This is a genomic window from Paraburkholderia sp. 22098, assembly GCF_052045935.1.
In the GTDB taxonomy this organism is placed as follows: Bacteria; Pseudomonadota; Gammaproteobacteria; order Burkholderiales; family Burkholderiaceae; genus Paraburkholderia; species Paraburkholderia caledonica.
Window position 1 is genome coordinate 115,344 of the sequence record NZ_JBQEPV010000012.1, and the last position, 57,671, is coordinate 173,014.

At 60.2% G+C, this 57,671-nt stretch carries 49 protein-coding genes and 1 pseudogene (2 of these 50 cut by a window edge); 24 read left to right on the plus strand and 26 right to left on the minus strand.

The genetic code is table 11. The features are described 5' to 3' along the window. Both ACTJLB_RS24020 and ACTJLB_RS24025 read left to right on the plus strand, forming a co-directional pair. Window positions 1–178, plus strand: partial view of a hypothetical protein gene (locus tag ACTJLB_RS24020; RefSeq protein ID WP_020066425.1) — the 3' portion only. The gene continues 68 nt to the left of window position 1, outside the view; the window shows 178 of its 246 coding nt (coding positions 69–246); the start codon falls outside the window, past its left edge; its stop codon occupies window positions 176–178. Further along, window positions 175–1,083: a formate/nitrite transporter family protein gene (locus ACTJLB_RS24025; protein WP_088174324.1), complete on the plus strand. Its 909-nt coding sequence runs from the start codon at window positions 175–177 to the stop codon at window positions 1,081–1,083. Before ACTJLB_RS24020 ends, ACTJLB_RS24025 begins: the two co-directional genes overlap by 4 nt. Before the next feature lie 95 nt (window positions 1,084–1,178). Here ACTJLB_RS24025 and ACTJLB_RS24030 read toward each other — a convergent pair whose 3' ends face one another. After that, window positions 1,179–2,429, minus strand: coding sequence for an arsenic transporter (locus ACTJLB_RS24030; RefSeq protein ID WP_288827140.1), 1,251 nt, complete (start codon window positions 2,427–2,429; stop codon window positions 1,179–1,181). Between the two features lie 220 nt (window positions 2,430–2,649). On the opposite strand from ACTJLB_RS24030, the gene ACTJLB_RS24035 reads away from it, so the two are divergent. The 3 genes from ACTJLB_RS24035 (at window position 2,650) to ACTJLB_RS24045 (ending at window position 4,507) form a co-directional block, all read left to right on the plus strand. Continuing rightward, window positions 2,650–3,210, plus strand: coding sequence for a cytochrome b (locus ACTJLB_RS24035; protein ID WP_440784682.1), 561 nt, complete (start codon window positions 2,650–2,652; stop codon window positions 3,208–3,210). 94 nt (window positions 3,211–3,304) lie between these two features. After that, entirely contained in the window at window positions 3,305–3,868 is a 564-nt protein-coding gene (locus ACTJLB_RS24040; RefSeq protein WP_087753604.1) for a YceI family protein, read from the plus strand. Window positions 3,869–3,928: 60 nt separating this feature from the next. Then, window positions 3,929–4,507 (plus strand): YceI family protein, encoded by a 579-nt coding sequence (locus tag ACTJLB_RS24045; protein ID WP_087753449.1) that lies wholly within the window; start codon window positions 3,929–3,931, stop codon window positions 4,505–4,507. Between the two features lie 72 nt (window positions 4,508–4,579). Here the strand turns inward: ACTJLB_RS24045 and ACTJLB_RS24050 are convergent, their stop codons facing one another. Beyond that, complete coding sequence (locus ACTJLB_RS24050) at window positions 4,580–5,566, minus strand: hypothetical protein (RefSeq protein ID WP_440784683.1); 987 nt, start codon at window positions 5,564–5,566, stop codon at window positions 4,580–4,582. 248 nt (window positions 5,567–5,814) lie between these two features. On the opposite strand from ACTJLB_RS24050, the gene ACTJLB_RS24055 reads away from it, so the two are divergent. Then, window positions 5,815–6,513 (plus strand): hypothetical protein, encoded by a 699-nt coding sequence (locus tag ACTJLB_RS24055; RefSeq protein WP_374709985.1) that lies wholly within the window; start codon window positions 5,815–5,817, stop codon window positions 6,511–6,513. Window positions 6,514–6,642: 129 nt separating this feature from the next. Here the strand turns inward: ACTJLB_RS24055 and ACTJLB_RS24060 are convergent, their stop codons facing one another. From ACTJLB_RS24060 to ACTJLB_RS24100, 9 genes are all read right to left on the minus strand, one after another. After that, complete coding sequence (locus ACTJLB_RS24060) at window positions 6,643–7,026, minus strand: hypothetical protein (RefSeq protein WP_392393807.1); 384 nt, start codon at window positions 7,024–7,026, stop codon at window positions 6,643–6,645. Window positions 7,027–7,130: 104 nt separating this feature from the next. Further along, a complete protein-coding gene (locus ACTJLB_RS24065; RefSeq protein WP_143266588.1) occupies window positions 7,131–8,117 on the minus strand; it encodes a hypothetical protein in 987 nt (328 codons plus the stop codon). A gap of 256 nt (window positions 8,118–8,373) precedes the next feature. Continuing rightward, window positions 8,374–9,231: a hypothetical protein gene (locus tag ACTJLB_RS24070; RefSeq protein WP_310351279.1), complete on the minus strand. Its 858-nt coding sequence runs from the start codon at window positions 9,229–9,231 to the stop codon at window positions 8,374–8,376. Between the two features lie 179 nt (window positions 9,232–9,410). Continuing rightward, entirely contained in the window at window positions 9,411–10,592 is a 1,182-nt protein-coding gene (locus tag ACTJLB_RS24075) for an acetate/propionate family kinase (protein ID WP_440784684.1), read from the minus strand. A gap of 3 nt (window positions 10,593–10,595) precedes the next feature. After that, on the minus strand, window positions 10,596–11,531 hold the full coding sequence (locus ACTJLB_RS24080) for a phosphate acetyltransferase (RefSeq protein WP_440784685.1): 936 nt from the start codon (window positions 11,529–11,531) through the stop codon (window positions 10,596–10,598). Window positions 11,532–11,697: 166 nt separating this feature from the next. Then, window positions 11,698–12,201 (minus strand): hypothetical protein, encoded by a 504-nt coding sequence (locus tag ACTJLB_RS24085; RefSeq protein WP_087753455.1) that lies wholly within the window; start codon window positions 12,199–12,201, stop codon window positions 11,698–11,700. Window positions 12,202–12,605: 404 nt separating this feature from the next. After that, complete coding sequence (locus ACTJLB_RS24090) at window positions 12,606–12,965, minus strand: superinfection immunity protein (RefSeq protein WP_204521774.1); 360 nt, start codon at window positions 12,963–12,965, stop codon at window positions 12,606–12,608. Window positions 12,966–13,008: 43 nt separating this feature from the next. Then, a complete protein-coding gene (locus tag ACTJLB_RS24095) occupies window positions 13,009–13,284 on the minus strand; it encodes a hypothetical protein (protein WP_440784686.1) in 276 nt (91 codons plus the stop codon). Between the two features lie 337 nt (window positions 13,285–13,621). Continuing rightward, window positions 13,622–14,077, minus strand: coding sequence for a hypothetical protein (locus ACTJLB_RS24100; protein WP_440784687.1), 456 nt, complete (start codon window positions 14,075–14,077; stop codon window positions 13,622–13,624). Between the two features lie 384 nt (window positions 14,078–14,461). Here ACTJLB_RS24100 and ACTJLB_RS24105 point away from each other — a divergent pair, with 384 nt between their 5' ends. The 3 genes from ACTJLB_RS24105 (at window position 14,462) to flgM (ending at window position 16,803) form a co-directional block, all read left to right on the plus strand. Further along, window positions 14,462–14,677, plus strand: a complete 216-nt coding sequence (locus ACTJLB_RS24105) for a hypothetical protein (protein WP_088174314.1) — start codon at window positions 14,462–14,464, stop codon at window positions 14,675–14,677. Between the two features lie 275 nt (window positions 14,678–14,952). After that, entirely contained in the window at window positions 14,953–16,182 is a 1,230-nt protein-coding gene (locus ACTJLB_RS24110; RefSeq protein WP_440784689.1) for an NAD(P)/FAD-dependent oxidoreductase, read from the plus strand. A gap of 309 nt (window positions 16,183–16,491) precedes the next feature. Continuing rightward, on the plus strand, window positions 16,492–16,803 hold the full coding sequence (gene flgM, locus ACTJLB_RS24115; protein ID WP_440784690.1) for a flagellar biosynthesis anti-sigma factor FlgM: 312 nt from the start codon (window positions 16,492–16,494) through the stop codon (window positions 16,801–16,803). A 117-nt stretch (window positions 16,804–16,920) separates the two neighbouring features. Here flgM and ACTJLB_RS24120 read toward each other — a convergent pair whose 3' ends face one another. The 3 genes from ACTJLB_RS24120 to ACTJLB_RS24130 all read right to left on the minus strand — a co-directional run bounded on the left by ACTJLB_RS24120 (window position 16,921) and on the right by ACTJLB_RS24130 (window position 24,707). After that, window positions 16,921–21,519, minus strand: coding sequence for a response regulator (locus ACTJLB_RS24120; protein WP_440784691.1), 4,599 nt, complete (start codon window positions 21,517–21,519; stop codon window positions 16,921–16,923). Window positions 21,520–21,991: 472 nt separating this feature from the next. Further along, window positions 21,992–22,207 (minus strand): DUF2945 domain-containing protein, encoded by a 216-nt coding sequence (locus ACTJLB_RS24125; RefSeq protein ID WP_020066445.1) that lies wholly within the window; start codon window positions 22,205–22,207, stop codon window positions 21,992–21,994. A gap of 82 nt (window positions 22,208–22,289) precedes the next feature. Further along, the gene (locus ACTJLB_RS24130; protein ID WP_440784692.1) at window positions 22,290–24,707 is read right to left on the minus strand and encodes an FdhF/YdeP family oxidoreductase; all 2,418 of its coding nucleotides are present in this window, start codon (window positions 24,705–24,707) and stop codon (window positions 22,290–22,292) included. Window positions 24,708–25,143: 436 nt separating this feature from the next. Here ACTJLB_RS24130 and ACTJLB_RS24135 point away from each other — a divergent pair, with 436 nt between their 5' ends. From ACTJLB_RS24135 to ACTJLB_RS24145, 3 genes are all read left to right on the plus strand, one after another. Then, window positions 25,144–25,476, plus strand: coding sequence for a barstar family protein (locus ACTJLB_RS24135; protein WP_087753462.1), 333 nt, complete (start codon window positions 25,144–25,146; stop codon window positions 25,474–25,476). 154 nt (window positions 25,477–25,630) lie between these two features. Further along, entirely contained in the window at window positions 25,631–26,353 is a 723-nt protein-coding gene (locus ACTJLB_RS24140) for a helix-turn-helix transcriptional regulator (RefSeq protein WP_440784693.1), read from the plus strand. Window positions 26,354–26,385: 32 nt separating this feature from the next. Then, window positions 26,386–26,760, plus strand: coding sequence for a VOC family protein (locus ACTJLB_RS24145; RefSeq protein WP_204521779.1), 375 nt, complete (start codon window positions 26,386–26,388; stop codon window positions 26,758–26,760). A gap of 269 nt (window positions 26,761–27,029) precedes the next feature. Here the strand turns inward: ACTJLB_RS24145 and ACTJLB_RS24150 are convergent, their stop codons facing one another. Then, on the minus strand, window positions 27,030–27,797 hold the full coding sequence (locus tag ACTJLB_RS24150; protein ID WP_087753465.1) for a hypothetical protein: 768 nt from the start codon (window positions 27,795–27,797) through the stop codon (window positions 27,030–27,032). A 553-nt stretch (window positions 27,798–28,350) separates the two neighbouring features. On the opposite strand from ACTJLB_RS24150, the gene ACTJLB_RS24155 reads away from it, so the two are divergent. Next, window positions 28,351–28,815 carry a GFA family protein gene (locus tag ACTJLB_RS24155; protein WP_440784694.1) on the plus strand — a complete coding sequence of 155 codons (465 nt, stop codon included), beginning with the start codon at window positions 28,351–28,353 and terminating at the stop codon, window positions 28,813–28,815. Between the two features lie 235 nt (window positions 28,816–29,050). Further along, window positions 29,051–29,836, plus strand: coding sequence for a hypothetical protein (locus tag ACTJLB_RS24160; protein ID WP_440784696.1), 786 nt, complete (start codon window positions 29,051–29,053; stop codon window positions 29,834–29,836). 301 nt (window positions 29,837–30,137) lie between these two features. Here ACTJLB_RS24160 and ACTJLB_RS24165 read toward each other — a convergent pair whose 3' ends face one another. After that, complete coding sequence (locus ACTJLB_RS24165; RefSeq protein ID WP_440784737.1) at window positions 30,138–30,881, minus strand: SDR family NAD(P)-dependent oxidoreductase; 744 nt, start codon at window positions 30,879–30,881, stop codon at window positions 30,138–30,140. 80 nt (window positions 30,882–30,961) lie between these two features. Between ACTJLB_RS24165 and ACTJLB_RS24170 the strand changes: the two genes are divergently transcribed. After that, window positions 30,962–31,639, plus strand: coding sequence for a TetR/AcrR family transcriptional regulator (locus tag ACTJLB_RS24170; protein ID WP_440784697.1), 678 nt, complete (start codon window positions 30,962–30,964; stop codon window positions 31,637–31,639). A 190-nt stretch (window positions 31,640–31,829) separates the two neighbouring features. Here the strand turns inward: ACTJLB_RS24170 and ACTJLB_RS24175 are convergent, their stop codons facing one another. Beyond that, window positions 31,830–32,306, minus strand: coding sequence for a hypothetical protein (locus ACTJLB_RS24175; RefSeq protein WP_408129408.1), 477 nt, complete (start codon window positions 32,304–32,306; stop codon window positions 31,830–31,832). 612 nt (window positions 32,307–32,918) lie between these two features. On the opposite strand from ACTJLB_RS24175, the gene ACTJLB_RS24180 reads away from it, so the two are divergent. The 6 genes and pseudogenes from ACTJLB_RS24180 (at window position 32,919) to ACTJLB_RS24205 (ending at window position 41,910) form a co-directional block, all read left to right on the plus strand. Continuing rightward, window positions 32,919–33,944 (plus strand): glycosyltransferase, encoded by a 1,026-nt coding sequence (locus ACTJLB_RS24180; RefSeq protein WP_440784698.1) that lies wholly within the window; start codon window positions 32,919–32,921, stop codon window positions 33,942–33,944. Between the two features lie 50 nt (window positions 33,945–33,994). After that, the gene (locus ACTJLB_RS24185; RefSeq protein ID WP_020066454.1) at window positions 33,995–35,002 is read left to right on the plus strand and encodes a glycosyltransferase family 2 protein; all 1,008 of its coding nucleotides are present in this window, start codon (window positions 33,995–33,997) and stop codon (window positions 35,000–35,002) included. A 109-nt stretch (window positions 35,003–35,111) separates the two neighbouring features. Further along, entirely contained in the window at window positions 35,112–36,188 is a 1,077-nt protein-coding gene (locus tag ACTJLB_RS24190) for a glycosyltransferase family 2 protein (RefSeq protein WP_440784699.1), read from the plus strand. A 152-nt stretch (window positions 36,189–36,340) separates the two neighbouring features. Beyond that, a complete protein-coding gene (locus ACTJLB_RS24195) occupies window positions 36,341–38,437 on the plus strand; it encodes an HAD family hydrolase (RefSeq protein ID WP_440784701.1) in 2,097 nt (698 codons plus the stop codon). Window positions 38,438–38,786: 349 nt separating this feature from the next. After that, a complete protein-coding gene (locus tag ACTJLB_RS24200) occupies window positions 38,787–40,103 on the plus strand; it encodes an oligosaccharide flippase family protein (RefSeq protein WP_087753472.1) in 1,317 nt (438 codons plus the stop codon). 194 nt (window positions 40,104–40,297) lie between these two features. Further along, window positions 40,298–41,910: pseudogene (locus tag ACTJLB_RS24205) on the plus strand (Na/Pi cotransporter family protein). Window positions 41,911–41,934: 24 nt separating this feature from the next. Here the strand turns inward: ACTJLB_RS24205 and ACTJLB_RS24210 are convergent. From ACTJLB_RS24210 to ACTJLB_RS24220, 3 genes are read right to left on the minus strand one after another with little or no spacing between them, the layout of a single operon-like run. Continuing rightward, complete coding sequence (locus ACTJLB_RS24210; RefSeq protein ID WP_440784702.1) at window positions 41,935–42,078, minus strand: hypothetical protein; 144 nt, start codon at window positions 42,076–42,078, stop codon at window positions 41,935–41,937. A gap of 9 nt (window positions 42,079–42,087) precedes the next feature. Next, window positions 42,088–43,575, minus strand: a complete 1,488-nt coding sequence (locus ACTJLB_RS24215) for a GntP family permease (RefSeq protein ID WP_440784703.1) — start codon at window positions 43,573–43,575, stop codon at window positions 42,088–42,090. Beyond that, entirely contained in the window at window positions 43,572–44,630 is a 1,059-nt protein-coding gene (locus ACTJLB_RS24220; protein WP_440784704.1) for a patatin-like phospholipase family protein, read from the minus strand. Before ACTJLB_RS24220 ends, ACTJLB_RS24215 begins: the two co-directional genes overlap by 4 nt. A 375-nt stretch (window positions 44,631–45,005) precedes the next feature. Here ACTJLB_RS24220 and ACTJLB_RS24225 point away from each other — a divergent pair, with 375 nt between their 5' ends. Together ACTJLB_RS24225 and dinB are read left to right on the plus strand one after the other, a co-directional pair. Then, entirely contained in the window at window positions 45,006–46,235 is a 1,230-nt protein-coding gene (locus ACTJLB_RS24225; RefSeq protein WP_440784705.1) for a hypothetical protein, read from the plus strand. 332 nt (window positions 46,236–46,567) lie between these two features. Next, window positions 46,568–47,713 carry a DNA polymerase IV gene (gene dinB, locus ACTJLB_RS24230; protein ID WP_310066382.1) on the plus strand — a complete coding sequence of 382 codons (1,146 nt, stop codon included), beginning with the start codon at window positions 46,568–46,570 and terminating at the stop codon, window positions 47,711–47,713. A gap of 57 nt (window positions 47,714–47,770) precedes the next feature. Here the strand turns inward: dinB and ACTJLB_RS24235 are convergent, their stop codons facing one another. From ACTJLB_RS24235 to ACTJLB_RS24260, 6 genes are all read right to left on the minus strand, one after another. Then, complete coding sequence (locus ACTJLB_RS24235) at window positions 47,771–49,276, minus strand: heavy metal sensor histidine kinase (protein ID WP_440784707.1); 1,506 nt, start codon at window positions 49,274–49,276, stop codon at window positions 47,771–47,773. Further along, window positions 49,273–49,959, minus strand: a complete 687-nt coding sequence (locus tag ACTJLB_RS24240) for a heavy metal response regulator transcription factor (protein WP_020066467.1) — start codon at window positions 49,957–49,959, stop codon at window positions 49,273–49,275. The genes ACTJLB_RS24235 and ACTJLB_RS24240 overlap by 4 nt, the downstream gene beginning before the upstream one ends. A gap of 63 nt (window positions 49,960–50,022) precedes the next feature. Then, entirely contained in the window at window positions 50,023–51,489 is a 1,467-nt protein-coding gene (locus ACTJLB_RS24245; protein WP_440784739.1) for an efflux transporter outer membrane subunit, read from the minus strand. A gap of 68 nt (window positions 51,490–51,557) precedes the next feature. After that, window positions 51,558–52,781: an efflux RND transporter periplasmic adaptor subunit gene (locus tag ACTJLB_RS24250; protein WP_310351330.1), complete on the minus strand. Its 1,224-nt coding sequence runs from the start codon at window positions 52,779–52,781 to the stop codon at window positions 51,558–51,560. 92 nt (window positions 52,782–52,873) lie between these two features. Then, the gene (locus ACTJLB_RS24255) at window positions 52,874–56,062 is read right to left on the minus strand and encodes an efflux RND transporter permease subunit (protein WP_440784708.1); all 3,189 of its coding nucleotides are present in this window, start codon (window positions 56,060–56,062) and stop codon (window positions 52,874–52,876) included. A 213-nt stretch (window positions 56,063–56,275) separates the two neighbouring features. Next, complete coding sequence (locus tag ACTJLB_RS24260; protein WP_020066471.1) at window positions 56,276–56,710, minus strand: VOC family protein; 435 nt, start codon at window positions 56,708–56,710, stop codon at window positions 56,276–56,278. Between the two features lie 173 nt (window positions 56,711–56,883). On the opposite strand from ACTJLB_RS24260, the gene ACTJLB_RS24265 reads away from it, so the two are divergent. Further along, window positions 56,884–57,671 carry the 5' portion of a LysR family transcriptional regulator gene (locus ACTJLB_RS24265; protein WP_020066472.1) on the plus strand. 88 nt of this gene lie beyond the right edge of the window, so only the first 788 of its 876 coding nucleotides appear in the window; it begins with the start codon at window positions 56,884–56,886; its stop codon lies off the right edge, out of view.

Genomic DNA, 57,671 nt, shown 5'->3' on the forward strand with positions numbered 1-57,671 from the left:
TGACCGCATTCCTCTTTCGTATTGGGAAAACCGCGTGCGCCTCCTGTCGCGTGCGGCGCTGGTGCCGGTGCAACGAGCCCGGCTGGCACGTCTCGAAGCCGTGCTCGGCGCATTGCGGGATTCCGAAGAAGCCGTCTGCGAAGCGCCTGGCATGCGCTCGAAGGACGTCCGTTCATGACCGAGGCGACCAGGGAACCGAAACACAAAGCACCCAATGCAGCCGCCGGCAGCAACGCGCCACGCGCACAGGACGCCGGCGCGGACTCGCCTCATCTGAACGAGGGCGAGCAGGATCAGGCGGCGCATCACACCGCCCCGCACGCGCTCGTGCTGCATGAGATCGTCCGCGAAGAGGGCGAAGCCGCGCTCGAGCGGACCATCGGCGCGTTGATCTGGTCATCGCTCGCCGCCGGTCTGTCCATGGGATTTTCGTTTCTCACACAAGCCGTGCTCGATGCGGGCTTGCCGGACACGCCATGGCGCCATCTGGTGTCGAGCTTCGGTTATTCGATCGGTTTCGTGCTGGTCATCATGGGACGGCAGCAGCTTTTCACCGAGAGCACGCTGACCGTGGTGCTGCCGGTATTGACGCGGCGCGATCCACGCACATTGCTTAAAGCGATGCGTCTATGGGCCGTGGTGCTCGTCTTCAACCTCATCAGCACATGGATCTTCGCGGCGATGCTACGCATTCCCGATGTCTTCTCGCCCGCGGTGGTGGATGCACTCGGCGAGGTATCGCGTGCGGCGGTCGGCTCGGAACACATGCTGCCAACCATGGTGAAGGCGGTCTTCGCGGGCTGGCTGATCGCACTGATGGTGTGGCTGTTGCCGAGCGCGCGGTCCGGGCGTCTGTTGACCGTGCTGCTGATTACCTATGTGGTCGCCGTCAGCCATCTTTCGCACATCATCGCGGGATCGACGGAGGTTGCTTATGCGTTCCTGAGCGGCGACGCGAGCCTGCACGACTATTTCTTCCGTTTTCTCGTGCCGACGCTCGTGGGCAACACCGTGGGCGGGATGTCGCTGGTTGCGCTGCTCAATCACGCGGCCATTGCGCCTGAAATAAACGGCCATCGCTGAGCGCGTTCAGTTACGCGGGCGGCTTGCCGCCGCAAACGCGGCAACACTCGTGGCTCGCCGCGGCGGCCTTCACAGCCCCCGCGGCGAGCCGTGCGTCAGCCGATCAGAATCCGCGCGCCGAGCGCGAGCACCAGCGCGGGCAGCATAACCACGACGCCGACCTTCAGGAACTTCACGAAGCTGACGTCCTCGCCTTCGCGGCGGATTGCGTTGAGCCAGAGAATCGTCGCAAGCGAACCGGTGATCGACATGTTGGGGCCGAGGTCGACGCCGATCAGCAGTGCGTCGATCACGCGCTCCGGGCTGTGCGCCTGCATCACCGTGGAACTGGCGATCAGCCCGGCCGGCAGATTGTTCATCAGATTGCTGCCGATCGCGATGGCGCTGCCGGCCCAGCCGGCGGTTGTCATTTCATTGTGCGCGGCCGCCGAACGCGTTAGCTCTGCCAGCATACTGATCACGCCGGTGTAGTCGAGCATTTCGACGAGAACGAACAGCGCGGCCACGAGCGGCAGCACGCTCCACGAAATTTCGCGGATCATCGGCAGCGGCGATTTGCGCTCCTGGATCAGCACGACGAGCGCGGTCGCCGCGCCGAGTATCGCGGTGGGCAGCCCCAACTGAATGTCGAACGCCGATACCGCCAGCAGCACGACGGCGGTCACGGCGATGCCGGCGAGCGCCACGCGTCCGCTCGACGAAAGCTGAAGCGGCTCGAGATTCGCCTCGCAGCTGCCGGCAAGCGCCTTGCGTTGCGTCCAGCGCAGCAGCACATACGTGGCGACGATCGACAGCAGCGACGGCAACGCGAAGCGCATCAACCACGGCACGAGCGCGGGCGTGTGATTGCCGTACAGCACGATATTGGCCGGATTGGAGATCGGCAGCACGAAGCTGGCTGCGTTTGCAATGAACGCGCACACGAACAGTAACGGCAGCGGGTCCGTCTTCGCCTTCTTCGCGGCGGCGAACACGGCCGGCGTGAGGACGACCGCGGTGGCGTCGTTTGAAAGAAAAGCGGTAATCACCACGCCGACCAGATAGACCAGCATGAAAAGCTTGCGCGGCGAACCTTGCGCATGGTTGACGGCAAGCACCGCGACCCAGTCGAACAGCCCTTCCCGGCGTCCCACCTCGGAAAGCAGCATCATGCCGGACAGGAACAGATAGACGTCAGTGCCCTTGCCGACGGCTTCGACCGCGAGATGCAACGGCAACAGGCCGAGCGAGACCAGCAGCAGCGCGCCGGCCACCGCCCACACCGCTTCCGGCCATTTGAAAGGACGGGCGATCACGCCGGCCGTCGCAAAGGCGGCAATACCCCATGAAAGGAAAATCGAAGTCACAACGAAAGCCCTGAATGGATGGTTGTACGTGGGCAAGGCCCGGTGCGCAGGATACCCCAACTCGGCCCCGCCTCCGCTTGCCTCGCCCGACGTTGCAAGTCGCGAGCCAGCACGCATTACCGTTACCAGTACAACAATGTGTTCTCGCGCCCCCGCCTATTCAGGCTCTATTGACCTGCCTACTATTCGCACTCACTGCCACGACGCATGACCGACGCGAATGAACGACATATCCCGCCACACTGATACAGGCCGTTACCACAGCGCCGCAATCGCACTGCACTGGCTGATCGCCGTGCTGATCGTCGGCGGCTTTTATCTGGGCTGGATCATGACGGACATTCCCGGCTTCACGCCGACGAAGCTCAAGTATTTCTCATGGCACAAATGGATCGGCGTCACCGTATTGATGCTCGCCGTGGCGCGCGTTTTGTGGCGAGCGACCCATCGCGCACCGGCTCTGGATAGCGCGACACCCGCGTGGCAGAAGGCGGCGGCGCACGCCGTACACGGCCTGCTGTATCTGCTGATGCTGGCGATTCCGGTGTCGGGCTACCTCTACAGTTCGGCGGCGGGCATTCAGGTGGTGTATCTCGGCATCGTGCCGCTGCCGACCTTCATTGGTCCGGATGAGGCGCTCAAGGCGACGCTGCGCACGGTGCATGTGCTGCTCAATTACACGCTGCTCGCGCTGGTCGCCATGCACGTGCTGGCGGCGCTGAAGCACCAGTTTGTCGACCGCGACGGCCTGCTCGCGCGGATGATTCCGTTCCTCAAATGACACTCATCGGCGCCCATTCGCTACAGCCTGTTGGCAATCAAATTCTTCACTGTGCGCAATGAACGCGCACGGGTTCGATAGGATGCGTATCACCATGAAAAACACACTCCATCACTCCATTCTCGCCGGCGTCGCCGCCCTTTCTCTCTTCGGTGCGGGCCTCGCGCATGCCGACGTCGACACGAGCAAAAGCACCGTCATTGCCACGACCAAGCAAATGAACGTGCCTGTCGACGGCAAGTTCAAAAAGTTCTCTGCGCAACTGTCGTTCGATCCGGCGAAGCCGACCGCGGGAAGCGCGAACGTGTCGATCGACACCGGCAGCTACGACCTCGGCGCGGACGACTACAACAAGCAGGCGCAAGGCAAGGAATGGTTCGACAGCGCCACGTATCCGGCCGCAACGTTTGTTTCCAGCGCGATCGCACCGGCGGGCGGCAATCAGTACAAGATCACCGGCAAGCTGACCATCAAGGGCAAATCGCAGACCGTGGTGGTGCCCGTCACGATTGCAAGCCAGGGCCCGACGCAGACGTTCGACGGCTCGCTGCCGATCAAACGCTCCCAGTTCGACGTCGGCACTGGCGAATGGAAGGACACGTCGGTCGTAGCCGACGAAGTCGTCATCAAATTTCACCTCGTCGCTTCGAAGAAGTGATTAAAAAAACCGAAGTAAAACCGCAAGCCTCATAGCACTTTTCGAAACCTGGAGAACATCTTGAAGAAACAATTTCTGATCGCCGCCGGCGCTCTCGCCGCCGCATTGTCGTTCAACGCAATGGCCGCCGACACTTACCAGCTCGATCCGACCCACACGTCCCCGAGCTTCGAAACCGATCACTTCGGCGGCGTGTCGATCTGGCGCGGCAAGTTCAAGAAGAGCAGTGGCACCGTTGTGCTCGACCGCGCGGCAAAGACGGGCACGGTCGACGTGACGATCGACATGAGCTCGGTGGATATCGGCAATGACAAGCTCGATTCCGAACTGGTCACCGACAAGTTCTTCGACGTTGCGAAGTACCCGACCGCAACCTACAAGGGTACGCAAATCCGCTTCGACGGCGACAAGCCTGTTGAAGTGATCGGCACGCTGACCATGCATGGCGTGACCAAGCCGGTCAACCTGAAGATCGAGTCGTTCAAGTGCTTCGTGAACCCGATGCTCAAGCGCGAAGTCTGCGGCACCGAATCGACCGCAACATTCAATCGCGATGACTTCGGCGTCGACTTCGGCAAGACCTACGGCTTCAAGATGCAGACCACGCTGCACATTCAGGCCGAAGGCATCAAGCAGTAAAGTCACGCCGGGCGCTGCCAGGCGCCTGCCCGCGCGCGCTCCCGCAGCGCGCGCATTCAGCCACGCTTTCGCTCAGGCGCCCCCGAGCGAGCGGAAGTCGTCCACGGTCTCAGTGTAAGTTCCCGTTTTTCCGTTCGACGTGACCGTGATGGTCACGCTCGACTCGTCTTTCGGCGTGATGGTCTCCACTGTGTCGCTCGTTGCCAACTGGATCACGCCGGCGGTGACCTTGCCGCCGTTGACCTTGACGGGCGTGGGCGTGGACACAGCGAACGCGATCGTCGCGTCGGCGGCATTCACGCTGATGTCACCGCTGGTCGCGAGTGTATCGGTGACCGGATCGGCGCCATGAACGCGCGAATACATCAGCGACGTGATCGTGATCTTTCCGCTGATGCTGCCGGAGCCGGCCGTCTGGTTGCGATCGAGCGTCACCGTTGGGCTGCTCGCGGTCGTCGTCGTGATGCCGGTTGCCGCGTTGTAGCTCATCGTGTAGCTGACCGTGCCGTTGACAACGGTCTTGCCGTTCGACGACACCAGTGTCAACGCATTGGCCGTTTCGATCGCGCTGTACGACCAGTCGTTCGATGCGTTGCCGACAATGCCGTGCACGTTCTGAATCTGCACGCTGACGGTGCCGGTAATCGACGCGCTGTCCGACACGCCGGGCGCCTTCACCTGCCCTACGCATTGATTGAAACCGACCGTCGCCGTCTCGCCGCTTTGCAGTCCGCTCACACCCGCACCCTGTGCGAGGACGCTGATCGAGCCGCTCGCCGGACACGAGGTCATGGTGTTGCCCGCGCCAGCCGTCACGCCCGTCAGCAGCGATTGCACGACAGACGTATAGATCGCCGCGACGCCAGGGCCCGACAACATGCCGAACGCGCCCGCATACCTTGCGACGTGCTCGCTCTGCACCGCCGACGACAACTTCAGCACGTTACTGCCGCCACTGCTGCCGCCCGAGCCGCCGCCGCAAGCGCCGAGAACGGCGGCTGCGGCAACGGCGACCGCAACCGCGGCGCCAGATGAGCGGAACGTTTTCGAAACAGACATCACTACTCCAGATTTGAAAGGCTTCAATGAGTTGATTATCGAAGCGCGCCCGCTCGTTTCATTTGCCGAATAGCCCTTTAAAACGGGGTTAATCCGTCCAGGCAAGGCGCTTTAATCGCCGGTTCGGAACAAGTTACGGGGCATTATTTCCGCTTCCGGCAAAGCGCCATACTTGAGCGAGAAGAGCCGCCACAATCCCCCGCTGTTCATTCATTTGAACCTCGCGATGAAATCGTAAAGTCCTCGCCATGCAATTGGTTCGTGTCGGGAGACAAGTGGTGGGACAGGTGAAACGGCAGGTAAAGAATGCGGCTCTCGTCGCGATGGCCGCATTGGCGGTCTTCGGAAGCACGGCGCACGCGCAGGAGATTTATGTACACGGCGGCACGCTCGGCGCGGGCATCGGCGCGGCTTTGCCGCTCAATTCATGGGCTGGCGTGCATGCGGAGTTCGAAGGTCTTGGCTTCTCGCATTCGGTCAACGTTGACCAGAACAAATACGACGGCCATCTCAAGCTGCTGCAAGGCGGCCTTTATCTCGACGTGTTCCCGTTCCAATCAAGCGGTTTTCGCCTGACGGCGGGCGCATTGATCAACGACAACGAGCTTTCGGCTCACGCCGTGCCCAATGCGGACGGCAACTACAAGATCGGCGACGACTACGTGCCGGCCGTGGGCGCCGCGCCTTCGGCCACGGTCACGCTGCCGCGGGTAATGCCGTATGTCGGGATCGGCTATGGACATAAGCCGGTTTCCAAGGGCTTCGGCCTGACGTTCGATCTGGGCGTTGCCTACGGCCGTCCGCGCACGCACTACAACGTGCCCGCCATTTACTCGATGTTCACGACTCAGGCAAACATCGACGAGCAGGAACAGAAAATCAGCAATACGGTGGAGCGCTACAAAATCTATCCGGTCCTGCAGATCGGCGTGACTTATCGCTTCTAGGCGGTAGTCGCAGCCAGGCTTGAATCGCGTCGCGATGCTGTCATCCAATGCGGCAGGCCCTTCGAAGCGTGGCAACGCGCACGCGTTCCCACGCCGCCGCTTGAACCGCGGTTCGCACTCCGGCTGTTCTCATTTGGAAGCATTGCAGTCGCCAGTGCCCCAACTCCCTGCGCCCTTGTGTTTGAGCGCAATGGTGAGCGTGCTTCCTCTGTTCGCCGTAATCATCTGTCCGTAACTGACGGTCGGAATGAACTGGATATCCGGCGCGACCGCGACAGGCGGATTGCGTGAACCATCGATCGTCAGGTCAAGCTGCACCGTGACGGTGTCGATATCGACGTCCCCGTCCCGCTTGCGCGCCGCCTCCTGCTTCCTGAAGTTGCACAATCCGTCGAGGACGTGTTCGAGGGCAGTCGGAATATCGACCGACTTGCCAGGAGGAATCGGCGGCGTATTGCAGCCGGCAAGCAGCAAGGGAAAAACGAACACAGGCAGACAGCGGTGGGCGCGCATCAGCATCTCCTTTTCCGATCGGTATGACGAACGGCATATTGGGTCGCCGCGAGTTAGATACTGTCCTTGCCGGTAATCATCCGCCGCCGCACGCCGCAGGCGAACTAGAAGCTCACCGCAAATCCGAACGACACGCCATGCACATTGTGTCCGAACACATATCGCACTACCGCGCGCGTCCTGGTGATGATGACCGGATACCGGCTGCTGTCGAGTTCGAGGCCGACGCCCAACGAGGTGAGGTCGTTGAACCCCAGCACACCCGCGCTTTCGCCGAAATAATGTGAGTAAGCCGCTTCGAGCACATAGCGGACTGGCCGGTCCAACGCATGCCATCCGGTAGGCGCGCGCCAGCGAGTCCACAGGCTGACTTGCTGCGCCATGGCGGAACCCTGCACTGCCTGGGACGAACCGCCGAAGCTGCGCAAATAAATGTCCGTGGCCCGCAACTCAGCGTCGATTTCGTAGTTGTCACGGTAGCGCTCATAGTCGAGCATCAGCGACCCGCCGTAGCCATACGCGTCCAGCGAACCGTTGTCGAGAAACTGGAGGTTGGCATCGGTGGCGCGATTGAAGATCGTTTGCCCGACCTTCAGATCGCTGGAAACGCGGCCTAGCGTTCCGTTAAGGATCGGACGAAACACCAGTTCATTCGTGATCCGAAAATCCCAGCCGATGCCGACCGTGCCGCTGAACGTATTCCATTTTGTCGGCACCGGACGCTGTGCCGAGCCGTCGGACGCGACGAACACCGGATCGTAGCGACTGTAGGCGAGCGTGCCCTCCATGTACAAAGGAAACGACCGGCTTAACGTGAACCCGCCGCCAAGCTGTGTCTGGCCGAAGCTGGGATTGCCGGTAGTGCCGCTATTAACCGCCAGGTTACTGGTCGTGACGTCCGGAACAGTCGTATAACTCATGACGGCGAGCACGGCGTCCGCGTGCTGTTTCACGTTACCCCCGACCACAGCCGGTCCCGACGAGCGGCCCGGAAGGTCCTGCCCAAACGAAAGGCAAGGCAAAACGCTGAAGGCTATGGCTGCACATGCCAACGACGCCCGGCGTCGCCCATGGAGCCGCAGTACATGCATCGTCCGATCGACTGTAAGTCTGTCCGCGCCCAGTACGAACCAGCACACAGCGTACAGAACGCACATTGCACACTCCTGTATGTTGGGCCATTGCTTCCTGGTTCCGAAACACACGCCTCGTGCGGCGTATGACGTTTGCCTTGCTTATTCGAGCACCCAAAGTCGGCGGGGCACATGTCGAATTCAGAATAGACAAAATGCGCCGACGTGGCGGGAATATCGCCGCCGTACAGCGCCTACTTGTTCAGACGCTCCATCACGGCATCGTCGTGCCCGGCGGGCTGGCCGAAGCGGGAAAAGGCATCTGCGCGGGTCGCTGATCGTCGGGATCCGCCAGCGATGCCGCAGGCGGTCCGATGAATACTGGCAGTAGCATGACATCGCGCTCGGCAGCCGGCATTCTCGCGAGAGCATGCAGCGTCACTCTTGTCATCCAGCAGACATCGGCCGGGGTTGCAGTGGAAGGATTCGCTGTATATGCCATATACCGATCGACATTGGCCGGATCGCCGCCTAGTTCGATGACCACGGCACGAGACATTGCCTCGGACGCTGCCGCGTATTCTTCCCGCGTCGGCACGCGTACCGGCGCCGCCGAACCGCTGCTCACCATGATCTTGTAGACAAGATCGAGGTATAGCTCCGCTTGCGCGTCGGACATCTGCGCGATCGTGACGCGGTTCATTATCGTTACGATGTCGACGAGCCCAAAACAATTGACCGGGACCAGTTCGTCGAGCACACGGGTGAGCAGCACCAGGTAGCGCGATCGGTCGGCCGGCGTGAGACGTGCAAGGCCACTCGACATCATGGCTTCACGCTGTTCCGGATCGAGCAGCACATGAACGAGCGCCGGTGCGCCGCCTGGCACACGGGCACCGATAACGGGGTCGCGCGCTACCTTGTCGAACCACTCGAAGATGATGCGGGCTTTGGTCGAACCCTGGTTGATCCCGTACTGCCGCAGGATTTCATCGATATCGACAGCGCCGCGTTGGCGCGAAGCCGACCCGGCTGCAGCAGCATCCGGCGACTCATCGTGGAAGTCCAGATGAACCGCCGCATTCGCGCTCAACGAGATGAGGAGCGTGAACCATACAGTCAGCCGCAGCATCTCTCTCTCCGCAATAGCGACAGGCGCAGGGCTCGCGATACGTTTCAAAATACATCCGGTCTTTTCTCCATGAACACGCAGAGCGGCATGAAGATCGACGCTGCGAAGCCTGCCGCCCAGTGACTCGATATACGGCCTCTTCTTCTCGTGCGCGTTTCTCTTGCGTGCTTCTCGTGCACTCAGCTGCCGATCAGGGCGCGAGTGTGACGGGCGATCATCAGTTCCTCGTTGGTCGGGACGATCCACACGCCGACCCGACTAGTGGGTGTACTGATGCACGAGTCGTTCGCCTGATTTGCGTCGGAGTCGATGTCGATACCGCACCACTGCGCGTATTCGCCGATACGCTGCCGAACCTGTGTCGCATGCTCTCCGATGCCTGCCGTGAACACCAATGCATCGATGCCCTTGAGCGCCGCGATCAGCGAGCCAAGCTCGCGGCAGATCCGATACACATACAGTTCGACGGCGAAGCGGGCACGAGGATCGTCGCTCGCGAGGAGCACGCGCATGTCGCCGGAAATGCCGGAAACGCCGAGCAAACCAGACTGGGAGTACAGCAGGCTTTCCACTTCGCGCGTGGTCATGTTCATTTCGTTGAGCAGATACAGGATCACGCCGGGGTCGAGGCTGCCTGAGCGGGTACCCATCATCAGGCCGTCGAGCGCCGTGAAACCCATCGTGGTCGCGACACTGCGGCATGCCGACAGCGCACACAGGCTCGCCCCATTGCCGAGATGCGCGACCACCGTGCGGCCGGCCGCGGCTGCCGGCGAGATCTCCGGCAGCCTGCTGGCGATGTACTCATACGACAGTCCGTGAAAGCCATATCGGCGTACACCGCGTTCGGTAACTGCAGCGGGCAGCGCGAAGGCCTTCGCCTGTTCGGGTTGCGTCGCGTGAAAGGCTGTGTCGAAACAGGCGATTTGCGGCATCGCCGGATTGCGCTCCGCGATGATTGCGATCGGCTTCAGGTTATGTGGCTGATGCAGCGGCGCAAGCGGCGTCAGCGTGTGGAGTTCCGCGAGCACGCTTGCATCGACGAGCACCGGTGCGACGAAACGCGCGCCGCCGTGCACGACGCGATGCCCGACCGCCGTGAGGCGATGGCCTTCGCGGTGTCCGCGCAAGAAGTCGGCGATATGCGCGATCGCCCCGGCGTGGTCCAGGCTCGCGCCGTCGCCCCATGCATGAGAGCCGGCCTGCGCGCCGGCCGCATCGAAGGCAGCGAAGTGCGGTGAACTGAACAGCCCGTCGATCTGACCTCGCAGCACACAGGCGAGCTCGGCGGTTTGCGCATCGAAGGCGCTGAACTTGATGCTCGACGATCCAGCGTTGAGTACCAGGATGACGTCGGCCATGATCTACACCACCAGCCGATCTTCGCGGCCCTTGCTCGCCACCAGCGCCGCGACCGCGCACGACGCGAGCCGCGTGATGATCGAATCGGCGCGGCTCGTCAGGATGATCGGCACGCGCGCGCCGAGAACGATGCCCGCCGCGTCCGCGCCGGCTAGAAACGAAAGGCTTTTCGCCAGCATGTTGCCAGCTTCGAGATTGGGCACCATCAGCACATTGGCGCGCCCCGCCACCGGCGAATCGATCTTCTTCATGCGCGCCGCTTCGAGGTCGATTGCGTTGTCGAGCGCGAGCGGCCCGTCGACGAGCGCCCCTGTGATCTGATGACGATCGACCATCTTGCAGAGCGCCGCGGCTTCGATCGTCGACGGAACCTTCGGGTTCACGATCTCCATTGCCGAGAGAATCGCGACCCGCACTTCGTCTACGCGAAGCGCATGGCCGAGATCGATCGCGTTTTGCAGTATGTCGGCTTTTTCGGCGAGCGTCGGTGCTATGTTGATCGCGGCATCGGTGATGATCAGCGCGTTTGCGTGCCCCGGCACGTCCATCACGAAGCAGTGGCTCACACGCCGTTCGGTGCGCAAGCCGCCCTCGCGGTGGACGACGGCGGCCATCAACTCGTCGGTGTGAAGGCTGCCCTTCATGATCGCCTCAGCCTTGCCTTCGCGCACCAGTTCGACGGCTTTCGCCGCCGCCGCGTGACTGTGCGGCACGTCGATCAGCGGATAGCCAGCTATCTGCAGCCCGCATTCTTCGGCGACGGCGCCAATGCGCTCGCGCGGTCCTACGAGAAGCGGCGCAATCAGCCCCATCTGCGCCGCCTCCACGGCGCCTTCGAGCGATGCGCGATCGCATGGATGCGCCACGGCAGTCGTTAGCGGCGGCTGGCTTTGGCAAAACGCGATAAGCAGTTGATACTTCTCGTGCGTACGCTCCACGATTCCTCCCGTGCATTGCGACAGTCGGTGTGCCGCGCGCGGCGACGCCGGCAACGCTGGTCATAGCCCGTCCAGAACGACTATCGCCGCCGCGCGCAGCCGCGGCAATAGGACTTTGGACCGATCTCCCGCAGCTTGACTTCGCGAGCCGCGAGTCGATCGACGCCTAAAAACGTCCGCGTCGCGTGTTGTCGTACATAGGATCGGGTGCCTTCTGCGTTTGCCGCAAAATGCCTGCGTCGTCGAAATAGAAGTGGAAGATCATGTGATTAATATTGTTCTCCAGATAGCGATACGACCAAACGTCGCGCTGCATTCTCTGAAAGCGCGCGGTTTCGAACGGGCGCCCGAAGTTGATGAGCACATCGTCGCGCGTCCACTTGCCGACCTCCGCGCGATAGAACTCGCTCTCCTGCAGCACCTGACGCATGCTCACCACTTTGCCGGACGCGTCGATATCCGCGACGGTCGTCGTGGTGCCCATCGGTTGCGTCGGCCACATCAGCCGCTGGCCGCCATCCGGCAGCTTGTAGGTCTCCTTGGGCGGGCCGAGCCGCGCAATCGCCGTCGACTGATCCGCGCCGGCTTCCACCTGCTGATGAGGTTGCACGCAGCCCATGAGCCCGGATATCAGCGCGCAAATCAACGCACATCTGATCTGACTATTCATGAACTTCTCCCATCGCTGATGATTGCTCGCTGTCCCGTCTTTGCGCGGAGCCCTTCCTCAAATTGTTGCGAGCGAAGGCGGCGCGAGCATATCGGACGAAGGTCCTACGCTCGAAACTGTGGAGTGATGGCTAGAATCAGATTTTTGGCCGAGGGGGATTGCCGCTAGTCAAGTGATCGTTCAGCGGCTGGGCATTTGCGGCGTCTACCCAAAACCGATGCGCTACCGGGCGACTGGCTTGAGGCGTCAGTACGATCGCCGTGATGGCAGTCGAAATAATTAGAGTCGACGCAATGCCCGCTTACTGCACTAGCGGGCTCCTCGTTGACACGAAATCCGGCGGCGGTCGGACCGCCGTCCGGCTTCGAAAGAATTCGGCGGACGATGCAGATCCGCCGCAATCGTTAGTGCCTTTCGCGGCGATTAGTGCTTGCGGCGATGCGCGCGACAACCGGTACCAGGCGAGGATTGAACATGGGTATCGAACTGGCGCGACCGCTCGCCCGCGCGACGATCGCATCGATGGTGACTCGTGCGACCGCGCGTTGCGCCCGTCTCGCGAACTGCTTCAGTTGCCGGTTACTGACCGGATGCCTCGCCCATACCAACGCTGCGAACCAACCGATAACCGTCCATCCCAGCAGAATGTTCACCATGGTCACCGCGAACGCGTCCTCGCGTTCTCTGGCGTCGGCAATCATTGCGGGTACCAGATACAGCATCAGCGCGCCGACAAACAATGCACCTTCGATAATTTTCAACATTTCGACACCTCGTGACAGCTTCGCTTAGCAGACGGCTTGCAGATTAATGGCCCGAGTACACATGGCCGACAGAGTCGGCGGTTTGACGGCCGCCGGATTCCGAAGAGGACGCAGTCACGCCGCCATACGAATCATTGACGGAACCCGCTGCACTGTTGCGTTCCGCTGCAACCGTTTGGGCACTTGGGCCCCGCTGCGAAGCAGGCGCCCCCACTGAAGGGCGGTAAGAAGGCGCAGGACCATAGCCGCTGGCAAACACAGGAGCGGCAAACGAAGTAGTGACGGCGACGAGCACAGCTGCAAGAAGTTTGCTTTTCATGATGACTCTCCAATGCGATTCTGAGGCAGCGCGAATCGGTGAGACACGCGCCGTTGACAAGAGTCAGTGTAGACGGCGCCTATCCTTTTTCTATACCCATAGGGTGAAATCACAATTGCTGCAGACCGAACAATGCCTCGCTGCAAGGCCATGGCGGACTCGCGGGCCTGCTGCGGTTGGAATGGTTCGCATCGGGAAAGTCGAGAGACCTCCAATATCGGGGTCCCCAGAACATAGAGGTGAAACAGGACTGAGCCATTGCGGCCAGCCTCGTCGGCCATGGGTTTGCGCGAGCACCTGGTGTTTCACCGTTTGCTCGCGCGCCGTCAGTGTATTGTCAGCTTCCGCCAAAGAAGATGTTGCATTGCGGGTTCACTCTGCACGGCCGGGCATGTTTCGAGCCGCTTTGTACCATCGTATCGGAGGTGCCACCGTACGCTTCCATCCCCGCACTGGGGTTGGAAACCTGCACCTGACCGCTGTCTTGCGGAGCGGCCTGAGGCGCCTGGGGCGTGCCTTGCGAATGCGCCAGCCCGGCGATCAAAAGCAGCCCAGCAACCGATCCAACCATCCGTCTTAGTTTCATATTGCCTCCTGATCCGCGTTGGATTATCCATTCATGCCGTTTCGTTATTCGCGCGGCGAACTCGAAAACCAACACGCGATTTTCGGATTCAGGAAGCGCGCCTGCGGCCTGCGGGTCGAATCGCCCGAGACCGTGATCCAGGAAAGTTGGGAAGATACGAAGTGCAGTGCGCCCGGCCGTGACGGGGACGCAAGTTGGCGTGCGCATTGGCAATGCCGATGGATTTTGTGGACCCCTCAACACGAATAGTCGCCCTGCAACTACGTTATAGCGCGTGGGATGACGATTCGTTAGTGATTATTCGACCTCTCTCATGCGGAAAACCGCAGAGAAATTGTTGGCCACGTTTTAGCCGGCGATGGTTGCTGGGGCGACCCTTTCGCCGTTGACTGAGCACAGTGAACGGTTGTGTTGGTTTTTGGCGCGCAACAACACCTCGCCGTGTTTGATCGGGTCCAACAACGGGCCGCTGCTGCGGAACCGCTCTGGTCGTTCGTTGCTTCACCGGCGGGCTTCGCAGGCGCGTCAGCGGTTTCGAAGCGTTGTCGCCACACTAGTTGCAAACGGTAGCTGCGCCACCAGGAGACAGTCATGATGCGGCTCTTTGCAAACTCAGTGCAATCGAAACCGACGTACAGCAACGCAATCGTCGTCATTGGCGCTATCGCATTCGTTGCGGTATGCGCGACCGGAATTGCTGCGTTCGCCGGGTTATTGCCCCAATCCGAAAGCGTCGCCGCCACAGTGACCGCGACACCGTTGGTGGACCTGCAGACTCAAATCAAACAAACAATCACCAGTCCATGATTCGGGAACCGCGGGAACCGCGAGAAGCGCTAGAAGCATGAGAAGCGCGGATCGCATTTGCATGGAGTCGCGAATAGTCGCCGCCGCTCGGCCACGTTCTTCGCCTTTGCGTTTCGTTGTCCTACCATATCAACTACGGTAGGTTTGCACGCAACAGGCGCGCCTCGTCGTCAAGCCTTGCTTCGTGTGCCGTCGCGTTTTGCGCATCTCCTCCGCGTTGCCGCGCCGCACATCGGGCAGATTGGCCGCGCACACATCTCTGAACAGGAGCGGCCATGAAACGGATCGTCGTGATCGGCGGCGGCTTTGCTGGGTTGTGGAGTGCCATCGGTGCAGCCCGCAAGCTCGATGAGCAAGGCGCGAGCAATCAGGTCGAAGTCGTCATGATCAACCCGCACGCGCATCACAGCATCCGGGTGCGCAACTACGAAGCGGATCTCGCGGCGACGCTCGTACCGCTGAGCGATGTGCTAGGCCCCGTCGGCGTGCAATGGATCCAGGGCGCAGTTACGGACATCGATGTCGCCGGCAAACAGGTCACGTTGAGCGTCCGCGGACGCACTACGCCGCTGACTTTCGACAAGCTCGTGCTGGCCTCGGGAAGCCGCCTTGTCGACGCGCCGATTGGTGGGCTCGCCGACCATGCATTCAACGTCGATACATACGAAGGCGCCGAACGCCTCGAACGACGGCTTCTGAAAATGGTGCATTCACACGCTGCTGGAAGTCTGACCTTCGTTGTTATCGGCTCAGGCCTCACGGGCGTGGAAGTCGCCTCCGAGTTGCCGCATCGTGTGCGCGACCTCCTGGCCGCGAGCGGTGAGCGCCTGCGTGAGAGCGAGGTTCGCGTCATGCTGATCGAGCGTGCGCCACGGATCGCGATGGCGATGGGCGGTGCGCAACCGGTCATCGAGCAGGCATTGACGCAACTCGGCGTCGAGATGATGACCAATGTCGAGATCGAGCAGATTGACGACACGGGGATGACGCTCGCAGGCGGCAAGCGCGTCGACGCATCGACGATTATCTGGTGTGGCGGCATGCATGCGAGTCCGTTGACGCGCTGCGTTCCTGTCGAGCGCGATGCGCTCGGGCGGGTACCGGTCGACGAAAACCTGCGCGTAAAAGGTGTCTCCGACGTTTTCGCAGCCGGCGACGTGGCGCGCGCGCTGTTCGAAGACGGCAAGCATGAATCCGTCATGTCCTGCCAGCACAGCAGACCGATGGGGCGTTTCGCGGGGCACAACGTCGTCTGCGATCTGCTCGGTCTGCCGATGCTGCCGCTCGACATCGACTGGTACACGACCATTCTCGACCTTGGCGCTTGGGGCGCGGTCTATACGGAAGGCTGGGAGCGCAGGCTCGCCGCACAGGGTCAGCAGGCGAAGAACGTCAAACGGGTCATCAATACCGAGCGGATCTATCCGCCCCGCACCGGCAACCGCGCGGATCTTTTTGCGGCGGCGGCTCCGATTGTGCAGGCGCCGCCACCCATCCGCGGGTAACACGCCGTCAGCGCTTCGCGCGCTGGTGAATCGGTGTTCGGCAAACGGACTGCCGGCTTAGGTCAGGCGCGCTCCAAAACTGCGCGCGCGCCGCTTTGTCACCAGCGTCCCGAACGCCCTGCCAAGTACGTTCGAGCCCTTATGTGGTATTGCTCACAAATTGTTGCACTTTGTTTCAATCCGCCGAAGTCCCCGCCCGGCAACGGTTTTCACCCATCGCAACAGCTCGCGCGCGGCCAGGCTCGCCGCGGCAGGGTGAAGATTTCAAACGCCATACCGTTAAAGAACTTAACAAGTGAGGGACACACCATGAAGATTGAACCCAGCAACTACCCGCTCGCGGCGCCGCGCAACACCACGCAGCGCGCAACGAACAACAGCGACACAAATGGCGCGATCGAATCCGTGAACCCCGCCGGCACTTCCGGTGCGCAGAATACCGAGGTGAGTCTTACGTCGATGTCCGCGCTACGCTCGTTCAGTGATCCGGATATCGACACCGCGAAGGTCGAGTCGATCAAAGCCGAGTTGCGTCAAGGCACCTATAAGATCGATTCGGGCAAGATCGCCGACGGCGCACTTAACTCCGTGCGCGAGTTGCTGCAAACGAGAACCCGGTAACCGGCGACTGAACCTGGCGACACTGCCGCGTAGGTAACTCACGTCGCCGCGCAGCCCGCGAGCCCGCGCATACAACAATGGCGGCCGCTCCCGCCGTTGCGACTGCTACTGCGACTGCTACTGTTTTCCCCTGATGGCTCGCGTCAAGCCTTGCTCGTCATAGGGTTTGGCCAGAACTACCGCCCCGGCAAGCCATTCGTTGCTCAACACGCTCGGATCTGGATTGCCCGATGCAATCACGACATGCAGCTTCGGGTACTTCTTGCGCGCCTGAACTGCAAGCTCGCTGCCCGACATACCGGGCAAGCCCAGGTCCACGACCAGCACGTCTACAGGATGGGCGTACAGAATCGGCAGCGCCTGTTCCCCACTTGCCGCGGTGAACACCCGGTGCCCCAGACTTTCGAGCATGTCTCCGGTGGACATCAGGATCAATTCCTCGTCCTCGACCAGCAGCACCCGCAGCGCGGGGGACGCAACTTCGACGACAGGCCGTTCACGGGCAGGCCGCGCACGGACCGCCGGGGCCGGACGCTGGCTGTTAAGTTGCCGTTGATTTGCAAGCACGTGACGGAGCCTTCGTGCCAAAGCCTCCCGGGTGTACGGCTTACTTAGCAACTCGATGCCTTCATCGAGGCGGCCGCCATGCACGATCGCGTTTTCCGTATAGCCCGACGTGAAAAGCACTGCGATGTCCGGCAACCGCTCCCTCGCCTTTCGAGCGAGTTCGGGGCTGCGTAGCGGGCCTGGCATCACCACATCGGTGAAGAGCAGGTCGATCGGCACGCCGCTTTCTATGATGGCCCATCCGCTTTGCGCATCTCGCGCTTTCAGCACCCTGTATCCGAGGTCCGTGAGCATATCGACGACCGTATTGCGCACGTCTTCGTCATCCTCCACGACCAGGATAGTTTCCGTTCCCCCGACCGCCGGTGCAGTTTCAGCCTCTGGCGTGCGGTCCTCCTCCTGGCGGGACCTTGGCAAGTAGATACGGATGGTGGTGCCTTCGCCCACCTCACTGTAGATTTTTATGTGACCTTCCGACTGCTTGACGACGCCCCACACCATGCTCAGGCCAAGGCCGGTTCCCTGCCCTTCCGGCTTCGTGGTGAAGAACGGTTCGAACGCGTGCTCCATGACTTCTCCCGACATTCCGGAGCCCGTGTCGGTGACGGCAAGCATCACGTACTGGCCTGGCCGGACGTCGGGGTGGGCAGCGGCATAGACGGCATCGAGCGACGCATTGCCAGCCTCGATCGTCAACTTGCCACGGCCTTTCATTGCGTCGCGCGCGTTGATGGCGAGATTGAGCAACGCGTTCTCAACCTGGCTCGGATCGACCATGGTGTTCCAAAGACCGCCGGAGATGACGGTTTCGATCTCTATTTCCTCGCCCAGAGCGCGACGCAGCATGTCGTCCATGTCGCGGACGAACCGGCCAAGGTTGACCACCTTGGGCCGCATCGGCTGGCGTCGCCCGAAAGCGAGCAATTGCGAGGCAAGCTTCGAGCCGCGCGTGACCCCGGCCAGCGCGTTACGCAAGCGTCTTTCCCCGGCTTCATGACCATTGATATCTCTCGCCAGCAACTGGAGATTGCCCGCTATCACCTGCAGCAGGTTGTTGAAATCATGAGCGACGCCACCGGTCAGTTTGCCGATGGCTTCCATTTTCTGTGCGTGGCGCAGCGCCTCTTCGACGCGCTCACGCTCCTCGGCCGCGGTAAGTAGCTGTTCGTTCGCGGCCTGCAGTTCCAACGTCCTTTCGACGACCTTCGCTTCCAGCGTCTCGTTCAGGCGTAGCTGCCGTTCCTCGCTTTCACGCAAAGCCTGCTCGGTCAGCGTTCGTTGCGCGATTTCAGTCTGAGCCGCCTGATACAACCGTGCATTGTCGATGGCGATCGCCGCCTGGGCCGCGACGCCGAGCAGCAGGCGCTCGGCGCGCTCGGTAAATACATCCGGTTCGGGATGACCGAAGAAGAGCCCGCCCAGCACTTCGCCGGAGCGCGACACGACCGGAGCCGCCAGATAGCTGCACACGGGCAGATGCCCTTCAGGCATGCCGAAATACGGCGCGCTATTGCCGTAGCGCGGGTCCCGCTTGATGTCGGCGGAGCGCACGATAGCCTCGCCGTTGAACGTAGGCGCGAACACCTTCGTGTTGCGCGGCATTGGAAATTTCGAAAATGCTTCGCGCGGCACGCCCGAGATCGAATAGAGCGTATAGCGCTCGCCACGCTCGTCGAGCACATTGTAGAAAAACGCTCCAAAAGCGGCGCCCGTGAGTTCTTTCGCGGCATCGGTGACGACCTGCACCGCCTGGTCCAGATCCAGTTCGGCCGCGATCGTCGCGCCGATTTTATTGAGGACCTCGAGCAGGTTGGCCTCGTCGCGCAGAGCGTGGCTCATCTGCCTGCGAAGGGTCGCCATGGCCAGCGCTGAGTCGACCCGCGCGACGAGTTCGCGCGCGGAAAATGGTTTGACGAGGTAGTCGTCGGCGCCGGCAGCCAAGCCATCGAGGCTCGCCTCCTCCCCCGCTCGCGCCGACAACGCGATGATGGGCAGGTCCTTCAGCGTCGCGTCGCCGCGGATGGAACGTATCAAGCCAAAGCCATCGAGCCTCGGCATCATGATGTCGGTGAGCAGAAGGTCGGGACGGCGACGGCGAATCGTCTCCAATGCAGCCTGCCCGTCCGCGACGACTTCCACGTGGTGAGAACCGCCCAGCAGACGTTGCACGTAGGCCCGCATGTCGGCGTTGTCGTCGGCCAGAAGAATGTGGGCGCCATCGGTAGCGGGCCGCGCCGCAGCCGTAACAGACTCGCCGCTTCTGTCTCTGCTCGAAGTCTCGTGAGGCGCCTCCGCGTCTGGCAACCAGCGCTCAGCCTCGCCGACGTAGGCTTCGACACGTAAGGCGCTCGAGCCGACCGGTCCTTCATGTTCGATCAGCGGAGTCGCCAGGTGCTTCGCGCCAAAAGGAATCGCAACGGTGAATACCGTACCTTTGCCGATCTCGCTTTCTACGCGAACGGTGCCGCCATGCAGCCTGACAAGTTCCTCGACGAGCGCGAGACCAATGCCGCTGCCCTCGAATGAGCGACCGCGGGCTCCCTCGATACGGTGAAACCGCTCGAAGATCCGTGGCAGCTCCGCCTCGGGAATACCGGTCCCGGTATCGCGAACAACCAGTTCAGCCTTGTCGTGCTGCCTCAATTCGACCGATACCCCGCCTTCGAACGTGAACTTGAACGCGTTGGAGAGCAGGTTCAGAACGATTTTTTCCCACATGTCACGGTCGACATAGACCGGCTGCGTGAGCGTCTCGCAATTGACGGTCAGGGTCAGCCCCGCACGCTCCATGGCCGAGCGGAAATTGCTGGCGAGGTCCGTCGTCAGTTGCGCAAGATCCGTGGCTTGAAAGCTGGCCTTCAGGCGACCTGCCTCGATACGCGAAAAATCCAGCAGGGAATTGACGAGTTTCAGGAGTCGCAAGCCGTTGCGATGGGCGAGCTGAATTTGCCGAAGCCCTTCCTCGCCAAGTTGCTCCGGATCGGCGAGCAACTCTTCTATCGGCCCTAGCATCAGGGTCAAAGGCGTACGGAACTCATGACTGACGTTGGAAAAAAACGTCGTCTTTGCGCGATCGATCTCGGCCAACGCTTCGGCACGTCGCCGTTCTTCCTCGTAGGCGCGAGCGCTCGCCAGGCTGGTCGCGATATGTGAGGCGGCTCGCTCAAGGAAGGCCTGGTAGTCGTCGTCGGCGGCGCCGCGTGGGCTTATCCCCGCGACAAGAATGGCGGCAACCGTTCCCGGGTGCGCCGTCGCCTGAATCGGAAGGATGAGCGCCTGAGTACACGGCTCGGGCCACGGACCGCCCGGGAGCGGCTTCGTGAAACGTTCGGCAAGATCTTCCACGAGGCGTTTCTGCCCTGTGCGCAGCACGCTGGCCAGAGGCCACGGCGTGTCGGCGTCGCCAAGGTCGATCACCGCCGGCGCAGCCGCACTGTCCCGGTCGACGCCGGTGAGTCCCATCAGGTGCGCCTGCTGTGCGTTGTCGTCGATCCGGTAAAGCAGACTGAATGGCACATCGACGCTTTTCGTGGCGAGCAGCGTCGCCGCGACTGCAAATACCTCTAGCTCATCGCGCCTCGCCGCCAGGGCCTCGGCAAGTTCGCGCAGCGCACGCTCACGCCGCTCTGCCAGAACCGAGGACGTCGTTTCGAGGACGGCATTGAAGATGCCCTCTACCTGTCCACCTTCACCCCGGATCGGGCTGAACGTGAAATTGAAATAGCACTCTTCGGTGTATCCGTGGCGGTGCATGGGCAGCAATTGGTCATGCTGCCAAACCCCGGCTCCGGTCTCCTGCACTTGATGAAATAGCGGACCGATCGTGTCCCAGATCTCGGGCCACACTTCCCTGCCCGGCCGACCCAAGGCACCAGGGTGCTTCTTGCCGGGAATGGAACTCCACGCATCGTTGTAGAGCAGCGCCAGTTCCGGTCCCCAGTAGATGGCGATGGGGAAGTTGGCTTCCAGACAAATGCTCAACGCGGACCGCAAGCTCTGTGGCCACGTTTCCGGTTCGCCTAGAGGCGTGGCGCTCCAGTTATGCGCGCGCAACAGCGCGCCCATTTCGCCGCCGCCATAAAGGAAATCATGAGCCACAGACACTGCTGCACGTTTTGCGTCGGATGATGTCTGGTCGCTCACGGCCACCTCAACGGGACAAAAAGGCAGACATTATCCTTCAAATAATGCGGTTCGTTGTGTGGTCATGTCGGACGATTGTCGTTGCCTCCGTGTTGACTCTTTGGCCCTTTCGCGGCCCTTGCATCGGGGTGGGCAAACAGTGCAAAAGACGCGCGTGAGAGCAAAATTTTCCGCTTGTAAGATCGCGACGTTTCGGGCGTCGGTCACTTGTCCCGTTGCTTGGATAGCTAGCGTCCCGCACGCGCAAAAATTGCGTACGCGCTTGTCACCGGGAATTCCGATGCAAGCATGCCGTTTCGTGGTTCAACTTGTGCAACACGTCGACCAACCTCGGCGACGGCAGGCGCGAGAGACCGTTAGTTGCGTCAGAGAAGCCGCACGCCTGACGCAAAAACTGCACAGACGATGCGACGAGGACAAGGCCGCCCACCGCCTTCGGTCGCTGGCGCTTAGGAAGTTTTATACCGGGCGTGCGCCGCTAGCCACGCGACTTGCGCAGCGCCTCGCCTTTATGAACCGCGCGCTTGCCGCTCTTCTCGCTCTCCACTTCATACGACGGACTGGACGGCGATGCCGCAACAACGTGTCCATCGACTTTCGCGCGCTCGGTAATGACGCGTTTGACGTGTCCGTGCGTCTCGCCCTGCGGTGTGTTCCAGCTGACGCGATCCTTCGGTTTGAGATCCTTGCTCATTGCGACTCTCCGTTCATCAAGTGGTGGGACCTGGCTGCGCAGTCGACATGCCGCGCACGACATCAGTAGCAGTCACCAGCAATCACGTCGGCATCGCTCCATCGTTCGGACGATGGGGAGTCTCGCCTGCGATGGCCGCTCCTGTGCGGTCGTTGCGAACGTCGCCTTGCTGCCACGTCGACGCCTGGTCGTCCGGCAAGCAATCTCCCGTGCTGAGCGAGAGCAGCACGGGCACCGACTTGTACGACGGCGTCCCGCTACGCGCGTCGCAGTCGTGTAATGCGATGAGCCCGTTCGCCTCGGGATAGTAGGCGGCCATCGATCCGCGGGGAATGTCGTAAGCGACCGCCGTCAGCCCGCACAGACGGCGCGATCCGCCGAGGCTCACGGTGTCTTCGATCGCTTCGACATCGACGAGATCGCCATGCTGCAGACCGCGCGAGTCGAGATCCTGCTCGTTGACGAAAATCACATCGCGACGACCCGATATGCCCCGATAGCGGTCGTTGTAGCCGTAAATGGTCGTGTTGTATTGATCGTGGCTGCGTATCGTGGCGAGCAGTAGCGCGTCGCTGCGATTCACGCGCGGATCTTCCATGACGCCGCTATGGGCGATGAAACGCGCGCGGCCGTCGGGCGTGTCCCAGCGGCGCGCAGACGCGGCGTTGTAAAGCCGGAAGCCGCCCGGTTCGCGTATGCGCTCGTTGTAATGCTCGAATTGCGGAAAGACCGCTTCGATCAGGTCGCGAATGCGGCTGTAGTCCGCGACCCAGCCATCCCAGTCGAGCGTCGGATCGTCGAGCGATGCTTTGGCAATGCCCGCGACGATCGCCGGTTCCGAACGCAGATGCTCCGACGCTGGCGGCAGCGATCCTTGCGACGCATGCACCATCGACATGGAGTCTTCGACCGTGACAGATTGAGGCCCGCTTGCCTGGACATCCAGTTCGGTGCGCCCGAGACACGGCAGCAACAGCGTCTCTTTTGCGGCCAGCAGATGCGAGCGGTTCAGCTTCGTGGCGATATGCACAGCCAGGTCGAGCTTGCGGATCGCGTCGAAGCAGACGCCGGGGTCCGACATCGCGACAGGCAGATTGCCGCCCAGACAGATCAGCGCCTTCGCGCGGCCGTCGCGCATGGACTGCATCGCGGCAATCGCGCCGTGCCCGTGCTCGCGCGGAGGCTGGAAGCCGAACACGCGCTTGAGCGAATCGAGGAACGCAGGCGGCGGCACTTCGGTGATGCCCACCGTGCGATCGCCTTGCACGTTGGAATGGCCACGCAGCGGACAGATGCCTGCGCCATCGCGTCCAATGTTTCCTCGCATGAGCAACAGATTCGCAATCTGCTGGACGTTCGCGGTCCCGCTGCGATGCTGAGTGATGCCCATGCCATAACATACGATCACCGCGCGCGACTCCGCATAAATGCGCGCAAGCTTTTCGATCTCGTCGCGCGCAACGCCCGACGTCGACACGATCTGGTCCCACGGCGTGGCTTCCAGATCGCGCACCAGCTCGTCGAACCCGGTCGTGTGTTCGTCGATGAACGCGCGATCCACTACGCCCTCGCCTCCGTTACCGCGGTTCTCGCGGTCCATGTCGAGCAGCGTTTTCATCATCCCTTTCAGGACCGCGACGTCGCCGCCGATCTTGAGTTGCACATAGTCGGTGGCAATGGGCGTAGAGCGCCCGGTCGCCATTTCCATAGCGTCTTGTGGCGAAGTGAAACGCTCCAGTCCGCGTTCGCGCAACGGATTGAGCGCCACGATTTTCGCCCCGCGCCGCGCCGCGGCGCGCAGCGTCGCGAGCATGCGCGGATGGTTGGTGCCGGGATTGTGTCCGATGCAGAATATCGCGTCGCAATGATCGAAGTCGGCGAGAGTGACCGTACCCTTGCCGACGCCGATCGATTCGGGAAGACCCACGCTCGTGGGCTCGTGGCACATGTTCGAACAATCAGGGAAGTTATTCGTGCCGAACCGGCGCGCGAGCAGCTGGAACAGAAACGCCGCCTCGTTCGACGCCCTGCCGGACGTGTAAAACTCCGCCATGTTCGGATCGGGTAAGGCACGCAGCGCGGCGCCGATACGTGCGAACGCCTCGTCCCACTCGATCGGCACGTAACGGTCGGTGGCAGCGTCGTAGCGCATTGGATGAGTCAGCCGCCCCTCGTCCTCAAGCGCGAAGTCGCTCCAATGCCACAGTTCGCTGAGTGAATGCCGTGCGAAGAAATCGGGTGTCGTACGTTTGCTCGTTGCTTCCCAGGACACAGCCTTCGCCCCGTTTTCACAGAACTCGAACGACGACGTGCTGCGCGGGTCCGGCCATGCGCACCCTGGGCAATCGAAACCGGCCGGTTGATTAACCTTCAACAGCATCGTCGCCTCGCGCGCCACACCCATCTGCTGGCGCACGGCGCGAGCCACTGCCTGCAACGCTCCCCAGCCGCCAGCCGGGCCGCCATAGGGCCCGACTCCTGGTACATCCCGCTTGCTCATTTTCTGGTCCTCCGGTAAGCATCTGCGGGAGTGCGCAAGCGTTGTGCCCATGGGAGCGGCGGCGTTTTGGACTTCGCGCGGGTGGGAGGTGGAGTGGATATCGCTGGCTGCAGGTGGCGGTGTGGATCTGAAAGGTCGCCGGATTGGTTTGGCTGCGCGTTTCCGAGTTCGCGATCTTGCTAAATTAATGTGGTCAGGATTTGAGCGCTTTGCGAAGTTGGCTCATCCAGGCTCGAATGATTCGGGACGCGAAGTTGTCGGTTCGGCTGGATGTGGGCGTCGGCCTGCGTTGGGGTGTATGCCGAGGGCGGAGTGCGGCCACAAACAGTCACTCGACGCGAGCATCTGAATCGTCAACAATCGACGACGCCGGGCCTTGCGTTGTGCGCTAGGCTTCAAATGCAAAATAGGCGCCTGCACAATTCGGAAAACAGCGATGACGACGGTGTTCGTAGACACGACCGAAATTACAGACTGGCCCTCTCTTCATCGGGTCTTCTCGCGAAACTTTGGCTTCGCGCCGTTTTACGGCAATAACTTGGATGCGCTAATTGACTGTTTGGGTTACCTCGACGAGCCCGAAGCCGCGATGACGCAGGTGCACGTGAGCCCAGGATGCACACTAACGATATTACTTGGCGGTGTCGACAGTTTCAGAAAGCGCTGTCCGGACCAATTCGCGGGCTTGCAAGACGCATGCGCTTTTGTGAACTGGCGTCGTACGCGCGAGCACGGAGGTGCTCTGGTCGCACTCGCGTATCACGACTGATGCAACGGGCAGCGGACGGCCAGATTGAGACGTTCGACAGAGCCGCATAGATCGTCAACAATGCAATGTCTGTCTGGACGCGACATATCGCATTCAATTTGAAGTAACCGATAGCGTCGTCGATTTGCTTCAGTGTCAATACCAGGATTCACGTATGTCCCGCTCCGAACGTCTCCTTCATCTCCTGCAAGTGTTACGTCGTTATCGACGTCCCGTGCGTGGCCAAGCCCTGGCCGAGGAGCTCGGCGTGAGCATCCGCACGCTATACCGGGACATCGCCAGTTTGCAAGCGCAAGGAGCAATGATCGAGGGGGCACCGGGCATCGGTTACGTTATGAAACCGGGCTTCATGCTGCCGCCGATCATGTTTCGCTCAGAGGAACTCGACGCCCTGGTTCTTGGCATGCGCTGGGTGGCCGATCGCTGCGACAACACGCTGTCGTCCGGTGCGCTGAGCACGCTTGCTAAGATAGCCGCCATACTGCCCACTGAACTGCGTCGCGAACTGGAGGAGTCTTCGCTGCTAGTCGGCGCGCCGTTGACGAGACCTGCCCACAAAATCTCGCCTGACCTTCTGCGTGCCGCAGTCCGGGGGGAGCAGAAGCTCAATATTACATACGTGGACGCCAGTGGTATTCACTCGCGGCGTGTCGTTTGGCCCTTAGCCTTGGTGTATTTCGACCAGGCGCGGGTCCTGATGTGTTGGTGCGAGCTTCGAGCTGATTTTCGGAATTTCCGTTCGGACCGCATCTCGAACGTCGAGCAGTTGGAAGAGCGCTACCCCAAAAGGCGGTCAACACTGCTTCGTGAGTGGCGTAGGCTCAATCACGTCGCCAGCCGCACCATACTGCCAGAATCTGACAGTATCGACCATTAGACTGAGCTCCCTTTCTCGGCGAGGAGTTCAAAATGAAGTTCGCATCGGTTCGTGTTGTTACCCGGCATATCGATGGGCTGGTGGAGTTTTATCAAAGGCTTTCCGGTATCGAGGCTGTACGTCCGGCCGATGGATTTGCCGAAATGCGGTTCGAAGGAGCGACGCTTGCGATTTCGTCCGAGCATCTGATCGAGCTTTTCAATGTCGGTGCTGCCACTGCGGCTGCAAATCAATCGGCGATCCTGGAGTTCGAAGTGGAGAACGTCGACGCGGTGTTCGAACGGATGAAGGCGTCCGGGACAAACATCGTGATGCCGACGACGTTGATGCCGTGGGGCAATCGCTCGCTCTTGCTACGCGATCCGGATGGGAATCTTGTCAACATATTTTCCCGCTCCAAGCGTTGAGGAAAATCGCGGTCACGGCTGCCGGCCGCGTCGTTGTTCGTTCGTTGTGAGCGGCCGCTTCGGGCAGATGCGGCCGTCTCCAGTGGGTCGCGTGCGGCCAATCGCCGTCAGGCAGAAAACCGGCCATCAGCGTTCATTTGTCGATGGCAGTACATAGGCGTTTGAACGTCGACAAACCGGCTGTTGTCAGGCGCTCGAACGGTCTGGTATCCGACTTGACGTGCAGCTAATTGACATGCGTTGGAGTCCAATAGTCCTGTTTCCGGGCACTACGGTTTCGGGAGTGATTGCGCGGTGCTAATGAGGTTTTGCGGCACAATCCGAATGATGCCGTTCCGCGGACTATCGATATCTGCGATCAACAGAAACGAGAGAGACACTGTTAAAGGCATGATCACGAGGAAGCGGTTTTTGGCGTTTGCATTTTTGACGCCATAGCCCACTAGCAGATTGCTGAACAGGCCAATGACGATCATTAATATCCATGCGGCTACAGGGATTCGATTCCACCATGCCGCCTGCGTGTAGCCTTGTGTGTTGATTACATCGTTCATGCCCGCGATGGCTAGCGCGCTAAGTGGGCTCGGCTGTTTAACGGCGCCGGCCTTGGCTGCAGTCCACAGTTTGGCCTGCAGGTCCGCGGTCGCGGCATCGATTTGCTGGACACGTTGAAGGTCGCGGGTCTGGTAAAACTCGACACGCAATGCGAGATACTGCACGAGGAGCGAGCGGACCACGGCCGCCTCGGCGTCGGCCAGCAGTTCAGCGCGGACGAACTCAGTTCCGATCGCGTTGGCTTCTTCCTCTTCGAGGTTTTTTCGCTGATCATAGCGGCCCACTGCCATGGACAGACTGAACCCGATGACCAGCGCAAGCAAAGTCAGCGTTGCGGACTGAACGATCTTGAAGTCATCACGCGTGTCTTCGTCGATTTGTATCCGCGAGCGCAGAGTGCGGCTACCCAGCCGGGCCGCAATCGACATCAGCACGAAAGAGATGGCAAAGAGGACAAATGGGTGTCTCACCAGTTGCTGCATGATCGCTCCTTTGGATATGTAGTTCTCTTTCGAGGAGTTGGCCGCTTACGCCTCGGATGACGAATTCCGCTTCAATACGAACCGCAAGCTTCTGTGTACGACAATTGCCCGTGCACCAAATGGCATTCTAGGAGGTCAAGGGCGCGCGCTTCTCGAAGAATGCATCGCTAAACAAACCTACGTGGCGTTTTTGCCGAAGATTGGGCGCCGCTTGGATTGGCCCGGAATCAAACGGGCCATTGTGACGACACTGCACGCTAAGCAGGATGGCTGAGGAGACATCAGGGCAAGACTTGCCACTATAAACGTCTGCTTTGATGTGGACTGAGAGCCGTCGGCCCACGCCCCATGCAAGCGGCCGAGTTCGGTCGGGTCCGAAAGCTAGGGCCGAAGTCGCTGGGGATGCGTGCGTTTCACGCGTGGTCTTTGGCAATCGGCCATGAGCGGTCGTTCGACAATCGTCGGCGGATCGTCGACAATTCTCGGTGGCTCATGCACGTTCCGGGCGAACAACGTTTGCCGTTTTTCACTCTGCGATATTTAGGAACCTTGGATGCCTGCACCCTACAGCGGTAGCTGCCTCTGCGGTCAAATCAAGTTTGAGCTCCGGCTCGAACCACTCACATTTTATGTGTGTCATTGCGCCACCTGTCAGCGAAGAACAGGCGGTGCTGCGCTCCCTGTAATGTGGGTCCGGCGAGCCGATTTGCATGTCTTGGAAGGTGAGCCGATCATGCTGACGTTTGACTTTGGTCGTGGGCGGCAGCGGCGCAGCAAGGCATGCGCGCGCTGTGACACGCGACTTTGGGCTGAACCCGCCGATCAGCCCGATCTGGCGATACTCAGACCCGGCACATTGCAAAACCAAAGCGAATTTTCGCCGATAGCGCACATCTTCACCCGCAGCAAACAGCCATGGTTTCTGATTCCAGATGGCATTCCTAGTTTCGAAGGAAGTGTCGGCGAGCAGGAAGAATTGCTTCGCCTGTGGCGCGAACGGAAGATGGACGGGCGCTAAGCAACTCAGAATTATCGCCGAACGGCAGTGCTCAGACCGCTTGTCCCACGGTTCGCTAGCCGATCGCCTGTTTGAACGTGATCCAGTCGTTTTCGGGCTCAGTCCGGCCAGGGGCCGTCAGTCGGCGGTAGGGCTCAAATCGTCGATCAGATCGAAACTAACTGTTGATCAGCCTAAATCCGTTTCGAACAAAACGGTATGTCTGCCGCGCCGGACGCTACGCGGAGGGGGAAGAATGCATCGTGCCAAGTTTTGGCTTACTTTTGTCGGTTTGTATTTCGGTTTTATTGCCACCGTCCTCGCGGATCAGTTTGATGGCTACATTCAGGCAAGCCAGCAGTTCGACGAATGGGTCGCGAAAACCGGCGCCATGCCCCGCCAGACAGATGAACGAGCCGCTGCGTTGCTCGCGACGCTATCCGATAATCGGCGCTTTCTCGACGGCATTACGTTCCACGACGCACAGCTAGCAGCGTTGATGGACGTATGTGACAAAGCGAACCGCAAAGTCATGAGTTATATGCTATTCGATTTAGGTAGCCATGTTGACAAGAGCATGCCCGCTGAAACCCTTCCGCAGGCCGTACTTCGACTTGAGCAGCGGAACCTGCTGACTTACCAAGACGAACTATCTGAACTGCAACCGTTTGAGATTCGCTGCATGGCGCGGCAAACACCACTACTTGCGCGGTTTATCGAACGTCTCAAGCCAGAGGAAATTACGCCTGTACGGTTGAGAGGTCTTGAGCAGGGCCGGAGGGGAATCGATGGTTTTTTTCTTGGAACTTTAATCTCGGCGAATGACATTTCACTGAGCGAGCACTATCGGGCCAGCATACTCAAAGCACTCGCTGAGACCGCTTCGGAATTCGTTCCGATAATGAAACAAGACGAGCGAGAGAAGCTAGAGCTGACGGCAAGAACTGCAACCAATAATGCACCAGTAAGTCTGAAGGGTTACATCGAGGCAATTGCGAAAAATCTAGCGCAATCAACCTGCGAAGGATTGTGTAGGTACTGATTCTCGATTCGAAGGTCCGCTGTTGGGTGGCATCATACGACCGCTCGGGGTCGGCGTCGGTCAGCAACATCGGGACAATGCGGTCATCATGAGCCATACGCCGCAAATACCACCCCAACATTCAGTTGGCGCCATCGATAAGAGCATGCCTGAATGCCGATGGCGCCCGGGAAGCGGCCAGGCAGTCAAGCACAGATCTACGATCGTATAAGCCGCGCTTGAACCCACAACATCAACCCGAACGCGCGGTGTGAGTCACTTCCACAATGTGCTTCGTGTCGCAGCCAATCGCATTACCGACCTAAGTCAGCAAGCCCCCGTCGACCGTAAGAATTGTTCCAGTGACATGCCTTGCCGCCGGGCTTGCAAGAAAAGTGACGGCTGCGGAGATGTCAGCCGGTGCGGCGAAGCGTCCCAACGGCGTAAGGCTGCGTTGGAATTCCGCGCTCTCGCCGTTAGCCGGGTTCATTTCGGTATCAGTCGAGCCCGGTTGAACCAGATTGGCAGTGATGTCCTTCGGGCCCAACTCCTGAGCCAGCCCCCGTGTGAACGACTGCAGCGCGGACTTGGTCATGTAGTAGACCGTTCCCGCTGAACCCACGATGCGCTCGGCTCCGGCGGAGCCGATCGTGATTACGCGACCGCCCGCTTTGAGGTGAGGGATGGCTGCCTGCGTCGCGAGAATGGGACCGCGGACGTTGACCGCAAGGAGAGCGTCGATGTCCGCCAGGTCGAAGTCGGCGATCGTGTTGTAGCGAGCGATGGCAGCGTTGTTGACGAGAATGTCGAGCCCACCCAGCGCGCCGACGGCCTCATCCACCGATCGCCTGATGGCGGACGGATCGGCACTGTCGGCTTTGATCGCGACACCGCGGCGGCCCAGTTTCTCGATCGAGGCTACAACTGCCTGCGCCCGCTCGGCTGAGTTCTGAAACGTTACCGCAACGTCCGCGCCCTCTTCTGCAAGCGCCAGTGCAATCGCGGCGCCGATGCCCCGCGAGCCGCCGGTGACCAACGCCCGTTTTCCAACTAGATTGTTGTTCATTGCCCGCCTTTTATGTAGTGATCGATGCACAAATGGTAGGATCGGCGGCACGGACAGTCAAGATATTTATGTAGTGATCGATGCAGAAAAAATCAGAGAAAACTTCCATCACCATTGCACGCCCACCTCGTGGCCGCGGCAGGCCACGCGCTTTCGATCGCGAAGCAGCACTGGCGCAAGCCATGAGGCTTTTCTGGATCAAGGGTTATGAGGCGACCTCAATTGCAGACCTGACCAATGCGCTCGGCGTCGGCTCGACCAGCCTCTATGCCGCTTTCGGATCGAAAGACGAGCTATATGCCGAAGCGATGCAGCTTTACTCGGCGACCTACGAGCATCTGGTCTTGGGGAGGTTTCGCCACGCTGTCACAGCACGCGAAGCGGCGTTTGCCTATCTGTGGGACTCAGCCATGGCGATGACCGGGGCAGATTGCGGTCTGCCACACGGCTGCATGGTCACACTGGCCACCGTCGGAAGCGATGGCCATGCCGAGCTTGACGACTTGATGCGGGCCACGCGAGGTGGAGCGTTTGATGTGCTCGTGTCGCGCCTGGAAAAGGCCGTTGCTGAGGGTGAATTGCCGGAATCCCTTGATATAGCGAAACTCGCGAGGTTCCTGCAAACAGTTCAAAGCGGTATGGCGATCCGAGCGCGGGACGGCGCCGAAAGAGCAGAACTCCAAGCCATCGCTGAGATGACGATGGCTGGATGGGAGGAACTGGTTCGCCACGCCGACACACGTGCAAAGTCCGATTAACACATTGATTTGGACAGCGAATTATGTCGTTGAGCTTGATTGGTGCGGAACGCGCGCGCTGAGAGATTAAAGGCGAACGGCGAGGCTCTCCGACAGGATCGATCGAGGTTTCGCGCCACCGAATCTTTCCAGTTTTCCCTACCGGCTTCGCAACGAAGATCAACCATCAGTCAGTGAGACTCGCCCGAAATCACGCCGACACCAGTGGCGGCATGTCGTCGGGCGGCGACTGCACCGAATCGGAAGACAGCGCAGCGTGCAGCGTAGCGGGATCGAACCGCCAGGACTCCGGCATACCCAGCGCTGCCCCGATCGACTCCGAACAGTGCCAGCGGCCTCGATGACGGCCGCGGCGCCGAAGGAAAGCGAAGATAGGCGCGAAGTCGTATGGCTCGCCGAAATGATCGTTGAACCACTCCACCGCGGCCCGCTCCGTCACCGGGTCGGCCGTGAGTCCGACAACATCCCATCGCGCCGGATCGAGCTTCGTAGTGATGAAGCGCACGCTCCCATCCTCGAACGACGACGATGCGCACAAATGCGCGTCGATGATTGGAGCGACGACGAGTTCGCAATGCGAATAGGGACTCTTTGTCCACCACCGGATCAGGCGGTTTAATTTCCCGGCCAAGCCGGGACGCGTTCCCTTGTAAAAAGCAACCTTCATCGATTAGCTCCAAGTGTCAGCTCGCACGCGCGGCCGACCGTCGTCGATTAAACTGAAACACTAGCTGCTGATTCTTTCTTGCGCGAATGTGACATTCACCGCTGCGTGATCGATTTTCACTCTCCGATGCTTTGCCTTGTATGAAGCCCGTAGACCAATCCAGGTGCCTGCCCTCGTGCCGCTGCCCGGCGCAGATCTACCGATTAGTCGTCTGACGTAACTGCGTGTGAGTGATCGGTTAGCAATATCGGTGTCCGAATCTCAAGAAGCAAGTAGCCAATAGATACGAGATTCGCGTTACCGCGCGGCATGTGCAATTCGCGTTTTGCGATTGGAAAGCAGTACTTATCCTCTGCCAAAACCCCCGCGGTTTCAACTTTTTGCGCCTTTATCGCCCGATTTTAGGCCGCAATCGCATACTCCGAAACCTTTGTTCTTAAATAGTTGCATCCAGGGTGCCACACGCGGCACCGGTGGCCGCGTCAGTTTGAGCGGCGACATCAATCAGGTTGGCCCCTAGCGCTGGTCGGTGCGGCGCATCTCGCAGGTTCAGTACGCTTGATTCATTTGAGAAGCCGGAGGCAGTCGATGAACGCAGGACGGAGCGGATCTATGGCTAAAAAGGGCCTCTTTTTCTCGATCGTCATCGCCAACTACAACTATGGGCATTTTCTTCGACAGGCTATTGAAAGCGCCTTGACGCAAGATTGGGACCGGATGGAAATCATCGTTGTGGACGACGGATCGACCGACAACTCGGCCGACGTCATTCACTCGTTTGGTGAAAAAATCACCGCGATCTTTAAAAAGAACGGCGGGCAGCGGGACGCCAACAACGTAGGCTTCGCGAGAAGTACAGGCGACGTCGTCATATTCCTCGATGCGGACGACGTGCTAATGCCCGGTGCGTTGCGCGCCATTGCTTCAGTATGGCGGACCGGCCTGAGCAAGGTACAGGTGCTGATGGAGCGCGTCGACGCGCAGGGTCGTCGCATACAGAACGAGAATGCGATTCCAAAGATTCGAAATGTGATTCCGAAGATCCCGCCTGGACTATCGTCGGAAGCGATCCGTCACTGGGCTTATGAAACGTCCGAATACCCTACGCCGCCCGGATCGGGAAATGCCTACGCACGGAGTTTTCTGGAAAAGATCTTTCCACTGGATGCGAGTTACGATTCGTTCACGGACTCAACGTGCATCGCCATGGCCCCCTACCTCGGCGATGTAGAAACGATTGCTGCGCCCTTAGTGCTCTATCGCATGCACGGCGCGAATGACAGCGCCATGAGCGCGAGCACGAGCAACTTCGGACGAGAGATCGCGCGTGCACTCAAGCGTCACAGCGCTGCCTGCAAGGCCTGCGCGATGACCGGCCGGCCTGCACCGCCGCTCAGCACCCTGTTTTGTGCACCTCACTTGTTGCAATTGCGCGTCGCCTCTCTACGGCTCACACCGCGACAGCATCCCTTGCCCGGCGACAGCAGAATTAGAGCCCTGCGCGACGCCCTTTCCATTCCTTTTCGCGCAAGTTTCGAGCGCCCTGCTTTCCGCTGTCTTATCGCCGGTTGGAGCATTGCCACGTTGCTCGCGCCGAAAAACATTGCCAGCACGCTAATCCGCCGACGGTTCATATGAAAGCGGTCGCAGGCCGTCAGATCCCTCCTTACCTTCGCGCGTGACACATCATGAAGGACATGACAGTCATCATCTGCAATCACAATTACGAACAGTTCCTGGCGGAGGCAATCGATTCGGCGCTTGCACAGGACTACATGAGCACTTACGTCATAGTGATCGACGACGGATCAACAGACGGCTCGCGCGCAATCATCGAAGGCTATGGTGCTCGCGTTAGCTCCGTCTTCAAGGACAACGGCGGCCAGGTGTCTGCCTACAATTTAGGGCTGCATCTCGCCAGAACGGATTACGTGCTGTTCCTCGATGCTGACGACGTCCTTTATCAGGGCGCCGTGTCCGAAGTGATGCAGCGCTTCGAGAACGGAAATCTTGCAAAAGTGCAGTTTCAGCTAGACGTGATCGATCACACGAGCAAGCAGATGGGCGCTTATGTGCCTCATTCTCGAATCGATGGCGATTGCCGAAAGCTTCTGCTCGATGGGTGGCTCTATCCGTCACCGCCGGCGTCTGGAAACGCCTACAGCGTCAGTGCTCTTAGAAAGATCTTTCCTGTACCCGAAACGATCAAGGACCGGTATGGCGCAGATTTCTATGCAATTTATGGATCGGCTCTAGTTGGACCTGTATCGAGTATCCCGGTGTCGCTCGGCGGATACCGCGTATATGCAAGCGCAGGGAGAGACGCATTGTTTGCTAACTCTGATCAGCAGGAAAAGGCCCCGAAGGCATTCCCGTCCCGCTGGGTGACCCTTCGGGAACTGGCCTGGTGTCGCATGGGAATGCAACTGCCGGCCGACTTCCACGATTTCGCATACGAACGAGCTCATTTCTATTCAAGCGTCTACCATGCTCCGTTGACGACCCGTTGGCGTTGGATGCTAAGAGATTCGCACCGGTATCTGCATGCCATTGTGGCGAACCCTTTCTGGAGCCTGAAGAAGAAGTTGGGGACACTCGCGCTATCCAGTTTGTGTCTGTTTCCATACTCCCCTGTCGCAGACTACGCGGTTCGCTACATCTGCAATCCCCTGGCCCGGTGCAGCGCCGCCCGTTAGGAAGAAGGACGGTGTTCCCTCGTTATGCAAGATTCACGCATGACGAAGGCTCGAACCCAAGCCATCCTCTGACGTTCACTAAGCTTGTCTAACTTCAAACGGCGCTGATATGCCTCATCACCAGTCACAGTCAACCGTCGGCCTGTCCAGCAACGAATACATGGCGGGCGAAGACCTCTCCTTGGCGCGATCTGTGGAGGATCGCGCGCGTACAGAGAAACCCGTCGCACGGATAACGGATGTAGCGGCCCCATCTGTCACTGTCGTCATGGCGAACTTCAACGGTGAACGCTGGATCGGCGAAGCCATTCAGTCGGTCCAGAAACAGAGCCTTGAAGACTGGGAACTCATCGTCGCGGATGACGCGTCAACTGACGCTAGCGTGGAAATCGTCCGCGCCTTTGCCGAGAACGATTCCCGAATCAAGCTTCTGACCGCGTCGTTCAACGCGGGGCCGTCCACTGTGCGTAATCGTGCGCTGGAATGCGCGCGAGGACACTGGATCACGTTTTTGGACAGTGATGACGTCCTCGCGGAAGGACGCCTCGAGTCGCTGCTGCAGCGCGCGGAGAGTTATGGCGCAGGCATCGTAGCGGACGATTTACTTATCGTGGACGAGGAGGGCTCGCTCACCGGACATTCCCTGCTGGGCCTTGAAAGCTTCAAAAGTTTCGATGCCGTCTCTTTGATCAAAGCGCCACGCCTGGCGTATCTTAAGCCCATGATCAATGCCGAACTCCTGGCCGGACTTCGGTATGAAGAGCGGCTTCGTTCCGGGGAAGACTTCGATATCCTGTTGCGCTTACTGGCCAAGCACGATGCAAGGATAATCGTCTATCCGGCAATGGGTTACCGCTACCGGCGCCGTGGTGGTTCGCTCTCCTCCGACAAGTCAGCGGACCGGCAGACGCTACGAGGCATGCTTGACGCAAATGCGCGTTTCCGCGCATCGCACACACTTTCTGCAAGTTTGGCCGCCGCGTGTGCGCGCCGGCATCGGTCTCTCAAGGCGTCTCTTCACTGGGTCGATGTGACCGAAGCGATTCGTGAAAAGCGTTTCGTGACCGCCGTTAGACACGTGATCGATCACCCCGGAGTTCTTAGTTGCGTTATGCAGTTCTTCAACAAACGGCTTTCCCTCCTCATATCCCGGAGCAAGCGCCGCGCTAGAACATTTGGCCTATGAACCGGGCGACGCGACAACGGCAGCCGTGCACCGCGTAAGCTCTCCTCTGACGCTGCCTCCAACGTTTCAAGTTCCAGAAGACGACATCGAGCAGCCGACAGGAAAGCGGTGTTGGCGAAAACCATTTCCTTTCTGAAGGGTGGAAGACACTGATGAATGCTACGAACCTTGTGCTCGAACGGGTCATCAATCAACGATTCGTGTCAGCGGGCATCCATCGGCTCTTCTCGGCCAAGCCTCCCTTGGAGGAGGTCGATGCGCGGCGAATCTGGACCGGGAATGGGTTGGTCTCTTTCGACGCCTTCGACACCCTGATAACGAGGCCTTTGCAGCGGCCATCCGACATGTTCCTGCTAACGGGGTATCGACTGCAACGCGAATTTGGCTCGCTCATCGAGCCCGGTGAATGGCTGAAAATCCGGCAAGCAGCGGAGTTCAGGGCCCGCAAGGCAGGAGTTGAACGTGAAGTGACGCTCGACGACATCTACGCGGCCATCGCAGCGTCGTCGGGCTTGTCGCACGATTTACTGAAAGCAGCGCAGGCCATTGAAGTCGAGCTCGAGAAGCGTTTGATGCGACCCATCGCCGGTATGGTTGAGACTCTCAATCGCTTTGCGTCACTCGGCAGAACGGCAATTATTTCGGACATCTACTTTTCCCATCGGGACCTGGAAACGATGTTGGGCAGTTGCGGCGTGTATATCAGCGAGGGTGAACTTTTTGTTTCATGCGAGAGGGGCCGCGCGAAAAGGACGGGGTCCCTCTTTCCGCTTGCAAAGGGCAGTAGCAAGAGCCATCTGCACGTCGGCGACAGCGTATTTTCCGATGTCTTCCAGGCGTGGCGTGCGGGCGCTAGCGTAGCGCCGTTCTTCCGCGGGGCACCTAGTCGCCTGGAGCGCGAACTCGGCAAGGGTGCGATTGAGCCGCACCTGCTCGGATCTGCGCTGTCGGGCAGCGCGCGTACCGCCCGGCTGCGTTTTACGGCTATTACTAGCCACGATCAGTCGATTGCCGAAATATCGGCTGGCTTCATGGGCCCGCTGCTCCTCGCGTTCGTTGTGTGGATTCTGAAACAGGCCCAAAGCAGGAAAGTCGATAAGCTGTTTTTTCTGGCGCGTGACGGCCAGATCCTCATGTCCATTGCAAAGAAGATCGTGGCGCTATATGGCATTCCGATCGAGCTGCACTATCTGCACGTATCGCGGCAATCGCTCCACTTACCCGCACTCGTCAACGTGTCCGACGGAGATCTGAGTCATTTCGGCTTTACGCCGGGAAGTTCTCTTTCTGACATATTGGAAAAGTTCGACGTGGATATCGGGCATCCGGCCATTTCCGGTTTGCGGCAACGTCTTCACATTAGCTCCCCTGATGCGCCGCTGAGCGCCTCTGATCTGGAGCAACTAATGCAGCATATGCAGGCGGACGACGAGGTGGTGAATCTCATCAATGCGACCGCATCTTCTGCTCGACAACTGCTTCTCGACTATCTGGAACAAAAGGGATTCCTCACCGACGGGAACGTCGGTGTCGTCGATATTGGATGGCGGGGGAATCTACAGCGGTCGCTGGCAATGGTGGCGTCCACGCGCGAAGCCGGTTTCAGTCGGCGTCTGTCGGGCTTTTACTTTGGGCTTCATCGTCGCCCGGAAAACTGCGGTAGTCTCGACGACTATCTAAGCGAACCCTTCGCGGCGCCTCTACGGCCCTTTGTCCGAGGACCAATATTTGAGGCCCTTTGCGCAGCGGACCACGGCACGACGACGGGTTATAAACGAGGAGACGATGGCATCGTTTACGCAGAACTCCTTACTCAGGACAATCCGCAGGCCATGGCGTGGGGCTTGAGACTTCAACATAATGTGATCAATGCGTATGTCGATGACGTACTGGCCGTCCTCAGCGAGGCCGATATCGACATACTTGATTCTTTGCAAGGGATCACGCAGGGCGCCGCCATCGTAACCAGACTCGTAATAGGCTCTCCCACCCGAAGCGAGGCAAGCGCATTAGGCTCCTTTCCTCATGCGAGCGATCAGTTGCACAGAGTGTTCGAGGAGGTTGCGCCGCCCCTGCCGCTCAGCGCCCGCAAGTGGATGTCAAGGCTGGGCGCCAAAGATGGAAAACCCTTGATTTCAGAATGGCCCGAGGCCAGCGTAGTCCGGGCGGTGCCCGCTCTCGGAGCCGGGTTAATGCTGGGAAGTCTCGGCGTGGCAAGATGGTTGCGCACCCGGGCGATGGCCCGATAGTGCCGCCCCATGCATCCAGGTATGCGGTAATAATGGCGAGACACAGCCAGGCTGTTGTGGGCATGCACCGTGCAGAGAAGGGACATCTGGAGGCGGTTGTGCGCGTTCAGACAGCCTTCGCGTGGTTTCAGGCGGCACTTCCGGGCTCATCAGCATCTAGCTCATAAAGCCGGACCAACGGAGTCCATGCAGCGTAGCAGTACTTCCGCGACTCCACGATGTCAACGGCGTGGATGAAAACAAGCAGACGTGCGGTCCCTTGTTAGCTTCCTGCTCCAGGCAGTAACCCGTCAGATCCGCCGTCGCGCTGTGTTGCGCTGAGAAGGCACCCTCCAGCCGGAGAAGCAGAATGGATAGACGAAAGAGCATCCGTACCGTTGGATTCGTGTACGGCGGCTACGTGTTGAGATATCTGTACCTCATCATCGTCGTACCTTTTTACAGCAGGACGCTTGGCGTTGACGGATACAGCCGCGTGCTGGCGTCCATGTCGCTGATGAGCGTGATCTGGATGCTGGTCGCCTATGGCTTCGAGCCCGTCGGCATGCGAGACATATCGAAAGCCCAGACGACCGAAGAATGTAATGAGATTCTGTCTTTGCACTTGAGCGCGCGTCTGGTGCATGCAATCGTGGGTGGCTGCGCCGGGCTCGTCGCCACAATGTGCTCTCCTGTACTGTCCCAGACACCTCTAATCGGTGTGATGGCCACGCTGTTGGGAATTGTGTCCGGGGCCAACCTCGGTTGGCTTTTTCAGGGCCGTCACCAGTTTCGAACGCCCATCATCATCGAAGTCTTCGGTTTCGCGTTGAGCCTGGTTCTGGTGCTGACAATCGTAAGAGGCCCTCGCGACGCAGTATGGGTCGTCGCGAGTCTACTCATCTCAGGTGTAGCGTCATCGGTTATTTCTTATGGGCTCGCAATCTCACAACTGGGGTGGCCACGCCTCCGATGGACAGGCACCATTTCCCTGATACGGAAATCAACGATGCTGTTCATCTACTCTTCCGCGTCGAGGGTTCTGACAGCTTCATCCACTTATCTTTTGACGCTGCTATCTACGCCCGCCCAGGTGGGCTATTTCGGCGCGGCAGAACGCTTTGCAGCATTAAGCCTTGGATTGATGGGGCCGGCGGCCCAAGTGTTCATTCCTACCATCACGCGCCAACTCGCCCACGGCGACAAGGAAGGCGCGAACCAGACCACTCGGCGCGGCGCAATGCTGCTTATCGGATACGGATTGCTAGTATGTTGCGCCGCGCTTACCCTGTCCCCTCTTGTATTGCCTCTCATACTCGGTGATTCTTTCGCTCACAGCGCTCACATACTTCAAATCTTTGCTTTGATGTTCCCGTTTGCTGCATTCAACGAGTTCATCGCCGGTTACGTGTTTTTGCCGCGGAAGAAGGATCGCCTGCTTGCCACGGTCGGAATCGCATCCGCGTTCGTGAACATAATCCTCGCGCTTGTGCTCGCTCCCCACTACGGCGCCGTTGGACTCGCTTTCGCCCGGGTGATTGGCGAGACAACGCTATCTGCAATGCTAATGGTGATCATGATTCGACTCCGACTGGTTCTCTTGATACCCGGTTGCGAGCGAGCTCTGATATTCATCAGGAACGCGTGTGGGATCCGTGATCCGTTGACTGCGCCGAAGGACAAGTAATCAGGTTGCCGCCATCCCGCCGTTCAAGCGGCGGCTCCATTACTGGTATCGGTGATAGAACCTCGTACAATTGGGGAATGATTCCAATCTGAGGGGTCCGCATCGCCATGCAGCCCGGTGCCAATCTGAACCTGATCGAAGTCGTTGGCTTGCTCGTCGGCGGCCTTGCTCTGTTCCTGTTCGGACTGGAACTGATGACGGGAGGGCTGAAGGCCATCGCCGGTTCTCGTCTGCAGGCGCTGCTCGGCACGCTGACGGCGAACCGGTTTCGCGGCGTGCTCGCCGGCGCGGGCATTACGGCGCTGCTGAATTCATCGACCATTACCACCGTACTCCTGGTTGGATTTGTATCCGCCGGGCTCATGACGTTGCAGCAGTCGATTCCAGTGATCATGGGCGCCAATATCGGCTCGACGCTGACTGCGCAGATCATCGCATTCAATATCTCGGCGATTACGCCATTCCTGCTCGCGGGCGGTTTTTTGCTGTACGGTTTCTCCAGACGCGAACTCGTGCGCGAACTCGGCGGCGTTCTGCTTGGCCTCGGCCTGCTGTTTCTCGGCATCGAGTTCATGGGCAATGCCACGCACCCCCTGCGCAATTACGAGCCATTCATCGCTGCCATGCAGGATATGCGCAGAGTCCATTGGTCGGTATCGTGATTGGCGCGGTGTTTACGGCGATCGTGCAAAGCTCCGCTGCCACGCTGGCGATCGTGATTGCGCTAGGCAGCCAGGGATTGATTCCACTTGAATCCGGCATCGCGCTGATTCTGGGTGCTAACGTCGGCACATGCGGCACGGCGCTGCTGGCGTCGATTGGTAAATCAGCGGAAGCCGCACAAGTAGGTATCGTCCACCTGCTCTTCAATCTGCTCGGCGTGCTGTTACTCGCTTTCGTGATCCCGCAGTATGCGGACTTCATTCGGCAGATTTCCCCATCCGCACCCGAATTGACAGGCGCTGCCCGCCTCGCAGCAGAAACGCCGCGTCAGGCAGCTAATGCGCATACTGTGTTCAGCGTGTTCTCCACCGCCTTCCTGATATGGTTCACGGGCCCCATCGGCAAGCTTGCACAACGGCTTGCCCCGTCGAAACAAAAGGGCTGGCATGATCCGGGCGTGCCGCGCTATCTCGATGACACCTTGGTGGAAATGCCGGCGCTAGCAATTAGCCGTGTGCAGCTCGAACTGGTTTCCCTCGGCAAGCAGGTCGAGAATCTCGTCAATCGTAGTGCAACGCTCGTCGTCGAAGGCAGCACGCAGACTGCCGGCACGCTGCTGGACGATGACAAAGCCGCCGATACTCTGTGCACGGCCATTCTCACCTATGTCGGCGGACTTTCGGATGCGACACATACCGGTGACGAAGGGAGGCAATTGGTAGACCTGGCGCGTATCGCGACCTGCCTCGACGCGATACGCGAGGTTGCCACTACCAGCATGCTTGCGCTGAGCGAGCGCCGGCTCGCGCAAGGTGCCGACACTGCCCGGTTACGCAACGCCGCAACCTCGCGATTCGTCACGGCTGTGATTGAACATTTCGCGCTTGCCGTGAGGGCGATCGCGCATCCGGAAGCGGAAGTCATGACACGCATTCTCAATGCAAAGCCCGAGATTGAAGTGTTGGCCGACACTGCGCGACAGTACATGATGTCCGAGCTTCAACTACAGAGTCAGGAAGGTGCAGTCATTTTCCGTCTGGCGAATGACATGATCGAGCATTTCAACGAGGTGGCACGGCTGTCTCGCGCCATCGTCAGAGCCAGTCAATCATTGAACGATGTGCAGATGCCCGTGCAGATGTAAGGCCTGTCTACATGCACCAGGCGATTACAGTTCCGCGGATGCCTGCGTGCCGGCGAGCGAGTTCTGCACGTTGCGCACCTCGCGCGCACCGGCAACGCTCAGTTCGCGTCGCTCCGCCACTGGCGAATCTTGCGCGCGACAAGCCAGAGCAATAATCGTCGCGGACACAAAAAGAACTCAAAAACTTCCGGCGAACGATCCCAACACAATCACCACAGCCAGCGCCACCAGCGCGCCAACCACTCCGACCATCAACATATCCCGATAGCTTTGTTTATGCGTCGTACCGCATACCGACAACAGCGTTACCACAGCGCCGTTGTGCGGCAGGCTATCCAGCGTGCCCGACGACATGACTGCGACTCGATGCAGCAGCGCCGGATCAATGTGATGTTGCGCAGCCAGTTGGAGATAGGTGCCGCCGAGCGCATCGAGTGCAACGGTCAAGCCGCCCGACGCGGAGCCCGTCAGTGCCGCGAGCAGATTCGCCGCGACGGCAAGCGACACCAGTGGCCCGCCGCCGATGCCGAGTACCCACGCCCGCACCAACTCGAACGCCGGCAGTGCCGCGATTACCGCGCCGTATCCTACAAGACTACCAACACTCAAAATGGGCAATACAGAAGCATTTGCGCCCGCATCGACGCTCTCTCTCAGCGTTCCAAGCCGCGAGCCGTTCATGCTGATGAGCACCACCACGGCGAGCGCCAGCGCCACTGACACGCTCCACACGCCGCTTACAGCAGACAGCGTCGTCCCGCCCCAACGTGCTTCGGCGAGATACGACGCATCGTAATGTCGGAACACGAAGATGTTCATTGCAAAGTTTGCGCACACCACGACGACGAGCGGCGCAATCGCGATGCCGATCGGCGGCAGTCGCTCGCTGACGCGGCCGCGTTCGATTTCGGCCGGATCGAACGACTGCGAGACAGTCGCACGTTCGCGCACCAGGCTCGATTCCCGCGCACTCGGCGACGCGTCCGGCGCCTCGCCGAACCCCTCACCCGCGCGCCGTGCCGCGCCCTCCTGACGCGAAAGCCACCACAGGCCAAATCCAATCATTACAACACTCGCGATAACGCCAAGCCCTGGCGCCGCGAACGGTGTCGTGCCGAAGAACGGCATCGGTATCGCATTTTGGATCGCAGGCGTGCCCGGCAGCGCTGACATCGTAAATGTCGATGTGCCGAGCGCGATTGCAGCGGGCATTAAGCGGCGCGGAATGTTCGCCGCACGGAACAGCGCCTGCGCCATCGGCGCCAGCACAAAGAAAGCGACGAAAAGGCTCACGCCGCCATACGTCACAACCGCACCGCCGATTACTACGGCGAGGATTGCGCGGCGCGGTCCAAGCTTGTCGGTCATGAACTGCGCGATCGCATTGACCGAACCGCTGTCTTCCATCAACTTGCCGAACAGTGCGCCGAGCAGGAACAATGGAAAGAACTGCGCCAGAAAACGCGCGGCGCTCGACATGAAGGTCTGTGTCCAGTGCGCGAGCACGGGCTCGCCCGACACCAGGGCGGCCAGCATCGCTGCAATCGGCGCGAGCAGCAGTACGCTCCAGCCGCGATATGCGAACCAGATCAACAACCCGAGGCTCACCAACATACCCACGAGCCCGAGGCCCAGCGCAGTGGACGACAACACGGGATCGCTCATTGGATCATTCCTTCGAGGAGCCCATCCAGGTCGAGTGACGAACGCTCGCCGAGCGCACCGCCATGTTCGTCGAGAAACACCTGCGCAGCACGTCGCCCCTCTTCGCGCAGCATAGTGAGAAAGCGCCATTCGGCATTGAGTTTCGACGAATAGCCAAGCGACGTCATGACCGGACTCGCGATCCGGTGCATACGCATGGTTGCCCAACGGCGGCCTTCGTCGCTGCCCGGGTCGGCGACTTTGTGCAGCAGTGCGATCATGCGCAACTCCTTCAGCAAGGGCGCGTTGAATGCGACCTCGTTGAGCCGGCTGATGATGTCGCGTGCCGAACGCGGCACGTCAGGACGTTCGACGGGATTAACCTGCACTAACAAGGTATCTGTCGAATCCGTTTCACGGATGAGCGGCGTGATTGTCGGATTGCCTGCGTAGCCGCCGTCCCAGTACTCTTCGCCGTCGATATTCACGGCTTTGAACATTGTCGGCAGGCACGCCGATGCAAGAAGCACGTCCGGGTTCAGATCAGCATTGCGAAACACGCGGCCCTGACCGGTACGCACATGCGTCGCCGTAACAAAAAGCTTTATACGCGAGGCGCGTACCGAGTCGAAATCGATGGTCTTTGCCAGAATGTTGCGCAGCGGATTGAACGAGGTCGGATTGAGATCGTACGGCGAAACGAGCCGCGAGATCGTTTCCATCGCAAGAAAGAGTGGGGAATGATCGAGCGTCCAGCGGCCGATGAGCCTGTCGAGCGCACTACGTTGGAAGGGACTGAAAATGGCGGCATCCGATACTTGCCGCCAGAAGTGTTCGAGCGCCTTGCGCGCGCCGGCCCGGCCGTCATGCTCGAAGCCGCTGACAAGCACCGCTGCGTTCATTGCCCCCGCCGACGTACCCGATACACCGTCGATCTGCAACCGGGATTCTTCGAGCATTCGGTCAAGGACGCCCCACGTGAAGGCTCCATGCGAGCCCCCGCCCTGCAGCGCGAAATCGACGAGCAGCGGGCCGTCGCGATCTGATGGGCGAGGAGCGACGTGCAGATCGGTCATCGTGTTTCCGGATGGACGAGGCACGGGAAAGGTTATACGACCAATTGTCTAATTGCAAAGTATCCAATAAGCGCTCCGTTTCAAATGCGGGCGCGCGCTGGCACATTTGAAAACCAGAACGAGTTTTCCCAGATAGCGCGCATATTCACTCATAGCAAACAGCCATGGTTTTCTGATTCCAGATGGCATTCAAGCGTCAGGTATGCACAGATAAAATATCAAACCTTATGGGAATCTTAAGCACAGTACCGCCTACCTGGGAAAACGATAAGGACAACTGCTTACGGGAATGCATAAGCTATAGCAACGTCTACTATCTCTTCCGGCGCGCCGTTGAGATAGGTCCGCTCCAACGACGATGATGGGAGGTGTACGATGCCGAAGCACCTGTTGGCGAATGCATTGGTGGCGTGTGCGGCTATTGCGATTGCGGGTTGTGGCGGGGACGAACTCAGCATTAGCGGCCCGCACCATGTATCGGACATCGCGGTCCCCAACATCAAGGCAGGCGTAAACTTCTCATTCGACATCGGCGTCGTCTCGGGTAGCCGATACTATTTCACCGACAGGAATAACGCATCTCTGGATCAGATCGACATACCGTCGAAGACCTTCGTCAAAGCCATTCAGGGAAGCGGGCCTCTCGCGTTCACAGGGCTTGGCCCCGGGCCGAATTCGCAGGCGGGTCCGGACGGCGCGACGGCTGTCGGCAACTTTATCTACGTGGGCGACGTGAACTCTGTGAAGGTGGTCGATCCCGCTGTTGGCGCCGTGACGAACAAAATCACGGTTAGCACGACGGGCGTTCGCGCAGATGAAGGTTGTCTGGATCCCACGCATGGCATCTTCATGATCTCCAGCCCGGAAGAGACGCCCCCGTTCGCAACATTCATCAACACGTCCACGCAGACCGTCGTCGCCAAGGTGACGTTCACGGATCTCTCGGGCAAGCCCACCGCGGGCCTCGAAGCGTGCCGGTACGACGCCGCCAGCGACAACTTCTATGTGAACGTTGACGGCAGCACAGCGAATCCTCATGGCGAACTGGTGAAATTGCCGGGAGCGTCCATTCGAGCAATTCCGACCGGTGGCAGTCAAAACTACACGTCGCTTGCGGGCGTAGCGATGTACCCGGAAGGCAATTGCGATCCCACAGGGCTGGCACTGGGCCCCGGCAACGATATTGCGGTCGGGTGTCGCGAAGGTACGACTGGCGCTCCGTTGCTCATGCAGATCTTCAACCGTTCGAACGGTGCACTGGCGGCGTCCCTGAACGCTGGCGGCGGCGATCAGCTTGAATATGATGCGCCCACCAATCGCTACTACAACGCGGCGAGCCGGTGGACGTCTTCTGGCAATGCGTCGACGAACGGCGCCTGCTCGGCCGCGTCGCCATGCACGCCCGTGTTGACCATCGTCGACGCGGGCAGTCGCAGTGTCGTTGCCCGTCTTAACACGGGCAATAACGCGCATTCGGTTGCAATCGACCCGGCAACCGGGCTCATTTTCGTTCCATACTCTTCCGCGACATCGCCGGCGGGATGCCCAGGTTGCGCGGCAAACGGGTTCGTCAACGGCGGGGTGTCGGTATTCGCCGCCAGATGAGGCGCGGCAGTGCTGCGGGCTTCACTTGCGCGGATCTGCAGGCGCGCACATCAGTAGATCGGAAGGCGGCGGGCCAACCTGGAGATAGGTCTCGCCGCATGACCATGCCTCCGGCACTCGGTTGACGCATCAGTCCAACGAATCCGCCTTCCCGACAAATCCGCAGACCGGATTCCACGAACCCTGACAAAAAATACTGTACAAACGTACAGTCCGGTAAAATACCCGTCAAACGCACGCACCTTCGTCCGCACGCTCTTTTCTGAAGGTGCGGACGAGCGCCCCTTAGGCCCGGGCGGCACCACCGAACGCCACTAACGAGCAAACACGGCATGCCAGATGAACGGCGCATAGCCCACATCGACATGGACGCATTCTTCGCGTCTTGTGAACTGTCGCAGTATCCAGAACTACGAGGCAAGGCCATGGTGGTTGCCGGTCGTCGCACGGACGCGCCGCGGACCAACCCGGACGGCACACGCGAATTTTCGCGCTTACGCGACTACGTAGGCAGAGGCGTCTTGACCACCGCCACCTACGAAGCGCGCGCGTTCGGAGTTCACTCCGGCATGCCCACCATGAAGGCCGCCCGGTTAGCGCCGGATGCGATCATCCTTCCGGTGAACTTCGACCTCTACCGAACGTATTCGCGATTGTTCAAAGATGCAGTGCGGTCAGTCACTTCGAGCATAGAAGACGTCGGTATCGACGAAGTGTACGCGGACGTCTCGCTCACGAGCGGCAGTTCAGAGGAAGTAGCGCGCAAGCTGAAGTCGGCGGTGTTGGAAGCAACGAACCTCACGTGCTCCGTGGGAATCGCACCCAACAAGCTGCTTGCAAAGCTGTGCTCCGACATGCAAAAACCCGACGGCATCACGATCCTGAAGTTCGAAGACGTGCAGTCCAGGATCTGGCCAATGGCCGCGAATAAGATCAACGGTATTGGCCCCAAGGCCAGCGCGAAACTTGCGTCGTTGGGAATAACGACCATCGGCGGAATCGCTGAGCGCGACGAGTCGTGGCTCATAGAGCACTTTGGCCGAAGCTACGGTGCATGGCTTCGCAGAGTGTCCCACGGTCTTGACGAGAGGCCCGTGGTGACATACAGCGAACCGGTCTCGATGAGCCGCGAGACCACATTCGAACGGGACCTTCATGCCGTACGGCATCGGCAGGAACTGGGCGCCGCATTCACCCGTCTGTGCGAACAGGTGGCAGCCGATCTGCAGAGAAAAGGCTATCTGGCGAAGAAGATCGGCATCAAGCTTCGCTTCAACGACTTCAAAACAGTCACGCGCGACATCACGCTTCCCGAACCCATTGCCAATGCGGAAGCGTTGCGTCGCGCGGCGACCGACTGCCTGAAAAGAGTGGAGCTCGTTAAATCCATCAGGCTGCTCGGAGTCAAGGCCGGCAACCTGCAACCCGCCGGACAGGTTCCGCGTGACGAGCCGGCTCAGTTCACGCTTGATTTCTAGTTCGTGCGTTCAGTTGCATGCAGCGTGACACGGAGCGCCGAAGCGGTGGCAACCCGTTCAGGCAGACTTTCCTTTTACCAGTGACGAATATGAAGCCGGTGCCGGTGCCGGTGGAGTGTTTGCGTTCGCCGCACCATTTCCCACGCCATTCCCCGGCAGTTTCGCCGCATTCGAACGTACTGACGGCGTGACGCTGTCCGCAAGCGAAGCAGCAATCGAAAATGCAAACGTATTGACGCCGTTCGCGCTTTGCACCGACACGCTGCCGCGATGCATCTCCGCAATCGCCTTAACGATGGCGAGACCCAGGCCGTGGTTCTCGCGGCTATTGGTGCGCGACGCTTCAGCACGATAAAACCGGTCGAACAGATGTTCGAGCACGCTGGGCTCGATCGGCTCTCCGGGATTTGCAACTTCAATGCGCACCTGTTGCCCGTCCCGCACAATGCGCACGTTGATCTGCGCACCCGGCTGGCAATGCTGGATCGCGTTCATCAACAGATTCGTGCAGGCGCGACCGAACAGCGAGCGGTTCACATGCGCTGCGGCGTCGCCATGCAAGCGCGCATGCACGCGAGCTTCTTCAAGTGGAATTTCCAGAAACTCCAGCGTGTGCGCAACTTCAGCCGCCAGCGATACTTCCACCAGGCCCGTTGCGCGCTCGCCCTGATCGGCTCGCGCGAGGAACAGCATGTCGTTGATGATCGCGCGCATGCGTTCGAATTCCTCGAGATTCGACTGTAGCGTATGACGCAAATCGTCCACGGAGCGGTTGCGTGTCAACGCCACTTCCGTCTGCCCGATCAGGATCGTGACCGGCGTACGCAATTCGTGCGCGACGTCCGCATTGAACGATTCGAGGCGGCAGTACGCACCGTCGAGACGTTCAAGCGCGCCGTTAAAAGAATTAGCGAGGTCATTCAATTCATGCGGCAACGACGTGGTATTCAGCCGTTGCGAGCGATTGTTCGGACTGACGGCGGATGCGTCGCGGGTGAGACGCGTCAACGGTGCGAGGCCGATGCGCGTCACCGAATAACTGAGCAGCAGCACCGCGAGGCTGCCAAGCGCCGACAGCGCCGCAAGCGCGAAACCGAATACGCGCATCGTGCGAATGTTCGGCGAATAGCTCGATGCAACCTGCAACTGCATGGGGGGCCGCGTCGAATAGCCGGGAATGGACACCGTGGTGGTGAGCATGTCTTCACCGCCGCCCGCCGGCCTCACGCGCGCGTAGCCGCCGGGCCAGGTCTTCACGGTCGATCCCTCGATGGGCTTGCCATAGTTGTAGGACGGCTCGATGCTCGTTACCGCATATACGGTGCTGCGGTCATGAGGCGTCATGTCGGTGAGCTTCTCGCGCGACATGCGCCATTTTTCAGGTGTCAGCCCGTGATTGCAGATGAGCCGCGCGATCTGGGCACGGTCGTCGAGCGACTCGCGCAAGTGGTTCTCGAGTTGCGAGCGCAACACCGCAAAAAGCCCCGCGCCGACGAGCGTAAATACGAACAGCGCGACGAGCGCGAACATCAGTGCGAGGCGCCGTGCTATTGAACGGTTCATGGCTGTTCCGCCTCTTCGCGCACTTCGAGCACATAGCCCATGCCGCGCACGGTATGCAGCAGTTTGGAAGAAAACGGGCCGTCGAGCTTCGCGCGCAATCGCTTGATCGCCGTTTCCACGACGTTAGTATGACTATCGAAGTTGACATCCCAGACGAGTTCAGTGATCGCGGTCTTCGACAGAATATCGCCTTGCCTGCGGGCCAAAACGCTTAGCAACTGGAATTCTTTCGCGGTGAGATCGAGACGCACGCCCTCTCGCGTCGCGCGCCTTCCGATCAGATCGACGAACAGATCGCCGACTGAAATGAGCGTGGACTCCTGCGAGCGCGTACGGCGCGCCAACGCGTGCAAACGCTCGACGAGTTCGAGGAATGAGAATGGCTTGGTCAGATAGTCGTCGGCGCCTTCGCGCAGACCGCGCACGCGGTCGTTCACATGATCGCGTGCCGTCAGCATGATGACGGGCGTCGACTTGCGCATGCGCAGCGCCTTCAGCACGCTGAAGCCGTCGCGTTTGGGCAGCATGACGTCGAGCACGATCACGTCGTAATCGAACTCGGTGGCCAGATGCATGCCCTCTTCACCATCGAGCGCGACGTCCACGACCCAGCCCTGCTCTGTCAAACCGGAGCGCAGGTAGTCCACCACCTTGTGCTCGTCTTCAACAATCAGCAATTTCATGCGCGTCCCCTAGTGTCTGCATTATACGAAACGCCTCGTATTGCTTCCGTGCACTATGCCGCCTCACTGCGCAGCGGCACGCGTCTGGACGGGCCCGGCGCCCTCCGGCTGCACGTCCTGTTGTCCAACCCTTGATTCGCCGCTCGCCGGTCCTGTGCTCGCGTCCCAGCCGCCGCCCAGCGCCTTGACGAGCGAGACGGAAAGCGTCATCTGCTGGCCGCGAATCTGCGCGTCCTGACGCTTGCTGTTGAGCAACGACTGCTGCGCGGTGATGACATCCAGATACGCAACGAGGCCGCCCGAATAACGGTCGTTAGCAAGCGCAAGCAGACGTTGCGAATCCGCGACCGCTTGCTCCGACTGCTTCGCCGCGCCGTCGAGCACGGCGAGCCCCGTAATGCCGTCCTGCACCTGCTGGAATGCGTTGAGCACCGTTTGCCGATAGTCGGCCTCGGTCGCTTTATAACCTTCGCTTGCGAACTGCACGTTGGCCGCGCGCCGCCCGCCGTCGAACAGAACCTGGCTCGCTGCCGCCCCGAGCGTCCACATCAGCGTGGGCGCGCTCAGCAAGCTCGCGAACTGCGTGCTTTCCCAGCCGATGCCGGGCGTCAGCGTGAGGCTCGGAAAAAACGCCGCCTTGGCAACGCCGATCTGCGCATTGGCCGCTGCCATTGCGCGCTCCGCCGACGCAATGTCGGGCCGCCGTTGCAACACGTCGCTCGGCACGCCGAGCGCAATCGCCGGCACCTGGAAGTTCAGTACCTTCGGTTCGATTGCGAATTGAGGCGCGGGCACGCCGACGAGCGCCGCGAGCGCGTGCTCGAATTGCGCGCGCTGGTTCAGCAGCAACTGCGCCTGTACCCGTGTCGTGTCGAGCAGCGACTTTTGCTGCAAGACGTCGAGCCCCGACACGGCACCGAGCTCATGTTCGGAGTTCACATAATCGAGTGCTTTCTGCTGCAGCGCGACCGATTGGTTCAACACGTCGATTTCGGTGTCGAGCTCGCGCAATGAGAAGTAGTCGCTCGCCACCTCGGTTGTGAGCACGAGCCGCGCGTTGGCGAGGTCGTCTGCAGATTGTTCGGCGGACGCCGTCGCGCCTTCCACCTGACGGCGTATGCGGCCAAAGAGATCGGTGTCGTAGCTGATCGTGGGACCGATCTGCAGATTGTTCTGCACCGTCGACGTGGTCGGCACGCCGTAGTTCGTGCGCGGTCTGTCGCGAGAAATCCGGAAGCGTGACGCCGTTGCGGCGAGGTCCACTTCGGGAACCTGCTGCGCACGCGTATTCGCAAGCGTCGCCTTCGCCTGAGCGTAGTGCGCGCTCGCGGCCACGAGCGTCTGATTCTGTGCGAGTGCCTGCGTTTCCAGCGTGGCGAGCGTGGAGTCGCGATAGACGTTCCACCAGTCAGGGTCCATCGGCGCATGCGACGGAGCCGCGACACGCCAGTATGAATCGGTCTTCCATTCGGGCGGCACCTCTGCCTGCGGCCGCTTGTAATCCGGACCCACCGTGCACGCGGCGAGCATGGCCGCACTGGCAGCCGCACCGACCGCCGCGGCAACCCTGACGACGCCCCTGCCGCCGCGCGTGGGTTTCACGACGCCCCCTTCGTGTTCTTCTGCGGTTGCGCGATCTGGACATGATCGCCGTCCGCGATCGAATCACTCGGGTTGATGATCACTCTGTCGTTTCCGTCAATCCCGCTTTCTATTTCGAGCGTCTGTCCGAGATCCTGCGCAATCACGATCTTGCGCAACTGCACAATGCCTTTCGCGTCGACGACTGCAACCCGCGGACCTTCGGCGCGAAACAGCAATGCGTTACCAGGCACCATCCATTGCGCGCGGGCAGCCGACGGCAGCGCCACTTGCACATAAGCGCCCGGGCGCAGCTTGCTATCGGGATTCGGCAATGTCACTTCGACTTGCAGCGAGCGAGTCGGCACGTCGATCGCGCCCGAGATATGCGTGACGGTCCCATGAAACTGCTGGCCGGGAAGTTCGGCCTGCGTGACCACCACGTTCTGCCCGACCGCCACGTTCTGCGCATACGCCTGCGGCAGTTGCACATAAACCCGCAGCGGGTCCGACTGCGCAAGCGCGAACAACGCCCGGCTCGTACCGCTACCCGCATCGATCAGATCGCCTACGTCGACGTTGCGTTGCGTGACCACGCCCGCAAACGGCGCGACGATCCGCTTGAACGATTCGAGCTGGCGCAAGCGCTGCACGTTGGCGTCGGCGGCGGCCAGGTTCGCCACGTCCTGCGTATACGTGCTCTGCCGTTCGTCGAGCTCCTGTTGCGAGACCGCATCACGCTGACGCAATTGTTGCCAGCGTTCGAGCGAGCTTTTCGCAAGCGCAAGACTCGAACTGGTTTGCTGGCGCTGCGCGAGTGCCTGCGCGAGTTCCTGATCGATTTCCGGCGTATCGAGTTCGGCGAGCAACTGCCCCTGCTTGACGCGCGTACCGATGTCGGCGTACCAGCGCAGCAGATAGCCGGTCGAGCGCGCAAAGATCGGCGATTCGACACTGCCGCGCAATGTGCCCGGCAATGTGGTGCTGCCACCGCCCTCGGCCCGCGTTGGGCTCGTCACGGTCACGTATTGCGTGGCGTTCTGCTTCGTCGTTTGCTCGACGGTGCGGTTTTGCATGAGGTTTGCAATTACGGTGCGCAAGGCTCCCAATGCGAGCAATGCCAGCACGATCCAGATGGCAATCTTCGCGCGCTTCCATTCGCGATTGCGCGGCGGCAGTGCATGGCCGCTTTCGGTCTCTCGCGACGGAATCGCCAGCGATGCATGAGTTTTTTCGGTCATCTCAGTTAGCCATCTCGGTTAGCTAGCTCCGTTAGCCTGGGTAGCCGTTTTCTTCACGTTTCGGCAATGTGTCTGTTCGTGCCTGTTCGAATTCAGGCCGGTTGTCCGGCGTCGCCGTTGCCACTCTCTTCGTGATCGTTGCGATGGCGACGCGCGAGGCGCGTATGAATGCCAGCGAACACCAGCGGCACGAAAAACAGCGTGGACACGGTCGCAAACAGCAATCCGCCGATCACCGCGCGGCCGAGCGGCGCGTTCTGCTCGGCGCCTTCGCCGAGACCGAGCGCCATCGGAATCATGCCGATGATCATTGCGAACGCGGTCATCAGCACCGGGCGGATGCGGCTCGCTCCCGCTTCGAGCGCCGCGGTCAGCGGTGGCGCGCCGGCGGAAAGCCGCTGACGCGCGAACGCAACCATCAGAATACTGTTGGCCGTAGCGACGCCCATCGTCATGATCGCGCCCGTGAGCGCCGGCACGCTCAGATGCGTGCCGGTCAGGAACAGCATCCAAACAATGCCGGCGAGAGCCGCAGGCAAAGCGCTCACGATAATGAGAGGATCGACCCACGACTGAAAATTCACGACGATCAGCAGGTACACGAGCACGATCGCCATCGCCACGCCGAGGCCGAGCCCGAAATAGGAACTGCGCATCGTCTGTACCTGGCCGCGCACGGTGATCTGACTGCCGCGCGGCAGTGACGCGCGCGCCTGTTCGACGAGCTTGTCGACCTGAGCCGCGACGCTGCCCAGGTCGCGTTTATCGACGCTCACGTAAAGGTCGATGACCGGCCTGATGTTGTAGTGTGTGACTACCGCAAACTGGTTTTGCGGCTGCACGCGCACAAGGTTGCCGAGCAATTGCGTCGGCCCCGTTGCGGAGGCCGACACTGGCGTGCGCAACAGGTCGTCGATCGAGGAAATGCTGTACTGCGGCGTTTGCACTGCAACGTTGTACTCGACCCCGTTGCGGTCGTTGTACCAGAAGCCCGGCGACGTCTGCGAACTTCCCGATAGAGAAATCAGCACGTTTTGCGCGACATTGCTGGCCGTCAGATTGAGTTGCTGCAAACGGGTTCGGTCCATTTGCAGGTTGATGGCGGGCTCGTCGAGTTTCTGCTGGATGTGCGTGTCGACAGTGCCTGGAATCATGCGCACCTGTTTGAGCAGCTTGCGTGCGACGTCGAAGTTGCCCTGTTGATCCGCGCCGGCGATCTGTATGTCCACGGCCGCCGGAAGCCCGAAGTTGAGAATCTGGGTGACGATGTCCGCCGGCTGGAAGAAAAATTCCACGCCCGGAAAACGTTGCGGCAGCATGGCGCGCAGCTTGTCAACATAGAGCTGCGTCGGCTCGTGACCTTCTTTCAACGCGATCTGTATCTCGCCGTCGAGCGTGCCGATCGTCCCCGCATTGCTGTATGAAAGGTTGATACCGCTGTACGGCAACCCAAGGTTGTCGAGGATCGTGCCGAGTTCTTTCTCGGGCACGACTTCGCGGATCACCTTTTCGACTTCGTCGGCAAGACGCGCGGTTTCCTCGATCCGTGTGCCCGTCGGCGCGCGCATGTGCAAGCGGATATTGCCCGCGTCGACACTCGGGAAGAAGTCTTCGCCCAGCACGAATGCGAGCCCCATCGACACCACGCAAAAGCCGAGAAAAATGCTGCCGAAGCTGGCACGGCGCACGAGCAGACTGCTGAGAATCACAATGTAGGCAGCCCGCATGCGCTCGAAGCCGTTATCGAAGCGCCGATAAAGACGTGCGAACAAACTCGGCTTCGTATCGGCCTTCGGCTTGTGCGCGTGGCCCATCAGCAGCATGGCCAGCGTGGGCACGAGTGTGCGCGACAGAACGTACGACGCAAGCATCGCGAAGACCACCGCTTCGGCGAGCGGCACGAACAGGTAGCGCGCCACGCCTGTCAGAAAGAACATGGGCACGAAGACGATGCAGATACATAGCGTCGAGACGAGTGCCGGAATGGCGATTTCGCCTGCGCCTTCCAGAATCGCATCATGCAGGTTGGTGCCCATATGCAGATGCCGTTCGATGTTCTCGATCGTTACGGTCGCATCGTCGACGAGGATACCCACCGCGAGCGCGAGGCCGCCGAGCGTCATGATGTTGATGGTCTGCCCGAGCGCATGCAAGGCGATCAGCGACGACAGGATCGACAACGGAATCGAAATTGCGATGATGCAGGTGCTGCGCCAGTTGCCGAGAAAAAGCAGAATCATCGCGGCGGTCAGCGCCGCGGCTACCACCGCCTCGCGGACTACGCCCTGCACTGCCGCCTTCACGAACACGGACTGGTCGAACAGCGCGGTGATCTTCAGATCCGGTGGAAGCGCCGCGCGCGCAGCGGGCAGCAAGCCGTGCAGCGTGTTGACGATCGAGAGCGTCGACGCACTGCCGTTTTTTAGCACCGACATCAACACGCCGCGATGGCCGTTCTCACGAACGATGTTGGTTTGCGGCGAAAAACCGTCGCGCACGTGAGCGACTTCGCGCAGATAGGTCGTCGCGCCGTTGACCGTGCGCACCGGAATATCGTTGAGCCCTTCGAGCGTGGCCGGCGAGCCGTTCATGTTGATCGTGTATTCCTTCGGTCCGATCTTCGCCGTGCCGGTGGGCAGAATCAGGTTTTGCGCGTTGAACGCGCTGACCACGTCCAGCGGCGTTAGACCTTTGGAGAGCAACGCGCGTGTATTGAGGTCAACGGAGATCAGCCGCGATTTGCCGCCATACGGATACGGCACGGCCGCGCCGGGGATCGTCACCAGTTGCGGCCGCAGGAAGTTCAGCGCGGTATCGTTGAGCTGTTGCTCGGAGAGCCTGGTGCTCGACAGGCCCAGTTGAATCACCGGAATGCTGGAGGCCGAATAACTGATCACCAGCGGCGGCGTGGCGCCCGGCGGCATCTGCTTGAGCTGCGCCTGTTCAACGGCCACCGTCTGCGCAATCGCGGTCTGTATGTTCGCGGTCGGCTGCAGAAACACCTTCAGGATCGTGATACCCGCGAGCGATTGCGACTCGATATGCTCGATGTCGTTGACGGTGGTGGTCAAACTGCGTTCGTTGACCGAGGCGATCCGGTGGGCCATGTCCTCGGCGGACAAGCCGTTGTATGTCCAGATGATGCTGACCACCGGAATGTTGATTTCCGGGAGCACGTCGACCGGCGTGGTGAACAGCACGAAAGGCGTCGCCAGCACGATCAGAATGGCCATCACGATGAACGTGTACGGCCGCTTAAGCGCAACGTTGACAATCCACATGAAACGCGCCTGAGTAAAGTGCAGGTGACTGCCGGGAGCAGGTAAGGATGGGGAACTGGCGCTTATGCTAGATCGCTAGCACCAACACCTGCATGACGCGAAAATGGCGAGAATGTCAGGAAGCTAATCGTAAGGAAAAGCCAAGGACGGACGGCCGTCCGTTAGGGCCGGCCGCCGTCATATTTCAGTCAGCCTACGCTTTTTTTCATACCTTCACTTCGCGAACAGCGACGACATGTCGGCGAACGCCTTGAATTCGAGCGCGTTGCCCGACGGATCGAGAAAGAACATGGTCGCCTGTTCGCCGACCTCGCCCTTGAAACGCACATGCGGCTCAATGATGAAGTCGATGCCCGCTTTCTGCAGCTTGTCCGCGGCGGCCTGCCATTGCTCCATTGAAAGCACGGCGCCGAAGTGGCGCACCGGCACGGCGTCGCCGTCCACCTTGCTGGTCTGGCGGTGGCCAGTTTCTTCGGGCGCCAGATGCGCGACTATCTGATGCCCGTAAAAATTGAAATCGACCCATTGCTCGGAACTGCGTCCTTCGGGGCAGCCGAGCAACTCGCCATAAAACTCGCGCGCAGCGGCGAGACTATGAACAGGAAACGCCAGGTGAAACGGCGGCAAAACGGTGTCGGCAACGCTCATGATGTGAGGCTCGCTGGTTGAGTGGGTATTACGGTTGATGATTTCGACGGCAACGTGCCTGAGCGAGTTGCCTGAGCGAGTTGCCTAAGTCACCATTAGCTTAACCACAATTAAAATTGGTGAAAAACGATATATATTTGATCTGACTAACATCAGAATCGATCAATCGAAGCATGCTTTCCGAACTCAAGACTTTCATTGCCGTGAGCCAGTACGGCACCTTTTCCGGCGCGGGGGCTCGCATCGGGCTCACGCAGTCGGCCGTTAGCGCGCAGATGCAGCGGCTCGAAGAAGAGCTTGGCTTCGCGCTGTTCGATCGCACGGGCCGCTCCGCCACGCTTAACGATGCGGGACGCGAAACGCTCGCCCTCGCCGAAGAAATGATGACGCTCTACGCGCGTCTGTCCGAACGGGGCGCGGTCGCAGCGGAGAGCGGCATGCTGCGGATAGGCGCCATTGCGTCGGCGCAAGTGTCATTTCTCGCGGATGCACTGTCGCACTTCAGGGTGGACCGTCCAGGCTGGCGAATTCGCGTCGTGCCCGGCGTATCGCTCAATCTGCTCGGGCAGGTGGACTCGGGCGAACTGGATCTGGCCGTCATCATCAAGCCGCCGTTTGCACTGCCATCGGAACTGGAATGGCGCACGCTCGTCACTGAACCGTTCGTGCTGCTCGTACCGAAAGCGCTTGCGCGCGGCAAGCGATCGTGGCGCGAGTTGTTGAAAAGCGAGCCGTTTATCCGCTACGACCGCACCTCGTTCGGCGGGCGCCTGGTCGACCGCTTTCTGCGGCGCTCGCGGCTGAATGTACAAGACGTGCTGGAACTCGACGAATTGCAGGCTATCGTGCAACTGGTCGCACGCGGCATCGGCGTCGCATTGATCCCTGACACTGCGGGCCTCGGCAAGTGGCCCGCCGGCGTGGTCGCCCTATCGCTCGAAGAGGCTACGTTTCACCGCGA

Bases quoted from the DNA above. Each gene is read 5' to 3' on its own strand.
- ACTJLB_RS24070 (WP_310351279.1), bottom strand. From the start codon at position 9,231: ATGCTGCGGCTGACTGTATGGTTCACGCTCCTCATCTCGTTGAGCGCG.
- ACTJLB_RS24260 (WP_020066471.1), bottom strand. From the start codon at position 56,710: ATGAGCGTTGCCGACACCGTTTTGCCGCCGTTTCACCTGGCGTTTCCT.
- ACTJLB_RS24110 (WP_440784689.1), top strand. From the start codon at position 14,953: ATGAAACGGATCGTCGTGATCGGCGGCGGCTTTGCTGGGTTGTGGAGT.
- ACTJLB_RS24220 (WP_440784704.1), bottom strand. From the start codon at position 44,630: ATGACCGATCTGCACGTCGCTCCTCGCCCATCAGATCGCGACGGCCCG.
- ACTJLB_RS24245 (WP_440784739.1), bottom strand. From the start codon at position 51,489: ATGCTCGCCGCGTGCACGGTGGGTCCGGATTACAAGCGGCCGCAGGCA.
- ACTJLB_RS24200 (WP_087753472.1), top strand. From the start codon at position 38,787: ATGGATAGACGAAAGAGCATCCGTACCGTTGGATTCGTGTACGGCGGC.
- ACTJLB_RS24225 (WP_440784705.1), top strand. From the start codon at position 45,006: ATGCCGAAGCACCTGTTGGCGAATGCATTGGTGGCGTGTGCGGCTATT.
- ACTJLB_RS24145 (WP_204521779.1), top strand. From the start codon at position 26,386: ATGAAGTTCGCATCGGTTCGTGTTGTTACCCGGCATATCGATGGGCTG.
- ACTJLB_RS24215 (WP_440784703.1), bottom strand. From the start codon at position 43,575: ATGAGCGATCCCGTGTTGTCGTCCACTGCGCTGGGCCTCGGGCTCGTG.
- ACTJLB_RS24170 (WP_440784697.1), top strand. From the start codon at position 30,962: ATGCAGAAAAAATCAGAGAAAACTTCCATCACCATTGCACGCCCACCT.
- ACTJLB_RS24035 (WP_440784682.1), top strand. From the start codon at position 2,650: ATGAACGACATATCCCGCCACACTGATACAGGCCGTTACCACAGCGCC.
- ACTJLB_RS24255 (WP_440784708.1), bottom strand. From the start codon at position 56,062: ATGTGGATTGTCAACGTTGCGCTTAAGCGGCCGTACACGTTCATCGTG.
- ACTJLB_RS24095 (WP_440784686.1), bottom strand. From the start codon at position 13,284: ATGAAAAGCAAACTTCTTGCAGCTGTGCTCGTCGCCGTCACTACTTCG.
- ACTJLB_RS24180 (WP_440784698.1), top strand. From the start codon at position 32,919: ATGGCTAAAAAGGGCCTCTTTTTCTCGATCGTCATCGCCAACTACAAC.
- ACTJLB_RS24100 (WP_440784687.1), bottom strand. From the start codon at position 14,077: ATGCGCACGCCAACTTGCGTCCCCGTCACGGCCGGGCGCACTGCACTT.
- ACTJLB_RS24155 (WP_440784694.1), top strand. From the start codon at position 28,351: ATGCCTGCACCCTACAGCGGTAGCTGCCTCTGCGGTCAAATCAAGTTT.
- ACTJLB_RS24190 (WP_440784699.1), top strand. From the start codon at position 35,112: ATGCCTCATCACCAGTCACAGTCAACCGTCGGCCTGTCCAGCAACGAA.
- ACTJLB_RS24085 (WP_087753455.1), bottom strand. From the start codon at position 12,201: ATGAATAGTCAGATCAGATGTGCGTTGATTTGCGCGCTGATATCCGGG.
- ACTJLB_RS24235 (WP_440784707.1), bottom strand. From the start codon at position 49,276: ATGAACCGTTCAATAGCACGGCGCCTCGCACTGATGTTCGCGCTCGTC.
- dinB (WP_310066382.1), top strand. From the start codon at position 46,568: ATGCCAGATGAACGGCGCATAGCCCACATCGACATGGACGCATTCTTC.
- ACTJLB_RS24040 (WP_087753604.1), top strand. From the start codon at position 3,305: ATGAAAAACACACTCCATCACTCCATTCTCGCCGGCGTCGCCGCCCTT.
- ACTJLB_RS24025 (WP_088174324.1), top strand. From the start codon at position 175: ATGACCGAGGCGACCAGGGAACCGAAACACAAAGCACCCAATGCAGCC.
- ACTJLB_RS24065 (WP_143266588.1), bottom strand. From the start codon at position 8,117: ATGCATGTACTGCGGCTCCATGGGCGACGCCGGGCGTCGTTGGCATGT.
- ACTJLB_RS24250 (WP_310351330.1), bottom strand. From the start codon at position 52,781: ATGACCGAAAAAACTCATGCATCGCTGGCGATTCCGTCGCGAGAGACC.
- ACTJLB_RS24175 (WP_408129408.1), bottom strand. From the start codon at position 32,306: ATGAAGGTTGCTTTTTACAAGGGAACGCGTCCCGGCTTGGCCGGGAAA.
- ACTJLB_RS24195 (WP_440784701.1), top strand. From the start codon at position 36,341: ATGAATGCTACGAACCTTGTGCTCGAACGGGTCATCAATCAACGATTC.
- ACTJLB_RS24150 (WP_087753465.1), bottom strand. From the start codon at position 27,797: ATGCAGCAACTGGTGAGACACCCATTTGTCCTCTTTGCCATCTCTTTC.
- ACTJLB_RS24185 (WP_020066454.1), top strand. From the start codon at position 33,995: ATGAAGGACATGACAGTCATCATCTGCAATCACAATTACGAACAGTTC.
- ACTJLB_RS24165 (WP_440784737.1), bottom strand. From the start codon at position 30,881: ATGAACAACAATCTAGTTGGAAAACGGGCGTTGGTCACCGGCGGCTCG.
- ACTJLB_RS24060 (WP_392393807.1), bottom strand. From the start codon at position 7,026: ATGCGCGCCCACCGCTGTCTGCCTGTGTTCGTTTTTCCCTTGCTGCTT.
- ACTJLB_RS24090 (WP_204521774.1), bottom strand. From the start codon at position 12,965: ATGTTGAAAATTATCGAAGGTGCATTGTTTGTCGGCGCGCTGATGCTG.
- ACTJLB_RS24075 (WP_440784684.1), bottom strand. From the start codon at position 10,592: ATGGCCGACGTCATCCTGGTACTCAACGCTGGATCGTCGAGCATCAAG.
- ACTJLB_RS24240 (WP_020066467.1), bottom strand. From the start codon at position 49,959: ATGAAATTGCTGATTGTTGAAGACGAGCACAAGGTGGTGGACTACCTG.
- flgM (WP_440784690.1), top strand. From the start codon at position 16,492: ATGAAGATTGAACCCAGCAACTACCCGCTCGCGGCGCCGCGCAACACC.
- ACTJLB_RS24135 (WP_087753462.1), top strand. From the start codon at position 25,144: ATGACGACGGTGTTCGTAGACACGACCGAAATTACAGACTGGCCCTCT.
- ACTJLB_RS24105 (WP_088174314.1), top strand. From the start codon at position 14,462: ATGATGCGGCTCTTTGCAAACTCAGTGCAATCGAAACCGACGTACAGC.
- ACTJLB_RS24055 (WP_374709985.1), top strand. From the start codon at position 5,815: ATGCAATTGGTTCGTGTCGGGAGACAAGTGGTGGGACAGGTGAAACGG.
- ACTJLB_RS24140 (WP_440784693.1), top strand. From the start codon at position 25,631: ATGTCCCGCTCCGAACGTCTCCTTCATCTCCTGCAAGTGTTACGTCGT.
- ACTJLB_RS24125 (WP_020066445.1), bottom strand. From the start codon at position 22,207: ATGAGCAAGGATCTCAAACCGAAGGATCGCGTCAGCTGGAACACACCG.
- ACTJLB_RS24050 (WP_440784683.1), bottom strand. From the start codon at position 5,566: ATGTCTGTTTCGAAAACGTTCCGCTCATCTGGCGCCGCGGTTGCGGTC.
- ACTJLB_RS24160 (WP_440784696.1), top strand. From the start codon at position 29,051: ATGCATCGTGCCAAGTTTTGGCTTACTTTTGTCGGTTTGTATTTCGGT.
- ACTJLB_RS24130 (WP_440784692.1), bottom strand. From the start codon at position 24,707: ATGAGCAAGCGGGATGTACCAGGAGTCGGGCCCTATGGCGGCCCGGCT.